This window comes from Novipirellula galeiformis, assembly GCF_007860095.1.
Classification (GTDB): domain Bacteria; phylum Planctomycetota; class Planctomycetia; order Pirellulales; family Pirellulaceae; genus Novipirellula; species Novipirellula galeiformis.
Genome location: NZ_SJPT01000013.1, coordinates 57,672 through 115,342 on the forward strand (window position 1 = coordinate 57,672; position 57,671 = coordinate 115,342).

The following is a 57,671-nucleotide window of genomic DNA, read 5'->3' on the forward strand; positions in this document are numbered from 1 at the left end:
GAAAAGGATGGCGGACAGATTGCGGATCGTCCGGTCAGCCCCGGAGACCTTGCCGCGACGATCTACAAATTCATGGGCGTCCCCTTGGACACCATGTATAACGATATCAACGGCCGGCCGTTTGGCATCGTACGCGATGGCAAACCGATCCATGAGTTATTTGGCTAACGCGTCGTCCAGATCGTGAGGTTGCTACTTTGGCAAATTCGGGTCGGCACGGTCGGATTGCAAGAACTGCGAGATGCCCGCTCCCATCGAAGCACCGATTTCCCGGTAACCCTCGGGCGTGCTGTGCGCGGTATTCCAGGGCGATTCGAGACACACCGCCACCGTGCGATCATCACCATGCTCGGTCACCCACGTGGCCGACATTTGTCGCCACAAGGGATGATAGTTTGGCCCGGTGCTTTGGGTTTTTCGGTCCAATGGAATCGGAGCTTCCCAAGCGGATTGGATCACGTCGAGCAATCGGTTCTGCCGTTGCGTGCGAGAGGGGGTCATGACCTGATCTGGGGCCACGTAAAAGTAGGCCGCTTTATTTCCCGGGCCGGGGTTATGGAAATCAACAAAGATCCCCATTCGCTGTTGAGAGCTCCATGATCGGATTCGATCTTGAACCGCAGCGACCTCAGGATAATAGGGTGTCTTGGACCAATCGCGATTGTGATCCTGCGGCGTCGACTCTTTGCCCCCATCACCGGTCGCCGTGCGATCCACGTCCATGATGGGGACGATGAAGGTGAGCGCGTTGTGACGTAGCCAGACGGCATCCTCAGCATCGCCAAGCACCCAATCGATGACTCCGCGTGTCACCCAACTCGACCCGCTCTCCCAGGCGTGCTGCCGCGCTTGCAACCAGACGACGGGCCGGCCCTCGACGGGAATGTCTCCTGAGGCAATTCGAATGCCTCGCACGAACCGCCCTTCGTGTGTCTTGGCCAACTCAAACGTTTCTACAAACGAATGCGTTTCCGCAGCCGTTTGCAGCCATTGATCGGTCATCTCCGGCGTCGCCATGGGGCCCCAAGCGATCCACATTTCCGGGCCGGTTGCATTGAACGAATAAGTGATCCCACCGTGCTCACGCTTTCCGGCTGGGGACTGCTGCCAATGCTCTCGATCAGTCGATAATGCGGCGCGATCGGGCAATGCCCAACCTGCATAAAGGGGTTTTCCTCCTCCGGGACGTCCACTCGGTATTTTCTCGGTCGAGCCCACCACGGTGACCTTCAATGGCTGACCTTCACGAAGTCCGATCGCCCGAAAGCACCACCATGCCGGCCAACCACGAACCGGATCCCCCGCGGGCATGATCCTCACCGACGCGGAGCTCGAATCGAGTTTGATCACGGTGGCGGAACCGCCTGAAAAGCGGGTTTCGATTGCGAACGTTGCAGTCGCATCGTTAGGCGAATCGGCACTTACCGAATTCGATAACAACGTGATCATGCCGACGGCGATGAGTGATTTCAGTTTGCACATGACTGAGGATCTTCGAAGTGGAATGGGATTCGCCGAAACGACGCTGCATCAAGGCTGGGGGCGCGTCATTATACGCCCTGCGCCCCTCGCATGGGTTCCATCCCTTTGTTCGCCCCAAGCCGAAATCCGAGAGATCCTATGGAGGATTGCTCGCACTCGTCAAAGACCAACGTCTAGCTATGACCGCATGGTCTATTTGCGTCGCGATGCGAGTCGACGTGGAATCGCCGCAACATCGTCAAAGAAGGTATACAAGACAGGGATGGCAATCAGCGTGAGCACCAACGACAACGTTTGTCCTCCCGCAGCCAGAACGGCGATGGAGCGGCGCTCCTCCGCGCCAGGCCCCGTCGCGATCAGCAATGGCAACAAACCGGCAACAAAGGACAAGGTCGTCATCAAGATCGGACGCAACCGGTCACGGTTCGCTTGCATGATTGCGTCGTGTCGCTCGATCCCTTGTGAACGCAAGGCATTGGTATGGTCCACTTGCAAAATCGCCGCCTTCTTCACCACCCCAAACAATACCAAAATGCCCAGCGCCGAATACAGGTTTAACGTTTCGCCGCCCCAATACAAACTTAGCAAACCGAAGGGGACCGCTAACGGCAACGACAACAGAATGATAAGCGGGTAGACCATGTTCTCGTATTGTGCAGCTAATACGATGTACATGAACACGAAGGACATCAAAAAGGTCCAGCCGAAATCGGCGATCGTTCGGTCCAGTTCACGACCACCGCCGAGAGCCTCGCCACTGAACCCCATCGGCATCCCGATCTCCTGAGCGGCTTGCTTGATCGCTTCGGTACGATCTGCTAACGCGTAACCCGCCGCCACGTTGGCACGGACCGAAACCATCCGTTGGCGATTCAGTCGATCGATTCGTGACGCCGCCTTGTTGAAGGTAAAATCAACCACGTTGTCGATTCGTGTCAACGCATTTGAATTGGCCGTCCCCACCAACGTTTCAGAGGCGTCGTTCGCATTTGTTTGGGCCGCCGGATTGGTTCGTACGTACAATTGCGAGATCGAAGGCACATCGTTGCGGTCCATGCCGATCAAACGCAATTCAACGTCGTAAGCGTCGCCCGCCGAGCGATCCAGGTAACGTGACACTCGGTCGTCTCCTCCCACGGCAACCTGTAACGTGTCAGCGATCTCACGAATCTCAACGCCCAGCGCCGCGGCGCGTTCGCGATCAATCGAGACCAACAACTCCGGATTGTCGATTTGCAATGTCGAATAAACATCGACAATCCCCGGGATCGTCTGTGCCTTCTTGCGCAACTTCTCACTGAAGACTAACAATTGATCGGCGTCGGGACCGGTGATGGCAAAGTCAATGTCGACCGGGGCCCCTTGGCGTAGTGACGTCAGATTTCGAACGGAAACTCGAACATCGCTCAATGCCTTCAATCGTTTGCGGACCTCCCCCATCTTGTCTCGTTGGCTAAAATTGCCGCGAAAGGCTGCCCCAGGATCACCGGCAAGCAGCCCCTGCCACCATCGTGAAAGCGAAAATGTCCGCTCACGACTATCGATCAAGCGTACGTAGATCTGGGCTCGATTGACGTCGCCATAGCCACCCGTTCCCACCGAGGCCAAGACGGTTTCGATTCCATCGACACTCTGTAGGATTGCTTCGGCGCGATCGATCGTCTCTCGCATCGACAACAAGCTCGCCCCGGGTTTGGCTTCGGTGCGAATCTCAAACTCCGACTCGTCGACGTTGAGCGGCACATAATCACGGCGAACCCATTGGCTAAGCGGAACATTCGACGCGATCACCAACACGACCACCGCCAACACGAGCCAACGAAACCGCAGCGCCAAGGCGAGCAACGATAAATAGGCGTTCTCGATCATTCCGTACAGCCCGCGACGCGAATTCGGCGTCGGCTTTCCTTTGCCATCGGCCTTGTCGATCCGGCGGAGCAATTTGCTACACATCATCGGAGTGAGTGAAAAACTGATCAACATCGAAACCAAAATTGCGACCGTTGCCGTCACCCCGAACTCGAATAACAACCGCCCGGTCACACTCGATAGAAACGAGACCGGCAAGAAGACGATGACGAGTGACAACGTCGTCGCGAGCACAGCCAAGCCAATCTCTTTGGTTCCTTTGACAGCCGCCTCGGACGGCTCCATCCCCTTTTCTTCGATACAGTGAAAGACATTTTCGAGCACCACGATCGCATCATCGATGACAACGCCCACCATCAAGACCAGCGCCAACATGGTGACGTTATTGAGCGTGAACCCGAACCATTTCATGAATGCAAACGTGGCAATGATCGACGCGGGGATCGCGACCGAGGCAATGATCGTCGAACGCCACGAACGCATGAATAACAGCACGGTCAAACAGGCCAGGATGCTGCCTGAGATCAAATGTCGCTCGATTTCATGCAATGCCTCGACGATGTACCGCGATTGATCTTGGATAATCTCGACATGCACGTCGTCGGGAAGCAAGGCTTCACATCGGGGAAGCAATGACTTCACGCCGTCAATCACCGCAACGGTGTTTTGCCCACTTTGGCGTTGAACCTGCAACACCACCGCGGGGCTGCCGTTGAGCCGCGCGAGTGTCCGGACCTCTTTGGTCGCATCGTTCGCGGCCCCAAGATCGCTGAGCCGAACCGCGGTCTCGCCCACGGTGGCAACCACCAGATCGGAAAAACCACTCGAGTCCGCAACACGGCCGAGGGTGCGTAGCGAACGCTCTCGCAGTCCCTCGTCCATCCGCCCGCCGGGCACCTCCGCATTTTGCCGCGCTAAGGCGTCACGAACCTGCAGAATGGAAATCCCATAGGCGGCCAACCGTCGCGCGTCCACGTCGACTTGAATCGCTCGGTCCGCTGCCCCGGCGATCTGGACCTGCCCCACCCCACGTGAAGATTCGATCACATTTTTGACATAGCGATCGGCCAACACAAACAGCTCTCGCGGAGACCGTGGCCCCGAGACCGCGAGCGTCATGATCGGCGACGAATCAAGGTCCTGTTTTTGGATGATCGGTGGGTCGATGCCCGGTGGCAATCGATTGACGACGCTCGCGACCGCATCGCGGACGTCTTGGATCGCCGCATCAATGTCGCGATCCAGTTGCACGGTGATGATAACGAAGGAGCGTCCATCCGCAGAAATCGACCTAAGTTCGTCGATCCCGGCGACGGTCGCGACCGCGTCCTCCAACACCGAACTGACCTCCGACTCGACCTCTTCGGCTGCGGCCCCCACATACGTGGTCCGAATAAAGATCTGCGGTAAGTCCAGGTTTGGAAACCGGTCGACGCCAAGCTGCGGAAACGCAACGATGCCCGCCACGACAAAAGCCGTGACCAACATCAAAGCAAACACGGGGCGTTTTACGCAAACTTCAGCAAGCCAATACACGGTGGCGGTATCCTAGGAGGAGCGAAGGCTCGGGGCCGTCACAGATCGTGGGGGAATTTCAAAGCAATAGCGAATCGCGGACTTCACGAAGTCAGTTCGCTCCGAGGGGAGCCGTGATGGATGAATCGGCCAACGCCGGATCTAAGATCGGATTGACCTTGGCGACACGCCCTTCCGCGGCGTCTCGCAAAATCACATCACCGAGCTCCAAGCCCTGAACGATCTCTAAGCCCTGTTCACGTCGTGTCCCGATTCGCACCTCTTGCTCGACGCTCATGCCATCGACCACTTTCCATGCCTTCACCGCGCCGGCAAACTCAGTGATCGCCGATTCCGGCACCACTAAGGCTTCTGCATCAGGTTGGATCACGACCTCGGCTTCGGCGAACAAACCCGCGCGGAGCGATTGATCTTCGTTGTCAATCAACGCTTCGAAGCTCAGCGCGCGGCTACGTTGATCCAAGGCAGGGCTCACACGCGTGACGTGTGCCTTGCGAGGCTCGGCAACCGATTCGATTTGTAGTTGAATTGCTTGACCGACCTGCACGGATTGGGCGTATCGTTCAGGAACCGTGCCGCGAAATCGCAGCGGATGGGTACGAACGACGACCGCGACCGCTTGACCGACCGACAAATACGTTCCTGGCGCCACTTGACGGTTCAAAACAAATCCGTCCAACGGAGCCGGGATAACGGCGTCTTTCAATCGCTCGCGTGCCACGGCGAGCTCCACTTGGCGAAGCTCGATTAAGGCGATTTTTTCACGCACGCCGTTGACCGCCGAAGCGTAACGTGCTTCGGCAACACGTTCGGCTGCGGCAGCAAGATCGTACTCGCCTTGCGACATCGCGTTCTGTTTTTGCAACGATGCGATTCGCTCAAGGCTACTTTGCGTTTCTTTCCAAAGTGCCCGCTCCTGACGCACGGGGGGCGCGTTTTCAGGATCGAGTTTCTCGATCGGATCCCCCGCTCGCAACCCCACCGACGATCTCGCTTGTAACAGCTGAGCTTCCGCCTGTTGAACCTCCAATAGAAAATCTTCTTGGTCCAGGGTTACCAACGGATCACCGGCCTTGACGGCGTCTCCGACGTCTCCATGAACCTCCGCTACCCGACCGGCAACTTTGGCGCCGACGACCGATTGCTCATCTGCGTACAGACTGCCTTGACTGCGGACGGTTTTAGGCCATCGCGTCATCTGCAACGCAACCACATGCGCTTCGATGGTTTCCACCGCCTTGGCTTGACGTTCGACACTCTGCTCCTTCGGCGAGCCACAGCCGGCACATAGGAACACGCATATCACCGGTAGTGCAAGGAATCGCATGGGCATCAAGCCACCAAGTGGGAAGGGACACGGCAGGAAGGGGCAGGAACCTTCGCAAAGTTCCTGGGGGGGGGAGTCTCGCTTGCGATGCAGCATTATAGTCAAGAATCCTCCCTTGGAAACGTTGCGGCGGCAAAGAAACTTTCCCTGAGCGTTTCCGCTAACGCAGGCCCCGCGAGTCGAAGCCGAGCGGCCATGAAGCTGATACCCGAACGGTTCATCCAGACACTTCCCTCCTGCGTGCTCGTCCCTCCTGCTTACTCGTCGCCCCTTTTCAGCTCACGCCGATTCAAGCTTAAAAGCGTGCCGCGGCTTGAGCGGGACTCTCTCCATCCAGCTTGCTTCTGTGTACGGATGGCATTGTGCCCGCGTCGCCATGCTTTTTGCCCGGCAAGGCGACCAAGCGCTCAGAAAACGCCTGTGCATTGATAGGTTGCTGCGTTAAAACGATGCGAATGAAGACGGTTCGAAAGTTGGTTCGTCGTTCGCATTCCGCTTGCTCACCGCACCGCGATCGTGGGAGCCGCGGAATCCGTTTGCAAAGCAAAAGAATCGCGAATTGATTTATGTTCAACCGTTCGCCACTCCGTCATTGTCGCAATCATTCACGAAAGCACCGCCATGGGCAGAAGTTTTGAAGTCCGCAAAGTATCGATGGCCAAAACGGCCGCACAAAAAACCAAGGTCTACTCAAAGTACGGCAAACAGATCTACGTGATGGCGAAGAACGGCGGGGCACCGGCCGCAAATTCGGCATTGCGCAGTCTGATCGAGAAAGCCAAACGCGACCAAGTGCCCGCACATGTGATCGAAAAGGCTCTCGACAAAGCCAACGGTGTCGGGGGCGAGGATTACGTGGCGGCTCGCTACGAAGGATTCGGACCGGGAGGATCTTCGTTTATTATCGATTGCTTGACGGACAACAACAATCGCACCATCACGGACGTTCGAAATTGCTTTACCAAGACAGGCTCGAAGTTTGGCGCCCCCGGATCGGTCGCCCACGCATTTGAGCACTTGGCAATCCTCGCCTTCAAAGGCGAGAACACCGATCAAGTCCTCGAAGCGTTATTGTCCGCCGACGTCGACGTCACCGATGTGGAATGCGAAAACGGGCAAGTGACCGTATTTGCTCCTTCCACTGAGTTTGCCAAGGCGAAACAAGCATTGTTGGATACATTCCCAGACACCGAAATCGAAGTCGAGGAAATCAGCTTTATCCCACAAACGCGTACGGAGATTAGCTCCGACGATATGCCGATGTTCGACAAATTTGTCAACATGCTCAATGAATGTGATGACGTCCAGGAGATCTATCACAACGCGACGCTGCCAAGCTAACCACTTGCAAACGAGCCACGAAACGAGCCACTACAAGATTGCCGATGCTCACTCTGGGACGCTCGGGTTCGGGAAATCAAGCTTGATTGCCCCTCCCCCTCGTTGATTACGGTCTACGATAAGGGAGGCGGCTCCCTGCGCACGGCCGTTTGGGCCCATCCGCTCGTCCCCCTAAAAATGGCTCGTGCCCTAAGAAAGCCTCGGGCCCTAAGCAAGTCGTTCATTAAAAAAGCGTACCTTTCGAAGGTCGGATGTTGCGGACTCCCCAAAGGACCATGGCTGCGGAGCCCTTGATCTGGCGTCCGTTCCCAACTCGATGATTGAGTAGGTTAGCATGAATACGGTCTCAAAACGCGTCCTGCTCACGGGCGCAAGCGGTTATATCGGAGGCCGGTTACTTCCCCTGATCGAAGCGCGTGGCGTGAAGGTTCGCTGTCTTGCCCGCCGCCCCGAACATCTCCAATCACGCCTCGGTGCTGGCACCGAGGTCGTTGCCGGCGATGTGCTTGATGCCCCATCGCTGGACGGCGCCTTCGCGGGAGTCGACACCGCTTTCTATCTGATCCATTCGATGGGGTCGAGTGGATCATTCGAGGACCAAGACCGAGTGGCCGCCCGCAATTTCGCGGATGCGGCAAAGCGAGCCGGAGTCACCCGCATTGTGTATCTCGGAGGACTTGGTGAAGACAACGATGCACTCTCCGCCCATCTACGTAGCCGCCATGAAGTCGGCGAGGTCCTGCGTCAATCGGGATGTCAGGTGATCGAATTTCGCGCCTCGATCGTGATCGGCTCGGGAAGTCTTTCATTCGAGTTAGTCCGGGCGTTAGTGCAACGGTTGCCAATGATGATCTGTCCAAAATGGGTACGCGTGCAAGCTCAGCCGATCGCGATTGAAGATCTATTGCAATACCTGATCGCAGCGATCGATTTTCCTGGTTCGCAAAGTCGCACCTTTGAAATCGGCGGGCCCGACCAAGTCAGCTACGGCGAGATCATGAAAGAGTACGCACGGCAACGTGGGCTACGCCGCATCTTCATTTCCGTCCCCCTGCTAACGCCTCGGCTATCGAGTTTATGGCTCGGTTTGGTCACGCCAGTTTACGCTCGCATTGGCCGCAAGCTGATCGATAGCATGAAGAATCCCACGGTGGTCAAAGACGCCGCCGTACTCACGGAATTCCCAATCCAACCGCGTGGTTTGGCGGAGGCGATCCGTCGCGCACTGGGTAACGAAGATCACGATTTCGCTCAAACGCGTTGGTCCGATGCCCTCTCCTCTTCACGCGGGATGATGGCTTGGGGCGGCGTCCGATTTGGCAGCCGAATCATTGACTCTCGCACGGCATGGGTCGCGGTCCCACCCGCCCGGGCGTTTGCTCCGATCCGTAAAATCGGAGGCTCTCAAGGTTGGTATTACGCCAACTTCTTATGGACGATCCGCGGCTGGATGGATCTGGTGTGGGGAGGGATCGGACGCCGTCGAGCACGCCGCGATCCCGAGCATCTGCACGTTGGCGATGTCCTCGATTGGTGGCGGGTGGAAGCTTACGAGCCCAACCAACGTTTAAGGTTGTTAGCGGAGATGAAGGTCCCCGGCCGCGCCTGGCTCGAATTTGAAGTCCAACCGTGCAACGAGGGGACGACGATTCGGCAAACGGCGATCTTCGATCCCGTTGGGGTCATGGGACTTGTTTATTGGTATGGAATCTATCCGCTGCACGCCTTGGTGTTCCGCGGCATGCTACGCAACATCGCGATTGCCGCGGAGCGTCAAGCCGACCTCGAGAACGAATCCTCGCCCTAACGGCCCAAAAGGGGCGTTGGCTCATCGGGGGCACCGTTGATAATGCGTGAGACACGTTTTCTCGCTGAGCGACGGCGTCGCATGCAAACTGGCACGCCAGCTTGTATGATAGGCGGCTTGCCTCTCTCGCCCGAGTTCTCCCTCATTCGCAGAGTTCAACATGAAGTCACGTTCATCGCTTGCCCCCAACGTGCCCGCCAATCCGAGCGTCAATCCGAGCGTCCAACACAAGGTCGCCCCGAAAAAGCTCGCCCGACGTCAATTTTTGAAACAGGCCACCGCGACAACGGTCGCCACCGCAGGCGTGTTTGGATGTCCCGCGATTCTGCGGAGTGCTTCACCCAACTCCATGCTACAGGTCGCCAGCATCGGAGTGGGCGGAATGGGCCGTGCTACGATGAACAGCGTGGCCTCGCATCCCAAAGCGAAAATCACCGCACTCTGCGACGTGGACGCGAACTATCTCGATCAAGCGAGCAAAACCCACTCGGACGCATCGCGACACAAGGATTGGCGGGAAATGTTGGCCGAGCACGCTGACAAATTTGACGCAGTCACGATTGGGACCCCCGATCACATGCACGCCGCTCCGGCCGTAACGGCGATTCGTGCCAACAAGCATGTCTATCTGCAAAAGCCAATGGCCACCACATTGCACGAATGCCGTGTAATCACCAACGAAGCGGCAAAGGCCGGTGTGACCACTCAACTGGGAAACCAAGGTCGCTCGAGTATCGAAAGCCGGCTGACGGTCGATCTGATTCGTAGCGGTGTGATTGGCAAGATCAAGGAGGTCATCTTGTGGGAGAACAAGCCTCTGAGTTGGTGGCCCAAGAATACCGACATCGACGGTCCCGGTGATGCGGTTCCCGCTCACTTGGACTGGGACTTGTGGCTCGGCGTGCAACAGCCCCGCCCCTATTTCAAAAACACCTATCATCCCCAAACTTGGCGTGCCTGGTACGGATTTGGCGTCGGTGAAATGGGAGACATGGGATGCCACCATTTCGACATCAGCTTTGATGCCTTGAGATTGACCGCGCCTCTTCGCGTGCGTCAACTGACGCCCGGAAGCAGCGGCCCGCTGTGGGGCAAACAACGGCAGGTCGAGCTGGTCTTTCCCGGCAGCGATATGACCGCCCGTGATACCGTCAAATTGACATGGCACGACGGCGATCTTCGGCCCGATGCAAGCCGCATCACTTTGCCCAAAGGTGTCGACGAGTTACCCGAGTCGGGCACCTTTTGGGTCGGTGAAACGGGCTCAATTTACAAAAATTATCGCAGGGGAAATCCCGTCGTCTTACCGGAATCGAAATTGTCCGCCGACAAATATCCCAGCGGTTTTGCCAAACAGAATCACTACCACGACTGGGTCGATGGAGTCGTCGAAGGCCGCAAGCCTTGCGGCGACTTCAACCACGGCGGTCCGCTCACCGAATCGATCCTGGTCGGCGCGATGGCGGATCGCGTGAGTGGTGAATGGCTCGATTGGGATACGAAAACACAAACCTTTACCAATAGCCCCGCAGCCAACGCGTTGGTGCGACGCGAGTACCGCGACGGATGGAAGGTCGAAGGTCTCGGCTAACCCGCGACGGACAAGAGGCGGCGGCGCCCTTGCACTTGAGCAAACCGATTCCGCCAATCACCGTGATCACAAGCATCCGATCCGGCTCCGTGGCATCATGCCACGGAGCGTGAACGTCGCTGGTGGCCCCATCCCCAGTCGCTGTATGTCCCTTCATTCCCGCAAGAAAAATAAAAATGCTGACAATCTTGAACAAGCATCAACCGCTTCGCACAATCCTGCTCAGTTGGATGGTGCTCGTGGCGGGCATCGCTGCGGCCCAAGAGCGTCCCGCATGGCCCTATTCGCCCAAGTGGTTGCAACCGTTCTGGTTGGACGACGTCATGGAGGGAGAGTCGGTCTTGTTCATTCGCGATTCCGCGAGCGAAGCCGCTCGCGGATCGGTCTTGTTTCCGATCCAGGAGATCGTTTCAGTGCGTAGCTCGTCGGGCGAGACGACCTATGAACAGGGAATCGATTATCGTTTCGAGCCCGGATCCCGCGAGATTATCATTCCCGTTGGATCCCGAATTGTAACGACGCCCTCTTCGGAGTTGCGACGCCCTGCGAATTCTCAGCGGCATCGACTGACGCATCGCGATGGCAACGGGGAGATCCTGTTCGGCGCGACTCTCGAATATCACCAAATGCAGACGCAGGTGACTTATAAAAAGGCAAATAACGAATGGCCGGTGCCGATGGCGACGTTCGATCGAGCCGCGCTGCCGGTGACACTGAAGAAGCTAAGCAATCGCGAGCCGGTATCGATCGTGTTGTTGGGAGACAGTATTTCGACCGGCTGCAATGCATCGGCCTGGGGTAACGGGGCTCCCTTTCACCCCGCCTACCAAGACTTGCTCGTGCAACATCTAGAGGCACATTACGACACGCAGGTGACGTTGACGAATTTATCCGTGGGAGGAACTTCGACTCCCTGGGGAATTTCAAAGATCGAGGAAGTGGCGAAGCACAAGCCGGACCTCGTGATTTTGGCGTTTGGCATGAATGATTCCGCCGGTCACTCCGCCCAGACCTACGGCAAGAACACCGCGACGATGATTGCCAACACGCGCACCTTGCTGCCCAAGGCCGAGTTCATCTTGGTCGCGTCGATGCTGGGAAACCGCGATTGGATCACGCTGAACCACGACGTTTTTCCGCACTACCGAGACGAATTGGCGGCACTTTGTGCCCCCGGCATTGCTTTGGCGGATATGACCAGCGTTTGGAATGAGTTTTTAAAACGCAAGCAGGATGCCGATCTGACCGGCAACGGGGTCAATCATCCCAACGACTTTGGCCATCGCGTCTACGCTCAAGTCCTGTCGACCTTGTTGATCGATCCGCAATAACACTTCCGCCTCCAACGCTCCCTTTACCCTCCCCACGCGAAGCCCTCGCCTCATCGAGGCCGCTAGCCCGTTTGCTCACCTCATTCCCACCACGATCCAGAGGATTCATTCAAGATGTTCCATCGTCGCCAATTCATCGCATCCGTTGCGGGAGCTTCCGCATTGTCGCTGAGCCCAGGCCGTTTGTTTGCCGAAGCGAACACGACACGTGACCCGATGGGCGATTTAACGACGCGTTTGAATCCGAAGATCGAGAAATCACGTGAGGTAGCCCTTGGCATCCTGAAGCCTTCCGCCGCCGAACTCGAGCGAGGTTTGAAACTACACTCCGAATCGATTGTCTTTGATTCTTACGGTTTCGGACCGCGGGCCGCGATCGACGGTGATGCGATGGCCGCCGCCGTTGCGGACGGCGCGTCGGCCGTCGAACTAAAAGATCTGCATGAAGAAATGACGATGACCCGGTTCGCAACCGACCCAGTACAGGAGCAAGAATTCCGCGATGCTTGGCGTGCCTCGGGAGTGACCTGCGTTTTCAACAACGCCGGCGAAGAAGGACAAGACCCGCTGCGTTTGATCAAACGATTGGCTCGCCACACCTACACCACTGATCTGATGAAGGGTTTTGTTTTTAAAGCGGCGACACCGCGCGATGTGGAAACCGCCAAACAGCAAGGCCAACACTGTTTCTATTTGACCGGCAACGGCGTCCCCTTGGCCCAGCAATGGTTGTCGGTCGAAGAAGAACTTCGCTACCTCCGCGTGTTCTATCAACTCGGCATCCGGATGATGCACTTGACGTACCAACGTCGCAATATGATCGGGGACGGTTGCGGTGAAAAAACCGACGCCGGGCTGAGCGATTTCGGGCACCGCGCGATTGCCGAGATGAACCGCATTGGGATCATCCCCGACTGCGCTCATAGCGGCTGGAAAACAAGTCTAGAAGCCGCCCAAACCTCTTCGCGTCCGATGGTGGCTAGCCACTCCACCTGTGCTGCTGTCCATAACCATTTTCGTAGCAAACCCGATAATGTGATCAAAGCCATTGTCGAGTCGGGGGGCTTTATCGGAATTTGCTGTATCCCTCGCTATTTGGGGGGCAGTGGGGATATCTCCGCGTTACTGGATCATATTGATTACGCGATCAAGAAATTTGGTCCTGATTCGGTCGCGATCGGTACCGATGTCGCCTACATGTCGCAACTCTCGGGGGTCGAGCAAGCCAAGGTTCCCAAGCGTTCCAAACAACGCGCGACGTTCCAAACGCTGTGGCCCAAAGATAATTTCAAGACGACCGGTCAAATGAATGAAAGCATTGCGTGGACCAATTGGCCGCTCTTCACTGTCGGGTTAGTTCAACGCGGTCACAGCGACGACGTTATTCGCAAGGTGATTGGTGGAAATGTCATGCGTGTTATCGACGCATCCATGTGAATTTTGGTATATGATGAACACCCCGCCTGCATTTTCGTCCACCTGCCCCCACCTAGAATATGCACATTCACCGCACCGTTGCTTTGCTGTATGCGTTCATTGTGCTGATCCCGTTGACGGGATTTGCCGCCGAATCGCTGACATTTGAAAAGGATGTCCGCCCGATTATGAAAGCACATTGCTTCCATTGTCACGGCGAAAGTGGTGTTAAAGAGGGGATGCTCGATGTACGTTTACGGCACTGGATTCTAGCAGGGGGGGATTCGGGCGAAGCGATCCAGCCTGGCGAGCCCGACGAATCGCTGTTGTTCGAACGGGTGGTTTCAGGCGACATGCCGCCCGGCGACAAGAATCTTTCGGACGCCGATATTGCGACGCTGCGTGAATGGATCGTTCAAGGTGCGAAAACGGCTCGCGACGAACCGGAGTCGCTGGACGATGGCGATTACATCACCGAAGAAGAACGAGACTTTTGGTCTTTTCAACCCATTGTGCGGCCCGACGTCCCGCAGTTCGAAAACCAGACGGTCGACAACCCGATCGACGCGTTTATCCTCAAGCGACTTAAACAAGAGGGGCTTTCGTTTTCGGCGACCGCGGATCGTTACACCTTGATTCGCCGTTTGACGTTTGATCTTTGGGGGTTACCTCCAGAGCCTGAGATGGTCGATCAGTTCATTCACGATCCCAGTCCGGACGCCTACGCGAATCTGGTTGATCGACTACTTTCATCGCCCCGCTATGGCGAGCGTTGGGGCCGACATTGGTTGGACGTCGCTGGCTATGCGGATTCCGATGGGTACACGAACCGCGACATCGAGCGTGAATTCGCCTACTTCTATCGTGACTACGTGATCGATAGCTTCAACGATGACAAACCATTGGACCAATTTGTTCGCGAACAATTGGCTGGCGATGAATTGGATGCGGAAGCGGGTGGCTCGGACTCGATGACGCCGGAGCGGATGGCTCGACTAGCGGCAACCGGTTTTCTACGGATGGCTGCCGACGGTACCGGCAGCGGTGGAATCGACCGCGACCTTGCCGTGAACACCACGATTGCCGATACGATCGACATTGTCTCGACCTCCTTATTGGGACTAACGGTGGGTTGTGCTCGTTGTCACGATCACCGTCATGATCCGATTAGCCAAGCGGACTACCATCGTTTTCGCGCCATCTTTGACCCGGCGCTCGATTGGAAAAAGTGGAAAGCGCCAATGCAGCGTCGGGTATCCATGTACACCGACGAGGACAAGCGACTACGCGCTGCGGTCGAAGAACGAGCGAAAGAAGCCACCGCTGCACGTAACCAACGCCAACAAGAACACATCGACCGCACGTTGTACGAAGAGTTGTTGGTCGTTCCGGATGAGGTGCGAGAGCAGTTAAAGGCTGCCTACCAAACCGAGAAAGCCAAGCGGACGCCTGAGCAAATTGCGTTATTGGAAGAGTATCCAAGCGTTGGCAACATCACCCCCGGTTCACTCTATCTGTACGCCCAACAACGTGCCCGCCGCGCTGGCGACATTGAAAAGGCCGCTGCCGAACGCGAATCGCGTTACATTGCCGAAGCGCAACAGCAGCAACTCGCCAAAGTGCCCGCCGAGAAACGCGGCGCCGTAGAAGCATTGATCGCGGTTGCCCCCGAATCGCGGACCGAAGCTCAGCAAGCGTTAGCGGCTGAGTATCCCGAGGTGTTTGTGACGGCCGAATCGCTTGCCACGATCAATGCGGAGCGATTTGCTGAACTCAAACGCTACCGTGACGCCGCGGCGATCTGTCGAGCCACGGACGCGAAAACCGAACTCGCCGAGATGCAGGCCGGGATTGTGGAAATTCGCAGTACTGCCCCTAAGGAAAAATTCCTAAGGGTGCTCACCGAGCCTGCCAACCACACCCCGGACTCCCATTTGTTCATTCGCGGAGACCACAAACAACTCGGTCAAAAACTCCCCCCTGATGAATTGACCGTACTGAAGTCATTCACCCCGGTGAAAATCGAAGTGAATGATCCGAACCGGCCCACCACCGGTCGGCGACTGGCGTACGCTCGTCATTTGACCAACGGCAAACACCCGTTGTTGGCTCGAGTTCTAATGAATCGCGTTTGGCTTCATCATTTTGGTCACGGGATTGTGGATACGCCCGGTGATTTTGGCTACTTGGGCGCCAAGCCGACTCACCCGGAATTGTTGGATTGGCTAGCCGATGAATTAATGCGAGGTGGATGGAGTCTCAAGCGGATGCACCGCATGATCCTATTGACGACCACTTACACCCAAGATTCGCTGCGCAGCGAGGAACTGGACCGCATCGACCCCGACAACCGGCTGTACGCACGCATGTCGATTCGTCGATTAGAATCCGAGGCGATCCGCGACGCGGTACTGTTAGCCAGTGGCGTGATGACGGATACCCTGCACGGTCCCCCGGTTCCGGTCAAAGAGGACGCCGTTGGCCAAATCGTGCTCGGCGAACAAAAACTTGACGGGGAACGCAAGCCGACCGGAGAAGACAAGGACTTCGAAGGGCTCTCGCGACGCAGCATTTACGTCCAAGTGCGTCGGAGCCGACCGTTGGCAGTATTGGAAGCGTTCGACATCGCCACCGTGGCTCCGAATTGCACGCAGCGTAATTTTTCCAATGTCGCGCCCCAATCGCTGCTGATGATGAACAGTCAATTTGCGATCGAACACGCCGAGAAACTGGCTGACCGCTTGATCCAAGCCGATAGCGAAGTTTCGCAACAGCTGTCGCTGGCTTGGAAACACTGTTTCGGAAAAACGATCGAGAATTCCGTTCTCGTCGAATTGATGGAGTTTGTCGATCAACAAACTTCCGTGTTTCGCGCACGCGATGCGAAATTGGCTCCCGAAGCCGCCCATCGGCTCGCCTTGGCCACCGCGTGCCAAGCGATGTTTAGTTCCAATGAGTTTCTGTACGTTGATTAACTGCGTCGCTTTGGATAAGAACCGACCGCGACGTTTTAAATAGCAGCCTACTCCATGCTCGCGCCAACTGAGCGCCACCCCAATGAGACACGAGCGATGAAAAACAACCTCACCGGCGAACGTTCCACCCGACGCCACTTCCTGGCTTCATCAATGATGCGGGGTGGGCCACTCGCATTGGCCTGTATGATGGCGCAACAAGCCGATGCAGAGCCTAAAAAGCCGTTGATGGGAACGGTCGGCTTCGACACCAAACCCAAAACGCCACCGCATGCTCCTCGAGCGACTGCCATGATCTCGATGTTCATGCAGGGTGGTCCTAGCGCGATGGATCTGTTGGATCCCAAACCGCTGCTAAACAAAATGCACCTGCAGAAGTTTCCCGGCAAAATCAAGTACGACAACGCCGCTCAGGCGAGTTCCAAGATTTTTGGTTCACCGTGGAAGTTCAAGAAATATGGCGAACATGGAACCGATGTTTCCGAATTGTTGCCACACTTCTCCACGATCGCCGACGACGCATTAGTGATTCGCTCGATGCATACAGGCGTCAGCAACCACGGCCAATCGATTCACGCGATGAACAACGGTCGTCCGCAAATGGGACGCCCCGCCTTGGGCAGTTGGTTGACGTATGCGCTGGGTAGCGAGAGTCAAAGTTTGCCCGCCTACATTGCCATGACGGACCCACAGGGTTTGCCCGTCGAGGGAGTACTGAATTGGTCCAATGGATGGCTACCATCGCTATATCAAGGAACGGTCATCCGTCCCGTGGAACCGCGAATTTTGAACCTCCAGCCACCGCCACATTTGAATGGCGAGATTCAAACGAACTACCTAAGCATGTTAGCGTCGTTGAACCAGCGACATGCCGAGCGGCGAAGGGGTGAGCACGAGATGCAAGCCCGTATCGCGAACTATGAACTCGCCGAACGGATGCAGTTTGCCGCCGATGAGGCGACCGACTTGAGTCGCGAATCCCAGTCGACTCACGAGATGTACGGCATCAACGAACCGGAGACGAAGGAGTTTGGCGAGCGTTGCTTGATCGCGCGTCGTTTGGTCGAACGCGGCGTCCGCTTCGTGCAACTGTTCACCAAGAACCAGTACTGGGATCATCATGGCGGCATCGTCAAAGGCTTGCCCGCATCATGTCGCAAGGTGGACAAACCCGCGGCGGCATTGGTAAAGGACTTGAAACAGCGTGGGTTACTCGACACCACCGTGGTCCATTGGGGTGGCGAGATGGGACGTTTACCCGTGATTCAAAATGAAGCGAACATCGGCCGCGATCACAACACCGATGGGTTTTCCATGTGGGTCGCCGGAGGCGGATTCCGCGCCGGAATGCACGGTGCAACCGATGAGTTTGGCCATCATGCGATCGAAGACACCGTCAACCATTTTGACTACCATGCTACGTTGTTGCATTTGTTTGGAGTCGATGCCGAACACTTGACGTACGAACAAAACGGACGTGAGCAAACCTTGATCGATGGCCAACCGGCCAAGGTGATCGAAGGGTTGCTGGCGTAACGCTGCACCCTCGGGTGCATACCTCCGTCCCTTGAATCTATTGTTACTTTGAATCCACTTCCACCTCGACCTACCTCCACAGGATACCGACATGTCCCGACCGTCGATCGACCGTCGCCAATTCATCGCCAGCCAAGCCGCCATCGCGTTGGCGGCCTGTGGGGCCAATCCGTTGGCCGCCGCAACGTCTGACCTTGAAATCCCCGTGCGCACGATCACGAAGGGACCAAAGCATCATTGGTTCGGCTATTACGACAAGCATCAATTTGACCCGACCAATCGCTTCGTGCTGGGCATGCAAGTCGATTTTGAGCATCGCTCGCCAACCGCCGACGACACGATCAAGATCGGGATGATCGATCTCGAAGACGGCGACCGTTGGATCGAACTTGGCGAAAGCAAGGCTTGGGGCTGGCAACAAGGTTGCATGTTGCAGTGGTTACCAGGCTCCGATTCCGAAATCATCTGGAACGACCGCATCGGGGACCGGTTTGTAGCACGGATTATGGATGTCCAGACGCGGAAAACGCGAGTCATTCCGCACGCAATCTACAGCGTCAGCCCGAATGGAAAGGAAGCCATCTCCGCCGATTTTCGCCGCATTAACGATGTGCGTCCCGGCTACGGCTACGTGGGGCTGCCCGATCCGTATGCTGATGACTTGGCGCCAATCGATTCAGGGATCGTCCGCATCGACTTGACCACCGGCGACGTCAAAACCATCCTGTCGATCGCTGACGTGGCACGCACGGGGTTCATTCCGAACGAACAATTTGGCATCAAACACTACTTCAATCACCTGTTGTACAATCCCGACGGCTCGCGGTTCATTGTCCTGCACCGTTGGCGTTATCCGAGCGGGTCACGGTTGACGCGAATCGTCACCGCCACTCCCGATGGGGATGATGTTCGCATCGTTTGTAGTAACGGCTACGCGTCCCATTTTATCTGGAAAGACAACACGCACCTCTTGTCTCAATCACGCAAATTTGATGGCAACGACGGTTGGGGGAATTTTCTATTCGAAGATATCGATGGCGGCGGCGATGTCCGAGAGATCGGTCGCGGCGTGCTCGATAGCGGAGGACATATTAGCTACTTGCCGGGCAACGAATGGCTGCTCAACGACACCTATCCCAAAGGCAAGCAGCGGATGCAAACGCCGCACCTGTACCATCTTGCTTCGGGACGACGCATTAATCTCGGCGACTTTCACCTGCCCCCCGTTTACAAGGGTGAATGGCGTGTCGACACGCACCCTCGTCTGTCCCGTGACGGAAAATTGGTTTGCATCGATTCGCCTCACGAGGATCAAGGACGGCAATTGCATTTGATCGATATCAGCGGGCTAATTGACGCGTGAGAAAGGGGGGGGGGGACGGGCCTAATGTTGCAAGGCTCGGCTGTTGCAAGGATCGGCGAAATACACGATCATTGGCTGCCCCTTTCGACGTCTCTTCGTTGAGGGGCGATGTGCGATCTGCACTTGATCCCCTACCGGCACGTCTGGCTCCGCTAACTTCACGGTTGGCGATTTGCGATTTTGCCTGCTGACGCTCAAAGCCGTAACTCCCCCACGCCCATTAGGAATGCCCTCTTGACTACGCAGCTGATGAAATCTCGTTCTCACTACCCTGTGGCGTGTTGGAGCGTGTTCACCGTATTGACCCTGAGCTTGCTAGCCGGGCCATCTCGCGCCCAGGACGCGCCGGCCCCTGCGAGCGGAGCGTCAGCAGATCAATTGCGATTTCAAGTCGGCATGGCTCGCGTTGACATCACTCCGGACTATCCGATCCTGATGAACGGATTCTTGATGCGTCAACAGGCATCGATGGGCGTACGGCAGCCGATTTGGGCCAAAGCGATGGCCATCGAAAGTGACGACAAAAGTCCGTTATTGTTGATCACCGTCGACACGCTGGGCATTCCGGCTGAAATCCACGCCGAGGTATGCAAGCGATTGAAACCGCTCGGGGTCGATCCCGAACGCGTCGCGATCACGGCCACGCACACGCACACCGCTCCAATTATCAACGGTTGCGCTCCGAACATTTTGGGCCGAGACTTCACTGCACAAGAACAGAAAGTAATTGACCAGTACACGCGTGAGTTCACGGACAATCTGACGCAGGCTGCGAAATCCGCTCTGGCGAACCGTCGCGCCGCCACGCTGCAGTGGTCCGTTGGAAAGGTCGGCTTTGCGATGAACCGGCGAGACCCCAATGGACCGGTCGATCATGACTTGCCCGTCTTGGCGATCCGAGACGAAGCGGGCGACCTGATCGGCATCTATTCAAGCTACGCATGTCACTGCGTCACCTTGGCCGAGCGGATGATCGGCGGTGATTGGGCTGGCTATGCCCAATCGCAAATCGAAGCCTCCAATCCTGGCTGCATTGCCATGTTTTCCGTCGGCTGTGGCGGGGATCAGAATCCAAACGCCCATGTTGCCAGCGATCGTTTCGACGTTGCAAACAGCCAAGGGGGCTTGATTGCCGCAGAGGTATCTCGGTTGCTAGAAAACCCGATGACGGCAGTCCAGAACAACGTCCACGTGGGGAACACAGAACTCGAATTGCCACTCCAGGAGTTGCCCAGCCAAGCTGAATTTGCGGAACGCGCCAAGTTGGATACACCTCAAGGTTATCACGCGCGAAAACAATTGGAAAAAATCAGCAATGGCGAATCGCTACGAACATCCATTCGCTATCCGATTCAGGTTTGGTCGTTCGGCGATTCGCTGAGCATGGTGTTCTTGGCGGGCGAAGTCACCGTCGAGTATGGGCTGGAACTGAAAATGCAGCTAGCCGACCAAGGCTTGTGGGTCAATGCCTACTCCAATGCGTGCCCTTGCTATATTCCTAGCGAAAAACTACTCGAGCGTGGCGGTTACGAGGGGAGTGACTCGATGACCTACTACGACCAACCCACGAAGCTTCGTCCCGGTTTACAAAAAACAATCCTCACCACAACGCTCGAACTGTGCCGTTCGCTGGTGGCTGGGGCGGACAAACCTGCGGTGCCTGCGAACGCCGCAGCCGGCAAATCGCCACAAGCTTCGCTCGCTTTGCTTGAGTTTGCCAGCGATGATTTGAGTGCCACTCTCGTCGCCGCCGAGCCGCTGATCGCTTCCCCCGTCGCGGTTGACTTTGCTCCCGACGGTAAAGTGTATGTCGCCGAAATGTATGACTATCCCACCGGCATCGACGGCAATTACCAACCGGGTGGACGCGTTCGCTTGCTCTCATCGAGTCGCGATGACGGCAACTTGGACCAATCCGAAGTGTTTCTCGACGGCATTCCCTTTCCCACCGGCGTGACCGTATGGAGAAAGGGAGTTCTGGTTTGTGCCGCGCCTGACATTCTGTACGCCGAGGACCAAGACAACGATGGTCGAGCGGATGTGGTCACAAAGTTGTATAGCGGATTTGGCACCGATAATTTCCAAGCCCGCGTCAACAGTTTGGAATATGGACTCGATGGCTGGGTCTACGGATCCTGTGGGCTGTTCGGTGGTACGATCACATCGGGTCTAACCGGGAAAACGTTCGAATTAGGGCACAATGACTTCCGCATCCGACCCGATACTGGAGAGATTGAACACGCGATCGGACGCACGCAACAGGGCCGCGTCCGTGACGATTTCGGCAACTGGTTTGGATGCGACAATACAAAAATTGGGTTTCATTATCCGCTCGAAGCCCACTACCTACGCCGGAACCCAGTGGCGCCTCCAGCGCCACCGTTGTCGCATGTTGCAGCGACACCGCAGGATGCAACCTTGATTCCGGCGAGTGATAATTTGCAACTGTTCAAACTGTCCGGGCAAGGCGGCAAAGCCACCGCTGCGTGTGGTATTGGCGTTTATCGCGATCGTTATTTGGGAGCCGACTACGCAGGAGGACTGTATACCTGCGAGCCGGTTAATCTGCTGGTCCACCACTTTAAACTTCAAGCAAAGAATTCGACGTTCCAGGGTTCGGTCATTGACTCCGAGCGAAAACACGCGTTCTTATCGTCCACCGATCCTTGGTTTCGCCCCGTCCAAGTTCGCACCGCACCGGATGGCTCGCTATGGGTCGTCGATATGTACCGCGAAGTGATCGAGCATCCAAAATGGATTCCTCAAGAGTCGCTCGAGACCGTGAACGTTCGTGGCGGAGCCGATCGAGGACGCATCTACCGCGTCATCCGCAGTGGGGAGTCGCTTCCGACCTGGCCGCGACTCGATAAAGCCACCCCCGATGAATTGGTTGCCACGCTCCAGTCACCGAACGGTTGGCAGCGTGATATGGCAATGCAATTGTTGCAGTGGAACCACGTCGTCGAAGCGGAGCCTGCGTTACGAAACCTCGCCCGCCAATCCGAGTCGCCTGCGACGCGTGTCGCAGCGTTATCGATGCTTCAGAACTTTGGAAAGCTACGTCTGGAAGATGCGGCCCACGCAATGCAGGATAAAAACGCGGAGGTTCGGCGCCACGCCGCGCGCATCAGCGAGGCGTTTGCAAGCGAATCCGACAATCGGACCGACAAAGCACTCGAACTGCTATCCGCCTTGGCTGCGGACTCCGACGCCCACGTTCGGTTACAGGTAGCGTGCTCGCTGGGACAGTGGAAAAACAAATCGACCGGGCAAGTGTTGGCGGAGGTGTTGCTCAACAACCCTGCGGATCCGTTCCTACAAGCGGCCGTTTTAAGCAGTCTTCATGACGGGAACGTGGATACCTTTAGCGAGCATTTGCTCAAACGTATCGATCAATCGGCTCCCCATGCACCGCGGGTCTTCCCTGTCCTCTTCGCGATGGGGCACGACGCGTTAAAGGCTCAACTAGCCGTCGCGGTTTGCAACACGAAAGCGGAGCGTTTGGCATTATGGCAATGGAAGGTCATGCCTACCGTGTTGACGCAGCTGAAACAGAATGAAGGATTCCGCAAGGCATTCAAACAACAACAGGGCGACATTTTGATCGAGCGTTGCTCGCAATTGGCTCCTGAAATCATTGTCGACGAAGACGAATCAGCGGCGTTGCGAATCGCCGCCCTGCAAACGCTTTCCGGCTTTGAAGGGGGGACGGAGGCGGCACAACAGGTAGCCGCCGAGGTACTCAACACGCGTAACCCGAGCGAAATCCAGTTGGCGGCCGTGGCCGCGCTTTCCCAGAGCAACTCTGCGGATTCAGCTCGTTTGATGATCGACAAATGGGACCAAGTCTCACCGTCCGTGCGAGCCTCCATTCTAAACGCCTTGGCATCGCGGGTATCGTTTATCGCCGTGCTGCTCGATGCGATCGATCAATCCAAAATTCGTGCATCGGAGCTGGATACCGCCTCGCGACAGCGCATTCTAGCGACAACCGATGCCGATTTAAAAGCGAAAGCCGAGCGGGTTTTCTCGGGCGCGGTGAACGCGGACCGCGCTGCCGTGATTGCCGAATACGCGGACATTTCCAACCTTAAAACCGATCTCACGCGAGGCGCGGAACTGTTTTCAAAGCATTGTGCAACCTGCCATCGATTGAAGGGGCTGGGCAACGCGGTCGGTCCCGACCTAGAAGCCTTGGCAAGTAAGTCGGTTGACTTCTTCCTGCAAGAGATTCTTGATCCGAGCCGGAACATGGACAGCCGTTATGCGACCTACGTTGCGCTTACCGACAGTGGTCGGATCGTAACAGGGTTGTTGGCAGCAGAATCAGGGGCCGCGATCACGTTGCGACTGCAAGATGCTAAAGAAGAAACCTTGCAGCGATCCGAACTCGAAGATTTTCGCTCCAATCAAGCGAGTTTGATGCCCGAGGGCTTTGAAAAGAGTTTAAATCACCAGCAGATGGCCGATTTGATTCATTTCATTCGCTCCGCTCCGGAGCGTTGAGATCCGGAGCTCCCGCACCAGAGCTCATGCACCGGAGCTCATGCAATGGGCATTGCTAGAGCGTTTTTATTTTCGTGTGGCTACCGCCGCCAGCCGGTGGACCACGTTCTTGCGAACGCAGCTACGGTTTAAATCCCACGTTATTTATCAAAATGCCTAGGGATGCTGCGGCTTAGCATCAACTGTGTCGGGTGACTCGGACTCGGGGGTCACAAGTCGCGTCCGTGTCGCTTCGGCAGGTTTTAAATGAGAGTCCATCCATCCATACATCAGTTGCCGTGACTCATGGGCCACCGAGTGCCCTCGTCCATGCACATAGAACGCAAAGTTTTCGGCAGCTCCTTCGATTTCGTACACGTCCATGATTTTCATGAGCATCAGTAAACGTTGTTTTTGTGTGGGAGGATGACCATCGTTCAGTCCGGAGAGATCCATGAACGCGCGGGGGGCGATCAGTGCAATGATTTCGTGAAAATCAATCGGCGGCATCTCGCCCTTGAGTAACCCTTCACGAATTGGTTTGAAATAGATATACCAATGGTCCCGCGACCAGCCTGCGACGTTTGGATTGTGGCGAAAGAAGCTGGCGCCGCAGTTGCACGCCGAAGCTTTAATACGGTCGTCATAGGCCGCGAGAAAGAATGCGCCATGTCCCCCTAACGAATGGCCAAGAACTCCGATCCGATCCCCATCGACCTGATCTAAACTCTGCAAAACGTCGATCGCGATTGAATGTTCATAAGTGAACTTACCCACCGCCGTCCACTCGGGATGCTTCTTGTAGAACTCCGCAGTATCGTAAGCACCGGCCTTGGGAATCCGGTGCCCCGAGACAAAGTGCTCTGGTGCAATGACGACATAACCGCGTCTGCAAAGGTGGTCCAAGTACGCCTTGTCTGGATTCTCGACAAGTCCTGCGGCTCTTTTTTTTCCCTGAGCATACGTTCCATGCAACGCGACAATCGCCGGTGCCTTTTCGGTCAAAGCCAAAGGAGTGCCCAAATAAGCATAGGCTCGTTCATCCGACTCAACGGCATAGCTAATCAATTGCCGCCGATACTGGCCATCAACGATGACCGACTCATGAACGACGAGCTCCATTGCCGGTTTTTCAGGTTTATGCTGGTCGCATAACAGATCAAGATAACGTTGTTTCAGCACCGCTCGCCGCTTGTGCCAATCGTCTTTCGACTCAATGCCATCGGTCAAATCGTCCCATGAAGAGCGGATTTCCGGAACGTCAAACCGGGGAACCGCGTTCGGCTCCTCGGCGCGAAGGCTAAACGGGATTAGAAGCAATGTCAAAGCGAGCGAAGCAGGTTTCATCGTGACGGGACTTTCAGCAAATTGGATATGGAATGGGTCTGATTTTGCATGTTGGCACCATGCGAAAGTTGCCGCGACGCAATGACGTTTCCCAGCGAAAGATTATACGAGCTCACGGGTTGGGCTGCTCGACGGGTGCAGCGAGTGTTCTGTATCGGCTTCTATTTCTCGCCCCTACGGTCGGGGAACCGGTGAAACCCGAAGCAGCATTCGCCCCGCACGCCACAACCAGTGGACAAAACGCCTTGATTGAGTTGGCGGCCTCGGGGGGGCGCAGCTAAGATGGCACCCCACGACTACGCGTCCTGTTACTCTGTCCTTCTCAGCGCACGGTTGATTGGCGTCCTATGAAAGCCTCTGTTCGATATCTCTTGACTTTTCTTGTTGCCGCGTGGGCCGTGTCCACGGCGATCGCATCCGCTGCGGACGTAGAAACGCGACCGAACTTCATCCTCATTTTCACGGATGACCAAGGCTACAACGACCTTGGATGTTTTGGATCCAAGACGATCAAAACGCCTCATATCGACCGTTTAGCAGCCGAGGGGCGAACACTTCGCAGCTTCTATTCCGCCTCGCCGGTCTGTTCCCCCTCGCGTGCCGCGTTGTTGACCGGCAGCTACCCGAAACGCGTCGGGATGCACCAACACGTTCTTTTTCCGCAAAGCGACTACGGGCTGCATGCGAACGAATACACCATTGCCGACCATTTAAAGTCGCAGGGCTACGCGACCGCGTGCGTGGGCAAATGGCATTTGGGGCACCATCCCGAGACGTTGCCCAGGGCCCAGGGGTTTGATTCCTATTTTGGCATTCCCTATTCCAACGACATGAACCATCCCGACAACAAGCGAAAACGTCGGATGGCGTCGGACGCATTATGGACCGACCAAGCCACCAGTGTAACGTACTGGAACACCCCGTTATTTCAAAACGAAGAACTGGTCGAGGTGCCGGTCGACCAACGCACGATCACGCGGCGTTACACCGATACCGCAATCGATTTCATTACACTCAACCAGGACCAGCCGTTCTTCTTGTACCTGCCTCATTCGATGCCGCACATTCCGCTCTACGTTCCCGATGACGTCTACGATCCCAATCCGCAAAATGCCTACAAGTGCGTGATTGAGCATATCGATGCCGAAGTGGGACGTATCGCCAATACCGTTCGCAAACTTGGGTTGTCGGAAAAAACCTATATCATCTACACGAGTGACAATGGACCTTGGTTGCAGTTCAAAAATCATGGCGGTAGCGCCGATCCGTTACGCAGCGGCAAAGGGACGACGTTCGAAGGGGGGCAACGAGTGCCATGTGTCATCTGGGGTCCCGGACGCATCCCCGCGGGGACGACGACCCACGCGATGACGTCGACGATCGATTTGTTGCCCACGATCGCTGCGTTAGCGGGATCTCCGTTACCCGCCGGGGGTAACAAAATCGACGGCATCGACATGACGTCCACCTTCACAACCGACGCTTCGCCGCGAGACGAGTTCGTTTACTATTCATCCTACGGTGTGCTCGAAGGCATTCGCAGCGGCGATTGGAAGTACCTTGAGCAGGTACCGCGCAAAGGCAAAAATACGAAGCTCCCAGCGGCCGAGGCGGAAGTGTTTTTGTTCCACCTTGGCGATGACATCGGTGAACAAAACAATTTGTTGGACGAAGAACCCGAGCTGGCTGCAAAGCTAAAGGCCCGCATGATTGAGATTGACCGCGAGATCACCGCGAACGCGCGTCCGGTTTGGCGGAAACCAACCGCCGATGCGTCGAAGCAGTGAGCGGCGGGGGGGAGTTATTTGCTCCGCGCTGACGACGATTGGCTCAACCGCTAACCCATTCCCCTGCGTTCCCATGCCTGTGTAGACTCCCGCCATGATTCTGCACATTGACATGGATGCGTTTTATGCATCCATCGAACAGCGTGACAACGCTTCGTTAAGAGACAAGGCGGTCGTCGTCGGCGGCAGTGCTTCGGGACGAGGTGTCGTCGCTGCGGCAAGCTACGAAGCGCGTCGCTTTGGTATCTACAGCGCCATGCCAATGAAAACCGCGTTAGCGCGTTGCGCGAATCTGGTGGTGGTACCGACGCGGATGGAGATCTATGCCGGGGTCTCGAAGCAAATCCGAGAAATCTTTCATCGCTTTACGCCGCTGGTCGAACCGCTCGCCTTGGATGAAGCCTTTCTCGATGTGACCGGCAGCGAGGCGTTATTCGGCAGCTCGGCAGAAATTGGTCGCCGGATCCAGCGAACGATTGCGCACGAGCTGGGTTTGGACGCCTCGGTGGGGGTCGCGCCCAATAAATTTCTCGCAAAAGTCGCCAGCGCTCATGTAAAGCCGCGGGGCTTTACGATCGTCGAACCGGCAAACGTGCATACATTCCTTGATCCGCTCTCAGTGGCCAAAATTTGGGGCGTCGGTAAACGCGCCGAAGCGCGATTGGGACAACTTGGCATCCACCGCGTTGAGGATCTCCGCCACGCCGATCTCGACAAGCTGAAGCAAGCCATTGGCGACGCTTCGGCAACTCATCTGTACGCGTTGGCCTGGGGACGTGATGATCGCGCCGTCATACCAGACCGCGAAGCAAAGTCGATTTCCCACGAAACGACCTTTCACACGGATGTGACCGACGAGGAAGTCCTGAGGGCAATTTTATTGCGATTGACCGAGCAGGTCGGACGCCGGTTGCGACGCCATGATCGCTATTGCAGCACGGTGACGTTGAAATTGCGGTTCAGCGATTTTCAAACCTTCGCCCGTTCGGCAACCCTGGACTCGGCCACCCAATCGACCCAAGTCTTGTGGGAAACGACACGCGACACACTCCTCCGTCGGATCCCAATCACGCAACCGGTTCGGCTGGTCGGTATCGGGGTCAGTTCGCTGGCCAATTCACGCACGCGGCAATTGGGATTGTTTGACGACACGAGCACTCGAGATGCTCAAGTAGACCAGACCACGGACTCGATTCTCCAACGGTTTGGCAAAAACGCCATCCGGCGCGGGACGACACATCAATCGTGACACGTCGAAGCCGAGGTCGGCTTAGAGCATTTTAAATTTTGATGCAGCCACCCTGGCAAGACGGTGGACCACGTTCTTGCGAACGCAGCTACGGTATAAATCCCACGTCTTTTTTCACAACCCGACGCGTACGCGAGTGAAGATCACGGTTAACTCGGTCCCTCGCTAACGCGTCGGGTTATGATCTCCTTCGGAAGGGAAGGCACGCAACGTTGAAGCCTACGCTTCTGGGGTCCGGCCCACGACGATGTCGAACGTCGCGGCCAACTCACCGATTTTCGAGTCCGCCAACGGAGCGAAGTCCACGATCACCGACTCGCGTGCGGCAACGTCCTTGATGCTTCGTAGCACGCCGTCGCGCTCATTCAGAGGATTGCCTTTGACGTAACACTGAGTCGTAAAGGGCGCACTCGATTTCTGTTTGACGGCAAAGTGAATGTGGGGAGTCCGTCCCGGGTAGGGCACCGGTTTGATCGTACGGAAGTAATACTCGCCGGAGCTACCGGTCAAAAAACGACCAAAGCCTTGAAAATTCGCATCCCGTCCGCCGCCGGCGTCTCCTCGCGAATGCAGGTATGCCCCTTGATTGTCGACCTGCCAAATCTCGACGACGGCATTGCGTATCGGGTTTCCGTTGAGATCCAAAATGCGGCCACTCAAGTGAGTGATCTCGCCCACTGACGCCGTAATACGATCATTAATAATCAGCAAGTCATTGTCGGTATCCAACGGCAATCGATCGGGATAAAACGGGCCCGCAGTTTGAGCAGGCGTGCGGACCAATTCCTCGGCAAATACGCCCGGGGTACTCATTAATCCGTGTGTACTCACCGCGGCAGCCATAAAGGAGGACCGGGCCAGGAAATGCCGCCGATGTAGCAGTCGGTGTGGCTTCATCATCGATTTACCGTTAGAGAAGGGGCCTATCATGCGGCCCAGTAAAGAAGCTTGCGTGCGAGCGTGACCCCACACTAGCAGCATCTTTGCGATTGTAGCGAAATCGTGGAGCCGAAGCGTGGGAAATTTGTGCCGCAGGCGATTGCTTGGCCAAGGGATCAATGGATTGACCGCTCCTTGGCAATTCGCCTCCTTGTGGACGGTTTAGCCCGCTACGGCAAGCGCGATCGTCCAAGCCGAGACGACCAGCAGAACCGCGGCCAGTCCGGCAACGATTTGGACATCCATGCGAGCCAACCAGCGATGGGGCAAGCCACTTCCCGACCAACCAATCACCAGCCCGGCGAGAAATCCGGTCACGTGGGCCAACACGTCGGTGTTCTCGCCTCCCACGCCGGTGAACGCAAATAACAAAACGCCAGCGACCAGGGGGCTCCAACGCCGAATCGGTTTTTCCTGAGTCAAAGCCCAGCGACAAAGTGCGTGCGCAACGATCATGCCGAGCGCACCAAACACCGCAGTAGAGGCTCCGATCGAGGTGTGTGTCCCCGCTTGTGCCCAGGCGTTCATCCAATTTCCCAACGCGCCGGCAATGACAATGCCCAACCAAGCCACGCCCCCTCCAAGGATGCGTCCGGCGAGCAAGCCAAAGACCGTACCAAATAACAAATTCCCCAGAATGTGACCGAGGTCTAAGTGGAGCGTTAACGCGGTTACGACCCGCCACCCTTCGCCCGCCATCACCTTGCCGGCTTGCATTCGCCCGGCCTGATCCCAGGCATAGCCAAACGCTGATTCAGCCGCCAGGATGGCGACGAGAATTAACGTCGCCGCATAAGCCCAACACGCAACTGCGGCCCCGCCATGGACCGGAAATGGAGTGAGTTCGCGGGTCGGAGAAGCGACATTTTCGGCACGATAGGCAGCGAGTTCGGCCGTCGCGACAGGATAAACGTCGTGTTCCACGAGCAAAGTCCAAACGCCGTCGTGGAAGTTCGCGTCTGCGGCGATCCCTGCGGCATGCAGCACCAATCGAGCCTCGAAGCACTCGCTACGCTGCTTCGTCGTCAATACGGTTTGCTGGCTCGTCGACGGTGGGTCCATGATGGGTATCTTCGGCCGCACCGGCTGCTTTGGCAATCCACCTGTGTCCGCTCAACCGTTAACTCGGTTCACCGGACTGTTAATCCTCTGCGTGCCACGATCGCGCCGCATCACGACCGAGTCACCCCAGCCTCTCTCGCCCCAGCCTCTCTCACCCCAGCGTCTCTCCACCCTTGCCCCCCGTTTGGATTCGCGTCAGCGGGTGAACGGACCGAGCGGCACTCTCCACAGGGGCGCAATACTCCCCGCAGGGGCGCAATCGTCATCACTCCTACAATGGCGAGCAAACATTCCCTCCGACCGAGGGGACATTTGTAGATCCCCGGTTGTTTTTTTTCGTCCCTCGAACGATAGTCAATACTTACGAATTGACACTGATTCCAACCAGATACCACGATGATCGAGAAAACCCAAACGCCAGCGACTGATGATCTGCGAATTCGCGCGATGAAGTCGCTGATGCCTCCGCGAGATCTAATGGCCGAGATCCCCGTGGAACCGCACGTCGGGGAAACCGTTGCCAACGCGCGCGGTGGAATCCAACGCGTGCTTCGCGAGGAAGATGACCGCATGGTCGTCGTCGTCGGCCCCTGCTCGATCCATGATCCCGAAGCTGCGATTGAGTATGCGGAACTGCTCGCTGCGGAGCAACAAAAGCATCAAGATCAGTTGCTGATTGTGATGCGTGTTTACTTCGAAAAGCCGCGCACCACGGTCGGCTGGAAAGGCTTGATCAACGATCCAGGGCTCGACAACAGCTTTGAAATCAATCGCGGGCTACGTATCGCACGCGGTTTGCTTCGTGATATCAATGCCATGGGGCTGCCAACGGGAACCGAATTTTTAGATTTGATCAGCCCGCAATACGTCGCCGATCTCGTCGGTTGGGGCGCCATCGGTGCACGCACGACCGAAAGCCAAGGTCACCGCGAACTCGCATCGGGGCTGTCGTGCCCGGTAGGGTTCAAAAACGGCACCGGTGGGAATGTCCAAATTGCCGTCGATGCAATCTGCTCGGCTCAGCGCCCCCACCACTTCTTGTCGGTGACCAAAGAGGGGACTTCGGCGATCTTTGCCACCACGGGCAACACCGATTGTCACTTGATCATGCGTGGCGGGACGCACACCAACTACGACGCCGCCAGCATCGATGCCGCCTCAGATCTGCTGGTCAAAGCCGATTTGAAGCCACGAATCATGATCGACACCAGCCATGCTAACAGCCGCAAAAAACACACGCGTCAACGCTATGTATGTCGCGACATTTGCAGCCAGGTGAGCGACGGTGATCGCCGTATCATGGGCGTGATGGTCGAGAGCAATCTAGTCGAAGGCAACCAGAGCTTGAGCGCCCCCAACCTCGTCCGCGGCAAGAGCATCACGGACGCTTGCATCGGTTGGGAAGAAACCGTTGCGATCTTGCAAGACCTCAACGACGCGGTCGTGGCACGGCGAAACACCTAAGTCGACATGATCGGTGATCCGGCGAACGGATCACCAGGGCCACCAGTGAACGAAGGCTTCAGGCATCGTTGCCATTGCAACGAGCCTTGTGAAAACGGAATACAAAGCCGTCCATCGTGTTTAAAACACGTAGTTCCGCAGCACTGGCGTGGATTGTTTCAAAGTCCTGCATCGCCAAACCACGCAGGCTAACGCTGGAGTAATCGAGTTCTTCTCGCTCCAGTGGCTCTGATCATGGTGGCGAGCTGGTTAGATGCCCGAACGCTATTGCAAGGTCGCAGGTGGCGGCGAATTGCCCAGAGGGGCAGAGCCGTTGCCTTGGGGTGCGGGCGCGAAGCCTTGGGGTGCCGGAGCTTGCTCGATGCCACCTCCGGGTGGGGGCGCTTGCTCGGTTGCGCTGACGCCAACATCGTTCATCAAATGATGCAGCGTCGCTTCGATTCGCTCCGCCTTGGCGACAATTCCCAAGTTGCCAATCTGACGATGTTGGTGACGTGACCAACCACGGATGTCATCTTCGATGTGATGGAACAACCGGTCCATTCCACTTAGACGCGATCGAACGGCATCATGGTCGTGATTGTGATCCGCGGCATGGATATACTTGGCGACGCCGAGCAACTGATAACCTTCGGCGTAGGTCTCCGCGAAGCCGACGTTGTGAGAATAGTTGTAGTGAAAATCGAGTAACAACTCGTTAATCAGAAACTCCAATTCGCCCGCCAGATCGTGGTACTGCGTAAATCCGCCATACGCCATCACCGTTGGACGCGCGACGACGTGCGAGTTCGATGATTGAGGCAGATAGTAGTATTTGTTTCCTTGGACGTAGTATTGGCCACGGCCCCCGATCGACCTAGGCACAACGTAGGAGCGGTTTGAGTGGATCACATCATGATGCTCGCGTCCGACAATGTGCCCATGGCTGTCGCGAATCACATGATCGTGGTGGTCAATGTGCGAACCGCTGCCGCTACGAGTCCGATTCCTAGACGATCCGCCGCGGATAACGTCGTGGTGCTCCACACCGACACGATGCCCATGCGAGTCGCGAATGACGTGATCATGGTGATCAATGTGCGGCTGTGAGACGCCGCGGGTGCCGAGATTGATTCCGCCATTGCCAATACGGATTTGAAACTGTGCCGATGCTTGGTCCGCGAACGCAAGCATGCTGAGGGCAATCATCAATCGTAAAATCATCAGGGCTGTCCATCCTACGGGGAAATTCATTTTTCCGCCGGCAACGAAATGGGGCACCGATACGGAAGCGATTAAAGCCAACTCTAACCGCTAGGATAACACACGCCGCATTCCGGCGGCCCTAATAGTCGAGAATCAATCACGAATGCCGAGTCGGTCACCCTAACCCCGATAGATTGAATATTCGGTTGAGCTCAACGTCGGTACTCAAGCCGGAATACAAACGATGGACACCGGTTCACACAAGATCAAGGCAATACAACGAAGGCACTTTGAGCGGGTCGGACGGTTGGTCTCCAACTCGATCGGGTGACCGAATTGACGCAAACCACGACCACCACGCCGATGTCTGCCCGAGAGCATTTTTATCTTAGACGTAGCTACGTCGCCAAGCCGTGCACCACGTTCTAGCGAACGCAGCGACGGCTTGAATCCCCGATCATGTGTCAAATGGCCCTCGCGGAACAGATTATTTTGGCTTCAGCAACGTCTCCGGCGTGTATGACAGCACGTTCGGCACGCCACGCAGGTCGATGTAATGGTCCTCGAACGCACCGTCGGTGGGCCTGCCAATCCGAATTCGCCAGACTTCGTCCTTGCCGGCCGTGCGTGGTTTGCCTTCGTACACTTGCGGGACGTCGATGTTCTCTTTTGCCCATACTTCGGCACCCGATGGATCGAAAACGGCGGCGTTGACACGTTCGGTACCCGCACCATAGATCTTGACACCGAACTCTGACACGCTGCCCGGCACCCAAAAATAGAAGTTGCCGGTGGTTCGGATGAAGGCAATCGGGCGGTCGTTGCCGATGAGGCACAATCGGTGTGTCGGCGAATCCACGTGAACGCTGTTGCCGCCCGGATCGCAGACCAACTTGAATGTGCCGGTCGACGGTGCGGTGAAGCTGCACTGCGTATCCTGCCGGAATGGTGCAATTAGTGTCGAGACGCGTTTACCGGATTCATCGAGTACCGGGATCTTCATATCACTGCCGGCGTAGCTACCGACCTTCACGTACCGCACGTTAAGTTGAACTTCATCGCCTTGGTTGGCATAGACCAAGTACTCGCCGTGCTTGCGTTGACGCGTTAGCCGCGGTTTGGCCGACGGCAGCTCCGCATCGGGAAACGCTGGGACAAAGGAAACCCCGTTCAGATCGTAGCGGGGGATCCGTTTCATGGTGCGTGTCGGCATCAGTTCGTCGAGCAGTTTCTCAGTGATCGGGACCGCTCGCTGTTGGCCATTACGGACCACATTGAGTGTGCCCGTGACGTCGAGGACTTTCAATTCACCCGCGTAATCCGTAAACGACATCAGCGGCCGGTCCACCGGTTCCACCAACTTACAATCTACGAATTCGACGCCTCCTAGATCCTGGGTGCTGTCCGCGGCAGCAGCGAACAAGATCGGTGTGGCACGCTTCGGCTCGTCGCTCGCATCCGCTAGTACACAGTTTTCAAACCGCACGCGGCAGCTGTTCACGGGCATGTCTCGCACGCTGATGCCAGCCCTGCCGGAATCCTCAAAGCGGCAATTGATGAATTCAACCAACCCCTCAGGCGCCCCTTGGGGGCCGCCGTTCGCCGTGGTGATGGACGCGGAGACGGCATTGTTGCCGCGTGAGACACAGTTCTCGATGCGCACGGAGATGGGCGTGGAGGTGGCGTCAAGCGGGCGCAGATAGAGCACGTACGCGCCGCCTGCGTTGTTCTCGGCGACGCAGTTTCGCATCACGCAGTTCACGACCTTCTCGCCGGGATGGTTAGGTTCGAAGTCGATTCCGGCCTGCGGCGCTGTGCCGGACGTGTTCTTGAGCACCGTGTCCTCGATCAACAAGTTCTCCGCGCTGATCACACTGATTCCCTGACGGTTGTTGCCGTCACAAATGACGTCCTTGATATGCACGTCGGTGTTAGTGACACCACGCTTGGCCACCCCGAGATAGATACCGTCGCCACCGCTATCGGCCAGCGTGAGCCCGTGGATTTTCACGTTGCTGCAACTGAGCAGACTCACGCAGTGCCGCCACTCGGAATTGGTGTACGCATCGGAGTGGTAGTCGGCCTTCCACATCCGCAAGGTTGCACCGTCACCATTGAGCGTGACATTCTGTTTTAACCTTGCGGTGAACAGATTATCGTTCCTGCCTTTGAACGCGCCGCGTTTGGCGAGCACGACACAGTCTTTCTCGAAGTAAAGTTCCTGGTTGCTCGCGAGTTGGATCTTGTCGACGATCCATGGCTTACCCATGTTCTGGACGATGACTTTGTCGGCGCCCGAATCGATCGCGGATTGAAGTGCTTGGGTCGACTCCGTCTCGTCGAAGCCCCACCACGACGCCTTAACAACGCTGGGCTTCACCGCCAGCGCGGCTTGAATCGCTTCGTCGTTCGTCTGGGCAAACCCGGTTGTCACGCTGAGCATCAGGACAATGGCCAGGGCGGCACATCGTTTTGCCACGGTGCGACACGAGGTCCGATATCGTTTGTCGTGGTCGGTCATCGGGGAAATCTTCATTGGGGGGAGAGGACTGTCTTTTAGGAGTGGAGTGTAAGTTTCATTCGGTGTTTCGTGCCGCGTTTGGTGCACTTTCAATTTTGTCCCTCGCACTTGAATCAGCGAAAGACACGGCATTGACGACAAGTTTCATCACCGCCGCAACCCGCACGCCGATCATAGTTGCCACGCCGATCATCGTCTTGGTCAAATCGCCAGGAATCCTTCGAACGCATCGGCCATCATTGCCGATGTGTCAATCACGATGCCCGCTCGGGGAATACCCGAGCGGGAAATGCACGTTCAGGTGATCGATGACTTAGGGCTCCAGATAGCGTTTGAGTTGGACGAAGTTGATCAACAGCTCTTCGCCAGGGGCCGCTTTTTCGTCAGTGAAGGCGATGGTCTGCGTTGCAGACTTGGCGCGGAAAACGAGTCGATTGAGGTTGATCTTAGCGACTTTCTTGTTGTCCTTGTAACGCCCGGTGTTGCGACGGTCGATATGAACGAAGCTCTTGTCATCAAGTATCTCGACACCTTCCAATTCCACATCGATACCGTATTTACGGGGATTGTATTTTTCACCGATGACATCCTTCATGTCGGCGGTGACGAATTGCAGACAGTAGGTTTTCCCCACCTCCAGACCCTCCGCGGTTTGGCTGATCCGGTTGGGCTTGCCAGCACTGCGGGTCATCACGCAAACCGTGTCACCGGCGCTACCGCCACCCCAGCGGCCCTGGCTGTTTTTTCCATAGCCGGCAATCGCTCGGGTACGCAGCGCGTCTTTGGCCGCTGGCGACGCCGTCCAGCCATTCAAGCCGTCCGTGAAATCACCGTTTGCCAACAAGCCGGGGTTGTACTTGAACCCGTAACGATCCGACAGCATTTCTTTATTGCCTTCGACGGCATAGTGGCGCATCAGTTTGAAGGACCACCGCACCAACTCTTCGTCGCCGTAATAGGTTCCCCAATAGCCCGTCGTCGCTAGGCCTTTGAAGTCAGGACTGTTGGCGATCAGGTTGACCTGCATGTCCAGGAAATACTTGAAGTCAACTTGCGGATTGTGTTCCAGAGAGATGATCGGAATCTGGTTAAAATTGCCGAAGATGATGCCGGTTCCGGCGGCCGCGTTGGGATAGAACGCGTTAAAGCGGCGCATCGTTTCCCCGACCATATTGTCGAGATAGGCGGCGGCCGCTTTTTCGTTGTCCCGAGGATGACAATATGCCTCGAACAGCAAGCGGCCGCGGCCTGCGGAGGCGTTCAAACAAGTGGATATGAAATCGCTGTGTAGCGAGCGGATGCTGGGTTTGCCGACGACCCAGGTGTACACCCGTCGGTTTTGCGGGTTGCGTACCATGCTCAGGGCCTGAGCATAGTTGCTGATCGTGGGTCTGCCGAAGAACAGCTCGTCGCTGGTAAAACCGTCGTACTGCGGCTGGGTCATGCCGGCCGTTTTCTCCATCCGGTCCCGCAACTTGGCGGGATCCCCCTTAGCGTCGACGTTGAAATTGGCGAGCCATTTTAAGCCCCGAGCTTTGGCTTCGGGCAGCGCGTCACCCGGCAACGTGCCGCCGTTCAGCGTGGTCACGGCGTGCAGGATGTGCTCCTTCATGAAGTCCCAACCGTAACTGCCGTTTTCCGGGACGCGCGAACTCACGCACGGGGGATAGTTCAAGATTTCCGGGATCGATCGTACGATCAGCCGCGCGTCCGCCCGGTTGCCGCTAACGGTGATGCGATGTTCGCCCGCCGCCAGTTCGCGAAACGCTTCGAGTCGGTCGGTGGTGGCGGTGATTACCGTGTCGCTCTCATCGAGCGTGATGGTTGAACCCGATTCTAGCTTGCCGCCTGTGAAGGCCATGAATACCCAGCCATCACGAGGATTCACAAACGTGAACGACTGCGTCGCAGCGTTCGCGCTAACGGGCTGGTTCAACACCTCGGCCACCAAGTTGTTCAGTTGGCGGACGTTGCTGAGGTCGATGGCGGGAGGATCGACGATGCTGATCGCGTAGTCCGTTTCCAGAACCGTCTTCTGCGTTTCGCGGTGCCGGACGACAGCATTCAGCGCGTAGTCACCGCGGGGGAGTCCGGCGAGACGGACGCGGAGGACACCATCGTTGGCGAGCGGGATCACTTGCGCGGGGATTGGGTCACCGTCGACGGTGACAACGCACTCCAAAATTTCGCGTTCTTGCCCCTGAAACCGATAAAACTGACAAGTCAGCTCCGGGTTGGAGCGGGGGATCTTATTTAACAGCGGTTGGAGCGGAACTAGCCGAGCAGCGTTTACCAGGGATCGTTGCGATGAGGAACCTTGGCGCGCCCCTTCGCTGACGGCCTCGAGCTTGACGTCGGCAAAATGGATTTCACCTGTCTGGCGGGTGGCGTACATGGCGACACCGTACTCATTGTTTCTGGAAGGCATCAGAGTGAATGTCCTTTCGTACAACGTCCACTCGGAATCCGCGGGAAACTTAGAGATGCCTGTCGCAGAAATCCAGCCTCGGTTGTGAACGATCAGCCCACCTGCGCGGCACTGGAAGCCCTTGGTCTTGACGTACGCGCTGAATTTGTAGGTTTCGCCGGGCACCAACGTCAAACCTTGCTGGCGCAGGCTCGTCGAGCCAGGCGTGTCGCCGTCGATTTTCAGGACAACAGCGGGCTGCTCTCCATCGGGCCCTCCCACGCGATCGTAGAACACATTCTTGGCCGAGGATGGACTCCAGAATTCGGGGAACTCCACTTGTTCCGCGTCAAAACGGCCGTTGATCAGCAAATTCTCACCTGCCGCCACAGCAGCGTGAACGGAAGTGGACAAGAGAGCGATGCCGAGCAACGTCAGAAGCATTCTCATTGGGGTTTCTCCTTGGTGGTTGAACGCGAGTCAGTTCGCGGTAATCAAATTGGCAATCATCGCCTGCGCCGCCCGATAGACGCTCGGACTTTCGCTCCCGTCAGCGCTGGATTGCGTGAGGCAAACGAAGACTTCGTCTACCTCCGGCTGACGTCCTTACTTGGCGGCGAGAGTCGTGTATTCAAAATCCCGGGTGCTGCTCGAATCAGTTGGAGCCTGATCGAGGGCGCCATCCCACTCGGGTCGCCCAATCCGGCCGCCCACTCAAGGCAACGCCCCTAGCAGGATACGGCAGCATCCCTTCACCCCAATACGGGGCGCGAAAAGACGGCGTCGTCCACGGATTTTGCCTCTCGGTCCTATCGATGGTTGGCCCGTATCGTAAGCCCTTCACGGCCTAGTGCCAACTCACCCACAAACGCATGCGAAACGGCACGTTTCTTCCCACTTTGAGTTTCGAGTAGCAGAACTCGCGTGAGAGGTTCGCATCGTTGCGTAGAGACAACGAAAGTCCGGACGACTTCCGCTACGATCACCCCCCACTTTCAAACCAGACGAAGCACTGGCGGAACGGCATTCACGTCGTCGCTAGAATCGACCGATTCTCGATCACCGAAAAGCTCGTATCGAGAGAGACCACAGACGGCGCCGTGCGAATACAATGGGGCGTATCATGTGTCATGATGGGGCAGGCGTCACGATGGGGCAGGCGTCACGATGGGGCGGGCGTCACGATGGGGCGGGCGTCACGATAGTGCGGGCCTCATGATGGGCGGGGAAGATCCGATTCAGCTAAAACCTAGACTTCAACTAACCACTCGACGTAACAAAAAATAGATGATCCACGTAAAGCAAGTTTCGAAGCGAGCCGGTTGGATGATGGCCGTCGTTGTGAGTGCCGCTTTGTATGCGGTCGGTTGCCACAACGTGACCATGGCGGGTGAGCCACACTACTACGAACCGGCAGAGCCTGGGCAGCCAAAATTGATCCAGTGCGACGTTGCCGTGTACGGAGGCACTCCCGCCGGGGTGACGGCGGCGATTCAGGCCGCGCGAGAAGGGAAGTCCGTCGTCCTGTTTTCCTTCAACCGGCACGTTGGCGGGATGACGTCCGGCGGATTGACCTCGACAGATCTAGGACGAAAAGAATCGATCGGCGGAATCGCACTCGAATTTTACAATCGGATTGGAAAGGCACGCGACTATCGTCCTGGGGAAGCCGAGACGCTGTACCGAAAAATGCTCGATCAAGCGGGCGTGAACGTTTTGCTGGGACGTGCACTGAGCTCCGTGGAAATGCAGCATCAGCGACTGGTTTCGGCAACCATGGAAACGGGAGAAACCGTTCGGGCAGCCATGTTCGTGGACAGCACTTACGAAGGCGACCTGCTGGCGGCTGCGAATGTTTCCTATCATGTGGGACGAGAACCGGCGGCGACTTACGATGAATCGCTCGGCGGGCAATGGCAGGACGTGTCGTGGAAGGACGTCTACCAATTTTGCCGGCTGCCGGTCAGTCCCTACGTGATTGCGAATGATCCGGCGTCCGGTCTGCTACCCGAAATCGCCGCGGAAGCTCCTGGAAAACCGGGCGAAGGCGACTTCAAAGTCCAGGCGTACAATTTCCGACTTCAACTTTCACTCGGCGCAGACCGGATCGCGTTTCCGAAACCGCGCGGTTATGACGCGGGTCGCTACGCGCTGCTGGCCCGCTTTCTAAACTTTGATAAACGCATCGATTGGCGTCTGAACTACACGACGGCCCCGTTGACCGATGGCCCGGTGCAGATGCGGCTGGGCGACAGCAACAACGCTGGCAGTTTTTCGTCCGACTATGTCGGTGGCAGTCACCGCTGGCCCGATGGCACGTACAACTCCGGCTCGTTCACCGAACTGCCTCCGCCACGCCAAGGACTTCCACTGCCGCTGCGTGAATTGTACGAACTGCGCGAACGCATTTTCCAGGACCACGTCAACTATCAACAAGGATTGATGTACTTCTTGGCGAACGATCCTCAGGTTCCCGAGACGCTGCGAAAAAGAGTCAACGCATGGGGACTCGATCCATTGGAGTTCACGGAAACCGGATTCTGGCCTCATCAGTTGTATGTGCGTGAAGGCCGTCGCATGGTTTCAGACTATGTCGTTACGCAGGCGGATTGTGAATCGAGACGAATCGTCAATGATTCCGTGGGGTTGGCTTCGTATCCGATGGATTCTCACTTTTGTCAGCGTGTGGTTGTGGAAGAAGACGGAATTCAAACGGTGCGGAACGAAGGTGGTTTTGGACATGGATTCCCGAAGCCGTATCCCGTTTCGTACCGCTCGATCGTTCCCAAAAAGAATGAATGTCAAAACCTGTTGGTGCCGGTTTGCCTGTCCTCGTCCCATGTTGCCTTTGGATCGATCCGCATGGAGCCGGTGTACATGATTCTGGGCCAAAGCGTCGGCACCGCCGCAGCCATGGCGATCACCAAACAGATTGCCGTGCAAGATGTGGACTACGCCAAGCTGAAAGCAAAACTCGAGCGAGACGGCCAACGACTCGTCTGGAACCAACAGGCTGTTGGCAAATCAGCGAAGCCGCTAGCCGGACTGGTGACGGATGTGGCGGAAGCAAAAACCACCGGCTCGTGGACCTCCGGCGCGTTGGCTCCCGTCTGTGGTCTGACCTACCTTCACGATGCCAATAACGGCAAGGGGGAAAAAACGGTGACCTTCAACATCAACGTTCCCAAGCCTGGCACTTATCAAGTGAAGCTGTTGTATGTCGCCTCGGGCAATCGATCCAGCAAGACGCCCGTGACCGTCACCGTGAGTGAAGAAGAAAAGAAGTTGACCGTCAACCAGCGCAGGGCCACTGCGAATGGTTCATCGCTAGGAAGCTTTCGCATCCACGATTCGGTAACGGTGACGGTAGCGAACCAAGACACCGATGGCTTCGTGATCGTTGATGGCGTGCAGCTCTTACCGCAAGACTAGTCTTTTCGGCATAACTCCTCAAAGCGGCGAAGCTGCTAAACGTAGCCTAGGCTACGTTAAGCTCAATGAGTTGTGCGGAGCTGCTTACGTCGGACGTCGGAGGCTGCGGTCGGCCAGTGCACGGTGCGAGTTGGGATCAATAACGCCTGCGATAGCGTTTTTTGCCGCGACTGCTACTCCGCGTCATTCGCCTGCATTCCCCTTCTAGTTCGGGCTCTGCTGTTTCTTCTCGGCTAGCCTTCCGTTCGTTTACGAATCGAAACGGGAATCCGAAGCAATCACGGACGGCAAGTTCTCGGCATCCTTAACCGCCCTCCGCTGCACCGCGCCGTTACCGACGGAGTCGCCACCGCGAACAGCTCTAAAGTGCAAGTCTGTAAAGTACAAAGCCGGATCTGATTCATCGCATCGCACCACCGATCTTTTCTGTTGTAACAGAATAACAACCGCAAAAAAACACTCATACCGACTCCGCAGCATCCGTTGGCTCGCGTGCGAACAACGAGTCGTGAACCAGTGTCCAGCACCGCAACCGCTCGTCGAAATACCATTATTCGTGGCGAGTAAAAAATGCAGCACTTTTTGATTGACGCGCGGCAAAGCACCCCATATGGTTATACGCTCCCCGCTAACGTGAGGAAACCATCCGTTGCGCCGTTTGAGCAATCGATTGAGCGCTGCTGTTCGGCTACCCTCACTCATCGAGTTCTTATTCAAAAGGTTGAACCGTGTTCTGTAAATTGTCCACGTTCGCATGGCTCTACCGCGATGACTCTCATCGCGGGCGGCGACCGACCGACGTGAGGGCGGACGCCTCGCGCGGCTTTACGCTCGTCGAGTTGCTTGTTGTCATTGCAATCATCGGAGTGCTGGTCGGATTGCTATTGCCCGCCGTCCAAGCTGCTCGTGAAGCAGCCCGCCGCATGCAGTGCTCCAATAATGTGAAGCAATTAGGATTGTCGATTCAAAATTACCACGACACTTTTCGCAACTTACCACCGTCGTCGCGGACGCTCGGTAGCGGGTCGACCGGCATCTGGGTCCGCTTAACCCCCTTCTTCGAACAGGGCACCATTTCAGACCAGTACAACTTCAACGTCGGGTACAGTCAAAATTTGCCGTTGCTGCAAAACATGACCGTGTCGGCATTGCTCTGTCCCAGCGCCACAGTGACCGAATCCGCCTTCGAAACCGGGGTCCAGACCACGCATTATTATGGTAATAGCGGCCCGATTGGAACGAATCCGTCGACCGGGTTGGACTATCCACGCGACACGGCAAACGAGAGAGCGGACGGTGCATTTGGTGAGTACGCCATCGGCGGTTTTTTTGGACCCAAAGTCAAAGCCGACTATTCCTCGGTTACCGACGGGCTCTCCAACACCATCGCGATCGGAGAAGTGGCCTACAAGGAATATCCCAAGTATCGAGCCTGGAACCGCGGCGTGTATTACGCCAGCGGCGTTGCCCTACTGAGCACGAAGAATCACAAATTCCCGATCAACATCGCGGTTGCCAATCCAAGCATCGCCCCCAGCTTTAGTTTTAACAACGGCGGTTATGGCAGCCAACACCCCGGCGGGGCAATGATGGGGATGGGCGATGGTTCGGTCCGTTTCTTTACTGAAAGCATTGCGATGCCGACCTACTTGGCCCTAGCCAGTCGCGAAGGCGGAGAGGTGGTGGAAGTACCATGAGCAACAAACGAACCTATACCGGCGGGGCCGCACGATTCAAACTTCCGTGCTGTGGCGTCATCGCATGCGTTGTGGCGGTATGCCTGAGCGGCTGTGGCGACTCGGGCCCGCAACGTTATCAAGTTTCCGGCAACGTGACGCACGACGGCAAACCGGTACCCAAAGGGTCCGTTTTGTTCCAGCCCGAAGGCTCTGCGGGCAGCGGCAGCGAGTACGGAGTGGCCGTCATCCAAGACGGTCGTTTTGACACCGCGGCCGAAGGAGGCCGTGGGGTTTTGGGCGGTGCCTACACCGTGGCGATCGAGGCCTTTGACGGTAGCGACGTTGACCTAGATATGATGCCGGATGGGCGATCTCTCGCCAACGGTTATCGCAAACCGCTCGAGCTTCCAAAAGCAGACAGCAACCTTGATTTTGAGTTGACCGAGTCGTCGAAATAACCGTCACCGAGTCGGCAATGTTGATCGAGTCCTGGGAACCGACGCCTCAAGCGTTCGTTGTTGATTCCCAAGCGATGCCAAAGCGTTCGCGCCGAGAATCCGGAGACGGACTCCTCGGCGCGAACGTTGTCAGCAAACTCCTCGGTCGCGTCTCTCTGCGTCACCCCACGGCTTCCGTCAATGCAACCGCATTCCTTGCCCCCATAAGCGTAGCGACATCCCCGGAATCCGAACCGTAGTACGCCGCCGACCCCGCGGCGTCGGTTGGGACATCCGCGCTGGCCTTCCGGTGGTATTCGCTGTGCTCAAGCCACCAGCGACTGTCTGTCATCCCGTCGGGATGAAAATTGCGTAAACCCCAAAAACCGCAACCCCAACTTTTCCACAGCCCAGGTTAACGCCCAAACGGCTGATGGGATTTCTCCCCATCATTCCTGCCTAGCTGCTTACCGCAGCGACTCGAGCCCTTCCATTTCATGGCGGAAATCAAATTGTAAATCGGGGTGCACCTTTTCGATCGCCTTTTCGATCTTCTTCAACTGGGCCGCGTACATGTTGGCGCTCACTCGGCAATTGCCAATCCGGACCTCGCGATCAATAAAGCGGCGACAAAAATGGATCCGAATCTGCAGTTCGGTTTCTTTATCTCCGGAATAACGAATGCGTTTGTCCATCGATCGAATGATCTTTCGCATCGTCTTTTTGTGAATGAACGTCGCGGTGGGAAATTGCTCATCAATCTCCGCACACACTTCATTCGCATATCCCCGTTCGTCACCCGACTTCATCAGCAGGTAGGTCAACAATTCTTTGTTATCGACCTTAAATTTCGCCAGCCGCACGCAGGCGTCCAAAAGTTCCTGATGATCGAGAACCGCAAGCGCCTTTTTCAGCTCCGAAACGGTTGCCGCTTTCATACTCGAACCTGTTTTTCTCGGATCATGGTATCAATGACTCTCTCGCGATTCGTGCCAGTTATCGCGTACTTTGCCCCGAATCATATTCCGCACACGGGAAACACGTAAGGTCACGCCCACGTGAGGCCCCGTTCCAGAGCCGTCCTCCGGCGGGGGCGTGCGATCCGCGACCGAGGCGGGAACTGGGCTCAGGGGTCATACCTCAACCCCCACTCCCAAGCGTGAACGCGAGAGTTCGTTCCGCGTCGGTCCGTTATCTCTAGTTCCGCGTCGGGTGATTTCGCCGCGGGTCACCAGCCGCGACGGCTGACACAACCGGACCGAAACCACCTTGTTCCCGCAGTAGCGATCTGTAATCGGCACGATTGCATGTGATTTCCTTGCATCCCGAATTAAGCTTGCTTTAGAATGAGTGATTAAGCATGCCGATTGTCATGAAACACGAGAGAGTTGTTCGGCATTGATTTTGCTTGCGGTCGCGACCGGATCTTGTTGCCGCAGACTGCACCGACTTGACCCGCCACGCAGGTCAGACGCTCGTGACTTGCCGGTTTGGCCTGTCACCCCCCTCAACGTTCCGCTTTCGACGAACCATCCAAAGAGCGATCGAGTCATCGAGATGGATAACAAACGATCCACTTCCCCCACCCCTTCTGAACGCGACGCCCCCGCTCCGCTGGCGAATGGCGAAGAATTTGACGAGCGTTTTTTGCTGCAGTGTCTGATGGACCATATACCCGACAGCATCTATTTCAAGGATGCCGAAGGCCGATTCATCCGTATCAACCGGGCCAAGGCGGAACGATCGGGTTTGCCATCCACCGAAGAAGCGGTGGGCAAAAGTGACCTCGACTACTTCTCCTCCGAACATGCGGAGAAAGCGATGGCGGATGAGCGAGCGATCATGACGACCGGCCAACCGTTGATCGAATCCGAAGAGCACCTGATCTGGGGCAGTGGTTTGCAACGTTGGGTGTCGACCACGAAATTGCCGTTACAAGCAAAAGACGGGAAGGTGGTCGGAACCTTTGGGATTTCGCGGGACATCACAAAGCTAAAACAAACCGAAAATGCATTAGAGCGTGCCAAGGAGGCGGCCGAGTCCGCGAACCGAGCGAAAAGTGAATTCGTTGCCAATATGAGCCACGAGATTCGAACGCCCATGAACGGCGTGATCGGCATGGCCGAACTGCTGCTCGACACGGAGCTCAGCCCATCCCAACGCGAATACACTCAAGCCGTCCTAGAGTCAGGCGAGGCGTTGCTAACGCTACTCAATGAGATCCTTGATTTTTCAAAGATCGAGGCCGGCAAACTCGAGTTGGACCCCCGACCATTTGACTTGCGCGACAGCATTGGCACGATGATGAAATCGCTGGCCGCCCGCGCTCACCACAAAGGACTCGAATTGGCTTGCCACTTCGATCGCGAGCTGCCCGAGAGAGTGATCGGCGATGTCGGTCGATTGCGACAAGTCTTGATCAACTTGGTCGGCAACGCGATCAAGTTTACCGAGCGTGGCGAAGTCGTTGTCGATCTTAAAGTGGAGGACCGCACCGATGATCACGTGCAAATCAAATTTTCCGTTAGCGACACCGGAATCGGCATTCCTAACGACAAGCTAAAAACGATTTTTTCGGAGTTCGAGCAAGCCGATAAATCGATGACACGCAAATATGGCGGGACGGGATTGGGGTTAGCAATCGCGTCGCGGTTTGTCGAACTGATGAAGGGCGAATTAGCCGTGTCCAGCGTGCTAGGCCAAGGGACAAACTTTAGCTTCACGATTGGATTGCCGATCAGCGAGCAAAAACTGACGCAGAAAGAACAGATCTCTCCCGACTCCATTGCGGGTTTGCGGGTCTTGATTGTCGACGATAATGCAACCAATCGCCGCATCCTGCAAGAGACGCTGCAAGGCTGGGGAATTGAATCGCAAACCGCTGGGCACGCCCGTGACGCACTTCAGCAAGTCAAAGGAGCGGTGCAGCAAGGGCAACCATTCGATTTAGTCATCTCCGATGTGAACATGCCTGAAATCGATGGATTTGAACTGGTTCAATCGCTTCGACACGACCACGAGCTGGCCGAAACCACGGTGATGCTGTTGACGTCCGGTATCCGTTCGGGTGACCTTCCTCGCTGCGAACGATTGAATGTCGCGACGCACCTGATGAAACCGGTAAAACAATCGGAGTTATTGGAGGCGATTTCGCAAACGGTTGGCAACCTACCGCGTGTTCCACAGGAAGTCACCGTCAATCAAACGCGGCCTCTCACAAGCTCACGAAGCCTGAACATCCTGCTAGTCGAAGACAGCCTCGTCAATCAAATGGTCGCGATCGGATTATTGAAAAAGGGGGGGCACACGTATACGGTGGCAAACAACGGGATCGAAGCGGTCGAGTTATCAGCATCGAACCCCTATGACCTGATCCTGATGGACATCGAGATGCCCGAAATGGATGGACTACAGGCAACTCGCGCGATCCGTGAACGCGAACGATCCACGAACAAACACACGCGGATCATCGCGATGACGGCCCACGCGATGAAGGGGGACGATGACCGCTGTTTTCAAGCCGGGATGGACGCCTACCTGACCAAACCGATTCGCCAAGCCGCCTTGCTCAATGCGATCAGCAAACTTGAAATCGACTAAGCCTTGGATTGCGTTTGGCACTTTGCAATCGCGCTGCGAACATGGGTCAATACCCACGCCAACACTTCCTCGGGCGTCATTGCATCGGTTTGCAGGATCACGGCATCCTCGGCGGCTCTTAGCCGACCGACCGCACGCGATTCATCTTCACGGTCTCGCTTGTTCTGAGCCGCCAACACTTGGTCGAACGACATGTGCCGTCCCGTGCTGGTCAATTGTTCGCGGCGGCGGCGGGCCCGTTCCTCAGGCGATGCGGTCAGAAAAATCTTGCACTCCGCTTCGGGAAAGACTTCCGCCCCCTGGTCACGCCCTTCGGTGACAATGTCACGCCCCTCGGCAATCCGGCGTTGCTGAGCCGACAATTGGCTGCGGATCGCCGGTTCATCCGCCAAGTATCGGATCGCATCGGTCACCGTGGGCGAACGGATCTCGTTGGAAACATCTTCTCCACTTAACAGAATCGTTTCGCCATCCCATTGCAAATCAATCCCGCGAACCACTTCGATTAACGCCTGGGTATCATCGAATTCAACTTGGGCACGTATGACTCCCAATGTCGCAGCGCGGTACAGCGCTCCGGTATCTAAAAAATCAAACTTCAATTCGTTGGCAACTTGCCGTGCGATACTACTTTTTCCAGCCCCCGCTGGGCCGTCAATGGCTACGATCACAATGCGTTCTCTCTGGTGGCGTTTGCGTTGATGGATGAATCGTTGGAATACTTGTCGCTCGCTGGCCGCGTCAACCGAGCTTGCACTTGCGTCTTTAACGCGGCGAGACTTTGCTCAATCATTTGCGGCTCCACGTCCGCGTCGGTGGAGCTTGACGCCGTCTTTTTCCCGAACCGTAATCGATAGAACGTGTCCGTCAATAGACGAATCGGCGAAGAGGCGTCTGAACTCGCATTGGGCGCGGTTTGATCCGCGAACCGATTTAACTCCGCATCGGCGACGTCGGCAAATTCGTATGGCGTTTGAGCGGGTTGGCGTCGAATCCCGCATTGCAGCAAGCAATCGAGCGCCTCGGCATAGAAGGCAAGACTCGGACGAGAGGGTTGCGGCGGACGAGGCAGCCTTGCACGCCAACGAATTGCCGAGACCCCTCGCACCGATCCAAACAGCCCGAGCGTCAGGATCACACCAAATAACGCCGCGGGCCACGAGAAACCATTCCGCAAGGAAAGAGTCCCGCCACCGAGTTGCCCCGCCTGAATTTGGTCGATCACCCCTTTCAACACCATCGTTAATACATTTCTCGATTCGATGATGGGAGACATTGCCGTTTTGGTTTTGCCTGACGTCGACGCTTTACTCGTATTCAAGTCGACCACATAACCTTTCCAAAGTGTTTCGGCCAAGTCGATCACGCTGTTGACGCCTTGTGTGTTCCCCTCGGAATTGCTGCCTCCCGGCGTGGCGTCTAAACGCAGCCAATACTCCTCTGACTTCGGTTGACCATACACCACCTGATGAATGTCTCGCTCGTCAATCAACGCTTCGACCCAAGCATGCGCATGCGATTGACGGGCGACATAATAATGCCCTAGTTCGTTGAAATCATCGGTGTGGTAGCCGACAACCAAGCGCGCCGGGATGCCTTGGCTTCGCAACATCATCGCAAGCGCCGAGGCGAAATATTGGCAGTGCCCACGACGGTCCGTCGCGACAAATTTTTCGATTGGATCGACGGTTCCCGACGACTCCGCGTTTAGATTCAAGGTGTACTCAAAGCCACCTTCGATACTAAGAAATTCGACGAACCGTTGCGCAATCGCCACGGGGCCGCTCTCATGCTCAGGCATGCTGCTGGCGATCGCGTCGGCCAAAAGCTTCACCGTTGGCATTCGCTTTTCGTTAAACCGGAGCAACCGGTTACGATATCCGCGACGAAACCGATCGGAGGAATCCAATCCCAATCCCCTCCTCTGACTCTCATACCGCCGGTTCTTGAGCTCCGCAAGTTCCGATTCGCTGACAGGCTCGGTTGCCGCCGAGCGAGCAATCCATTCCGATTGATAGCCGTCGCGGAATGCGTGAGTTCCAAACGCATACCGAATCGGCGGATGCTCCCATTCAGCTCGATCGCGACGCCCAATCGTCCACCGATCATAGCGGTGAACCACATCGGATTGTCGATTGGTACGGAAGTAGGGCGCAATCGCAAACAAGGAGTCGCTTCTCATCGCTTTACAATCGATGTCCACATGCACGGCATCATAGAAATTCCGATCGTTACTTCGCTGCGGAAAATACTCTAACGGCAAACGTTGAGAATCGTGGATCGTGCTGCCGGGAAGCGAAGACCAATCCGCGGTCGCTTCCCCCTTGTCATCGTGCGAATGATAATGTTCGAGCACTCGCCCACGCAAATAGATGCCGTTGATGGCTTGATAGGGCTTCTCGGTCGCTCGCTCCGTCATCCAGACGCGAAGGGCAACCTCGGTGTTTTGCTGCATTTGCCCAAATTGCTTCAAACGAACCACGTCGTCGAAGCCTACTAACGCGTTGCCTTCATTGTTCATTCGCGCGGACTCCGTCGTCCGCGGGATCGCGTAAAAGAAAGTGCCCCCGATCATCAAAACCGCCGGAATCATCGACCACAAAATCGTCGGCAGCATGCCTCGCTGTGTGACCGGCGCCGCGTCAACAGAGTCCGCAGCGACGTGCTGCGTTGGCCAGCTCTCCACGCCGCCAAGCGAAGTCGACATCCCGGAAATCTCTGTTCCCCCCTCACCCGGCTCGACGCCCGACAAAAGGGCCAGTGCATAGGCTGCGACCAAGCCAATCGGGACCATCAAGATCCCAAAACTCAAGGCGTTGTTAAAGACCGCCGCGACGATCAGTTCCAGCAGACAGAACACGCACAATTGTTCACAAACCCGCCGCGTTTTCCGCTGCAGCATCAAGATCGCTTGCACCAACACCAACAATTCGGAGACTGCGACAAGATGCCGATCTCCAGAGCGGTAGAGGTCCAGTGTGATCCAAAACCGACTGCTGGGATCGATTACGATAAAATCGCTGACGCAATAGACCGCCGACGCGATCATCGCCATGTAGGCGAGGGCAGCGGGAAGCGAAAATAACGCTAACCAATCGACGAACAGGTAGCCAAAGACGGAAAAGAAAATCGCAACCAGGGCAAACGTCTCCGTTTCCGCATTGCTGGCCAGAACCATGCCGCCGAGACAGGACAAAATCGCGAAGAATAACTTCACGCGCCCATCCACTCGCGCTTCTGCGCCCTTTGAAACAGGTGCGATGATTGTTGACATAAGTCTCCGTTCCTTGCTTTGCCCCCCTTTGAAGTGACGCCAACGTCGCTTTTCAAGGATCTGCTCGACTACCTTCTCATCTTATCCCGCCACCGCCACGTCGGAAACACCGCGAATACCTCAAGCCCCGCTCTGGGACCGCGTTTCTTACTTCTCATTGCTCACTTCAAACCATCCTCGCTCCGCAGCGGATGAGACGTCGATCCAGCGCAAGGCGCGACGACGCAGCCAGCGATCAAAGACGCGACGCTCCTCATCACTGGTCGACGCGAGCGTCGGATTCCTCGCACGGGGACTGACAACCAACAGATCCTTGAACCGCCCTCCGACACCGGCGGCTTGGTCCAACGCGGCCGTGAAGGTGGGCGAATCGGTGACTTCCAAACGCGAGAGCAGTGACAGCACCTCGCGTTTTTGCTCGGCTGAAGCCCCCGCCATCATCGCCAGCGGTTGGCGACCGGCCGCCACCAATACAATTCGATTCGTCGTCAAGCCGCTCAATCGCAGCACCAGGGAGGCGGCGACGCTAATCGCCAGTTCGACATTCACATTCGACGTTTTCGGCGTCGCGAGAAAACCATCCACTAGCACACATAGTTCATATCGTTGCGATTGTTCGTACTGGCTGACCACCGGTTCATTCAAACGTGCCGAGGTTCGCCAATGAATTTTTCTCAACGTGTCCCCATCGCGATAAGGACGCAATCCAAAAAAATCGCCATCGGATCTTCCGCTCCGTTCACTCGCTCTCGAGACGCCTTCGTGTCGTCCCGAAAGTGCCCGTTGCCATCCTCGCTTGAGCGTGACAAGGTTCGGGAACACCTCGAGAGTTTCGTCGTGGTTATCGGTGACTTTCGCGGTCAACAAATCGAGTGGAAACGAGCTGGCAACACGCAACGGACCAAACGTCAATCTCCCACGAGATTGTGGGACCATCATGGAAGAGGTCGTCGCGGTGCTCGCCGCAGCGATGTACTGGATCGCTCCTCCGTAGGGAGTCCCGATGGGTTCACGTTCGTGTTGCGGAGCTCGTGATTTGACTTGGTCTTCCACTCGAAGCAACCACAACGACATCCAAGCGCTGTGATTGGTCACCTCGAAATTTACCGCAAATGCTTTCCCCGCAAACGCCTCGGTTGGCAAACGCCGGCGAATCGAAAGGGCCATCAACGCCCCGCGGGACCATCGCCACTGTACGAACAGGGCCCCGACCAAGATGCCGGCAACGACCAGCAACAAATTGAACCCGCGCAGCGCTCCCCCAAGCATCGCAAACGTGCTGACAAAGACGAAATGCATCCCCAGACGTGTCAAACGCACCTTACGCGATTGGACCGACGAGTTCAGCGATTCGTTGCGAAGTAGCATAAAAAAACCGACTAAGAGTCATACACGCAAAACCGATCCGCCGCCTGCTCGGCGATCGCGACCACGGTGTGCCCCCCTCGACGTGCCCCCGAGAGCAACGTCATGCGAGTCACCGTCATGCGAGTCACCGCCCCCGAGAGTAATCTCACTGCGAGTTCCCGCCAGCAGCCAATCACACGCCAAGACGTGAATCGCCGAACGGGTGCGTCCGCAGCTAAACGGGCACCGCCACCTGTTCGATAATCGCTGCGATCTGCTTCTCGACCAATAGCCGACTCGGCCCTTGGAAAACACTGTCGTGAACCACCCGGTGCGATAGCGTAGCCACCGCTAACGCCTTGATATCGTCGGGCGTCACAAAGTCACGCGACTCGGTGATCGCTCGGGCTTGGCAACCACGATAGAAACTGAGCGCCCCGCGCGTGCTGACCCCGTATTCGAACTCAGCGTGCGAGCGAGTCGCTTCGACAATGTCCAACAGGTAATTGACCAACGATTCCTCAAACACAACATCGCGCACGTTCGCTTGAGCGGCGCGAATCGCATCGAGTGTGGCAACCGATTGCAATCGATTGACCGGTTCGCCGCTACGATGCGTCACCAAAACCTCGCGTTCCCAGCGACGGTCCGCGTAGCCGATCGAAGTCCGCAACAAGAATCGATCCAACTGACTTTCCGGAAGTGCGTACGTGCCTTCGAACTCGAATGGGTTCTGTGTCGCCACGACAATGAAGGGTTGTGGCAGCGGATGGGTCACTCCATCGATCGAAACACTCCCTTCGCTCATCGCTTCGAGTAGTGCGGATTGCGTCCGCGGTGGGGCTCGATTGATTTCGTCGGCCAACACCACGTTGGCGAAAATGGGTCCCGGGTGAAACTCAAATTCCCGCCGATCACTGCGGTAAACCATGCTGCCGGTAATATCGCTGGGCAACAAGTCAGGCGTAAATTGCAAACGCGAAAATTTTCCGTCGATGGAATGCGCGAGCGCTTTTGCAGCCAACGTCTTTCCCACCCCGGGCACATCTTCGAGCAAGATATGCTCGCCGGCCAACAAGGCTACAACTAACATCTGAACGACATCGGATTTGCCAAAGACGACCTGTTCAATGTTTTGTCGCAAAGAACGAGAGGTGTCGTAGGCTTCTCGCGTCATAGTATTCTTTAACTTGGAAACGTTCGTTGATCGGAAACACGTTGATCGGAAACAGCTCAATGCCACCGGTCGCTCTCAACAACCGCCTCACCCGACCCCCCCGGCTTGGGGCAAGGGCATAAACTCGGCCGCGGTTGCACCAAGACGCTACCGGAAACACGTCACTTATCGTAACGGACAAACGAACCCGCTTCCATCCGACATGCACTGAATCGGAAATCTTCATGCAAAGCAAATTTCATTGCTTATTCATTGGCTAGCGGAACGAATCGGCTCTCGAATCGCGTTCATCAACTCCCGATGCTCAGCCGCGAGGTTGTTCCCCAGCGAAACATCGCCGGCTCGATACAGCAAGCAAAACTCTCCCTCCACCTCTTTAGCGATCACGCGATGCTCAGACGTGCATGCCGATACCGCACTTTTCCAATAGCTGATCGCCGCCTCGAACATCAATCCATCTGGTGAACCCGTATCTTCCGTCGCGGAGAAATCCATTCGATCGCGATGTCCCTGACCCTCCGTCCAATGGCTCCCGCCGGGTAAGCAGAAAACGCTACCCAGACCCGTTGCCAAGGCCCAGCGGAGTCGCCAAATGATCCCCCATCGTGCGTGATTATTACGGTGCCCTGGCTGCGCGGTGTCGTGTATAACAGAAAGGGACATTGCGGCTTTGCTCGTGCAGACGTAAATCTCAGTCGCTTTGGTTTTCAGTCGATGTTTGCAAGCCAATGATGTTTGCAAGCCAATATGATGCCTGCAAACCAATACAGAGCAGCCGCTCGCCCCACCCCGGCCAATCGATCGCTTATAATCTGAAAAATCAGCGTGGTTTCTTTTCTTGACCAACGGGGTAATAACAAAGTGCTTGCTTAGTGATCCCCAGAGCGAAGCCCAAGCGGATCACCGCAACGATGGATGCGGTTTGCTGAGTTGAGTCACAAAACCACGTCTTAGCCACATTGAAGTACGGTTAAAAATAGGGGAGTTAGGGAATGACCGGTATCGAACCCCGAAACGCAGTCCGTTTCGCTCGGCTGCTAATCGCATTGTTGTTGGGGGGACTCTTGAGCGGCGGCGTTCATGCTCAGTATCCACCTCACTGGAGTGAGCCGGAGGATTTGGAGGAGCCGATCAACACCGAGCGAATGTTTGTTTTCGTCGATGGGATTTATCTTGCGCCACCATGCCAGATCGAAGTTGCAATTGAAGACGCCAAAATTGTCATCAATGAGCAAACCTATGGTGCAGACTCATTTGATTTCACTACCGACACACGGATGGGAAGTGATCCATTGCACGGCGGGCACTACCACTCGATGGAGATGCATCGCATTCCCGGCGGAAAGTCCGAAGTGGTGTTGAGGCAATTCTCTCGTCAACTGCGTGCACGAATGTACGGCGCCGTGCTGGTACTCTATTCGGGCGAGACTCCAATGCTGCTCAATTCCTTGCGGGAAGGGCATGACCTACTCAAGGCACTGATCGCAAAGGGAACGGGGCACCAAGACGCCACAGCCATGCTCGAACTAGCGTCCGATGATCTTGATCTCGAACTATGCAATCGCCTTCTCGCCGACTTTGAGCCCACGCCCGACTTCATTCGCCGCGCATCCGAGTTGGTGGAAAAACAAGCCATGGTCGAAGAGGCGAACAACCGAAAGGCAGCTGCATTGATCTTGGGTCAACAAATCTCGTACCCCTTGAGTATATTTGCCATGATCGTGGTGGTGTTTGCGTTTGGTCATCTCATCTCAAATCCCCAACAACTTGCCGCCAATCATGAAGACCCACGCGTGGTCGCCAATGCCAAGAAAGCCACGATCGCCTCGCTCGCGATCTTGGCGTTACTCTCCCTGGTCGACCTCATCTGGACGTTGATCGCTCACGAAAGTGGCACGATGCGTGAACTGAATCCACTCGGCAGCGGATTGATTGATCGACCGGCACAACTGGTCCTGTTCAAAATCACACTCACGACATTGTCGATCGGTTTACTGTATTGGCTCCACGAACTGCCCCTGGCGCGTCGGGCCACGTGGTGGTGCTGCTTGGTGCTGACCTTGCTGACGGCTCGTTGGTTGACCTTCAACTCGATGTTCTTATAGCGATGTTGCAATAGCCATCGTTCCGATCGTCAGCAACTCGAAGCTCCTTATTGACGCTCCACGGCATCCTTCGCTAGACCACGTTCTGACGCACACTGCGACGGGCTAATTTTGATCGAGACCGCGGCGGCTCCGCTAACATCGTGGTGAGACGGGACAACCTGCTACGGGGCAACCTGCGACGGGGCCAGCAACGGCTGTAACGCCTCTTTGATGATCGCTTCACTGCCGCGTGCGACCCAGCGCCATCCGTGATCAAAGCCATCGACGAAGGCTTGTTCACTGGGGATATACCCTGGCCAACATTCGCCATAGCCGACCGTCATGACGAAACGATCGGGGCTCATCTGCTGGGCCATTAACTGATAATGAACGAACGATTCGCCTGGCATCAGCAATAGTCTCGCCTCTCCCAACTCCAAGCACGGCAGGTCAATCGGCTGTCCCCTCTCGACACGATCCAAGGAACTAAGGCCCATTGCCGCGCTGATCCGATTCTCGACCGTCGCTTGCTCATTCTCAAGCACTTGCATCATTGACGGGCGGGTAAACGCGGGCTCGTCAATGAACGGTAATTTTAGCGATCCCATTTTTAGAGCGACTCGGTCTAGAGGCGTGCGGACCGTGGCAGCCTCCGCTTGCTTCATGGCTTGATAGACGCGATCGGCCAAAACCGCGCGCATCGCAGGGGCGCCATCGTTGTATTTCCCTGCGGTCACATCGCCGCTGCAACCGCTCAGATAAATTTGTTTCGTCGGTGGTGTGTCGAGCTGACGGCGGCGACGCGCGATGCCAACGAAATCGGCACTCACGGCCCCCTTGCCATAGTGGCTCATCGGATGCGTTGCATAACACGAAACAACCGCCAACGCCTTTGTGTCGTGATAGAACGTGATCGACTTCAACATCGGATCAATTTCGCCATCGTCGGCGGCGGCATAAGCGGGAACGCCTCCTGAACCGCTTCCACGATCGTACCCCACCGTGCCGTCGGCACGGATGACACGTCGACTTGATGCCACTTTCTCAACCGCCGCTTGACCGAGCCCAATGTGCGTAAGCGGCTCGGCCTCGGCAACCGCAGCCTTCATCGCACGCACCACGTCATCAATACAGCGAGCGTGAAAATCGACATCGTATAACTCTCCCTGTAACCCCACGGTGTCCAGGTATCGTTGGGCCCCAGAGTCCGAAATGGGCGCATCATGTTGGTGCAGCGACGAGACCAAGACATGATCTCGCGTCGTCATTGCCGCGGCGGCCAGCGCGTCTCGCCATTGATCATAGGCGCCATTGCGAACCTCGCACCAATCCAGCGCCACCAACACGATAGGGGAATCGGCGCCGAGCAAAACCAAACCATGGGCCTCCAATGGATCGTCGATCTGTTTCACCTTGGTCTTAATGATCCCCATGCAGCGATGCCCAAGCGGAATCGTGATGTCAGCCGAGAAGGTGGCAATCTTAAATTGCCCCGGATCGGCACCGTCGGCAACGCGGTTGCCGATCGCGGCAACGCACCCAACCAGGATAAAAAAGCTGAGCTGGAAAATTTTTGCATTCATAAAAAGCGTTCTTCTCGGAAGGAATACGAGCTGGGCAGCCAATCAGACGCAACCGACGCCAATCTCGTTGGCAAAATCGAGTCGCTACGGGATTCGCATGATAATGCAATTCGCGCCAAGGTGCTGGTCCAGCACACCCCGTCTTGTCGGCACATCCCCCCGCGCCGTGCGCTACGGCCGAACTCCGGAGTCTACACGGGCGACTGTGATTCAGGTTAAGATGGAGCCTCTACGTCCTTTTTGCAGTTGCCCTGTTGCCGATTCCCCTAACAAACTCACACCCCGCAGCGTGAGCGAGGAACTGAATCAATATCGACAATCCCTCGCTGACGCGTCGGTGTATGAATAGCGTGCAACTTCAATGCGTCGGCGACGGCGCTGCGTCTCCTACCTCCACTCCCTCCTTCCTCGAATTTCCGCTGTGAATGCACCCCAGTTGTTCAAAACGCCCATGAATCAATATCACTCGACGCCAATCGCAATGGCGAGAATGACATTTTTATATCTGTTATCAAGCCTCACTCCTGTCTTTGCCGCAGATCCGAACGCCGCCGCCAATGAGTTAGAGTTCACGCTCCAGCGCACGGTGTCACACCAAGGCTTCGACGGCAAACAGTGCTGGGTGCATGCTCGCGCCGGAGTGATCCCGCCAGGCAAAGAATCCGACGAACCGTCCATTGTCATGACGATGCAAAAATTATTGCTCACTGGCTCGGACGTTTTTTACGCACTGAACCAGACTCGCTCGGACGCTCAGGGAGAGACTTGGAGCGATCCCGTTTCAATCGATTCGTTTGCTCGCCAAAGCGTTTCGGCCGATCCGTCGGCGGAGTTGCCGACGGGAGCCGCGATCGCGCCGCAACTGCTACGTGCGGGCGACGAAACGGTCGTTTGCGACTTCACCCCCAAATGGCACGCATCGAGCCAACGGTTGTTGGGTATCGGGCAAACGACTTGGTACCGCAACAATCGCGGTTTGCACCCGGCGCCTCGTGGAATTGCCTACGCGTCGCTCGACCCTAAATCGAACGAATG

At 56.4% G+C, this 57,671-nt stretch carries 37 protein-coding genes (2 of these 37 cut by a window edge); 19 read left to right on the forward strand and 18 right to left on the reverse strand.

Going from position 1 to position 57,671, the window contains the following annotated elements; all coding sequences use genetic code 11:
• A protein-coding gene (locus tag Pla52o_RS24240) for a DUF1501 domain-containing protein (RefSeq protein ID WP_146597225.1) crosses the window boundary here: on the forward strand, positions 1–168 show its 3' end. It extends 1,272 nt beyond the left edge of the window; only the last 168 of its 1,440 coding nucleotides appear in the window; its start codon lies beyond the left edge, outside the window; its stop codon occupies positions 166–168.
• Positions 169–192: 24 nt separating this feature from the next.
• Here Pla52o_RS24240 and Pla52o_RS24245 read toward each other — a convergent pair whose 3' ends face one another.
• The 3 genes from Pla52o_RS24245 to Pla52o_RS24255 all read right to left on the reverse strand — a co-directional run bounded on the left by Pla52o_RS24245 (position 193) and on the right by Pla52o_RS24255 (position 6,214).
• Positions 193–1,482 (reverse strand): M14-type cytosolic carboxypeptidase, encoded by a 1,290-nt coding sequence (locus tag Pla52o_RS24245; protein ID WP_146597226.1) that lies wholly within the window; start codon positions 1,480–1,482, stop codon positions 193–195.
• 192 nt (positions 1,483–1,674) lie between these two features.
• Positions 1,675–4,887, reverse strand: coding sequence for an efflux RND transporter permease subunit (locus Pla52o_RS24250; RefSeq protein ID WP_146597227.1), 3,213 nt, complete (start codon positions 4,885–4,887; stop codon positions 1,675–1,677).
• 91 nt (positions 4,888–4,978) lie between these two features.
• Positions 4,979–6,214 carry an efflux RND transporter periplasmic adaptor subunit gene (locus tag Pla52o_RS24255; protein WP_197169477.1) on the reverse strand — a complete coding sequence of 412 codons (1,236 nt, stop codon included), beginning with the start codon at positions 6,212–6,214 and terminating at the stop codon, positions 4,979–4,981.
• Positions 6,215–6,835: 621 nt separating this feature from the next.
• Between Pla52o_RS24255 and Pla52o_RS24260 the strand changes: the two genes are divergently transcribed.
• The 9 genes from Pla52o_RS24260 to Pla52o_RS24300 all read left to right on the forward strand — a co-directional run bounded on the left by Pla52o_RS24260 (position 6,836) and on the right by Pla52o_RS24300 (position 24,080).
• The gene (locus Pla52o_RS24260) at positions 6,836–7,555 is read left to right on the forward strand and encodes a YebC/PmpR family DNA-binding transcriptional regulator (RefSeq protein WP_146597229.1); all 720 of its coding nucleotides are present in this window, start codon (positions 6,836–6,838) and stop codon (positions 7,553–7,555) included.
• A 334-nt stretch (positions 7,556–7,889) separates the two neighbouring features.
• Positions 7,890–9,362, forward strand: a complete 1,473-nt coding sequence (locus Pla52o_RS24265; RefSeq protein WP_146597230.1) for an SDR family oxidoreductase — start codon at positions 7,890–7,892, stop codon at positions 9,360–9,362.
• Positions 9,363–9,522: 160 nt separating this feature from the next.
• Positions 9,523–10,953, forward strand: coding sequence for a Gfo/Idh/MocA family protein (locus tag Pla52o_RS24270; RefSeq protein ID WP_146597231.1), 1,431 nt, complete (start codon positions 9,523–9,525; stop codon positions 10,951–10,953).
• A 176-nt stretch (positions 10,954–11,129) separates the two neighbouring features.
• Complete coding sequence (locus Pla52o_RS24275; protein ID WP_146597232.1) at positions 11,130–12,284, forward strand: SGNH/GDSL hydrolase family protein; 1,155 nt, start codon at positions 11,130–11,132, stop codon at positions 12,282–12,284.
• Positions 12,285–12,398: 114 nt separating this feature from the next.
• Positions 12,399–13,721: a dipeptidase gene (locus Pla52o_RS24280; protein ID WP_146597233.1), complete on the forward strand. Its 1,323-nt coding sequence runs from the start codon at positions 12,399–12,401 to the stop codon at positions 13,719–13,721.
• 59 nt (positions 13,722–13,780) lie between these two features.
• Positions 13,781–16,675 carry a DUF1553 domain-containing protein gene (locus Pla52o_RS24285; protein WP_146597234.1) on the forward strand — a complete coding sequence of 965 codons (2,895 nt, stop codon included), beginning with the start codon at positions 13,781–13,783 and terminating at the stop codon, positions 16,673–16,675.
• Positions 16,676–16,771: 96 nt separating this feature from the next.
• The gene (locus tag Pla52o_RS24290; RefSeq protein ID WP_146597235.1) at positions 16,772–18,211 is read left to right on the forward strand and encodes a DUF1501 domain-containing protein; all 1,440 of its coding nucleotides are present in this window, start codon (positions 16,772–16,774) and stop codon (positions 18,209–18,211) included.
• 91 nt (positions 18,212–18,302) lie between these two features.
• Positions 18,303–19,574 (forward strand): hypothetical protein, encoded by a 1,272-nt coding sequence (locus tag Pla52o_RS24295; RefSeq protein ID WP_146597236.1) that lies wholly within the window; start codon positions 18,303–18,305, stop codon positions 19,572–19,574.
• Positions 19,575–19,823: 249 nt separating this feature from the next.
• Entirely contained in the window at positions 19,824–24,080 is a 4,257-nt protein-coding gene (locus Pla52o_RS24300; protein ID WP_146597237.1) for a neutral/alkaline non-lysosomal ceramidase N-terminal domain-containing protein, read from the forward strand.
• Between the two features lie 156 nt (positions 24,081–24,236).
• Here Pla52o_RS24300 and Pla52o_RS24305 read toward each other — a convergent pair whose 3' ends face one another.
• Positions 24,237–25,406, reverse strand: a complete 1,170-nt coding sequence (locus Pla52o_RS24305; protein WP_146597238.1) for a glucuronyl esterase domain-containing protein — start codon at positions 25,404–25,406, stop codon at positions 24,237–24,239.
• A gap of 347 nt (positions 25,407–25,753) precedes the next feature.
• Between Pla52o_RS24305 and Pla52o_RS24310 the strand changes: the two genes are divergently transcribed.
• Together Pla52o_RS24310 and Pla52o_RS24315 are read left to right on the forward strand one after the other, a co-directional pair.
• Positions 25,754–27,193, forward strand: a complete 1,440-nt coding sequence (locus Pla52o_RS24310; RefSeq protein ID WP_146597239.1) for a sulfatase family protein — start codon at positions 25,754–25,756, stop codon at positions 27,191–27,193.
• Positions 27,194–27,287: 94 nt separating this feature from the next.
• The gene (locus Pla52o_RS24315; RefSeq protein WP_146597240.1) at positions 27,288–28,442 is read left to right on the forward strand and encodes a DNA polymerase IV; all 1,155 of its coding nucleotides are present in this window, start codon (positions 27,288–27,290) and stop codon (positions 28,440–28,442) included.
• Between the two features lie 219 nt (positions 28,443–28,661).
• Here the strand turns inward: Pla52o_RS24315 and Pla52o_RS24320 are convergent, their stop codons facing one another.
• Positions 28,662–29,342: a dioxygenase family protein gene (locus Pla52o_RS24320; protein ID WP_146597241.1), complete on the reverse strand. Its 681-nt coding sequence runs from the start codon at positions 29,340–29,342 to the stop codon at positions 28,662–28,664.
• A gap of 201 nt (positions 29,343–29,543) precedes the next feature.
• Positions 29,544–30,443, reverse strand: coding sequence for a rhomboid family intramembrane serine protease (locus tag Pla52o_RS24325; protein ID WP_146597242.1), 900 nt, complete (start codon positions 30,441–30,443; stop codon positions 29,544–29,546).
• A 396-nt stretch (positions 30,444–30,839) separates the two neighbouring features.
• Here Pla52o_RS24325 and Pla52o_RS24330 point away from each other — a divergent pair, with 396 nt between their 5' ends.
• Positions 30,840–31,907, forward strand: a complete 1,068-nt coding sequence (locus Pla52o_RS24330; protein ID WP_146597243.1) for a 3-deoxy-7-phosphoheptulonate synthase — start codon at positions 30,840–30,842, stop codon at positions 31,905–31,907.
• Between the two features lie 264 nt (positions 31,908–32,171).
• Here Pla52o_RS24330 and Pla52o_RS24335 read toward each other — a convergent pair whose 3' ends face one another.
• The 4 genes from Pla52o_RS24335 to Pla52o_RS24345 all read right to left on the reverse strand — a co-directional run bounded on the left by Pla52o_RS24335 (position 32,172) and on the right by Pla52o_RS24345 (position 38,470).
• Entirely contained in the window at positions 32,172–33,110 is a 939-nt protein-coding gene (locus Pla52o_RS24335; protein WP_146597244.1) for a hypothetical protein, read from the reverse strand.
• Between the two features lie 469 nt (positions 33,111–33,579).
• Positions 33,580–35,613, reverse strand: a complete 2,034-nt coding sequence (locus Pla52o_RS24340) for a right-handed parallel beta-helix repeat-containing protein (protein WP_197169478.1) — start codon at positions 35,611–35,613, stop codon at positions 33,580–33,582.
• A 55-nt stretch (positions 35,614–35,668) separates the two neighbouring features.
• Entirely contained in the window at positions 35,669–35,818 is a 150-nt protein-coding gene (locus tag Pla52o_RS27160) for a hypothetical protein (RefSeq protein WP_197169479.1), read from the reverse strand.
• A 108-nt stretch (positions 35,819–35,926) separates the two neighbouring features.
• Complete coding sequence (locus Pla52o_RS24345; protein WP_146597246.1) at positions 35,927–38,470, reverse strand: carbohydrate binding domain-containing protein; 2,544 nt, start codon at positions 38,468–38,470, stop codon at positions 35,927–35,929.
• A gap of 837 nt (positions 38,471–39,307) precedes the next feature.
• Between Pla52o_RS24345 and Pla52o_RS24350 the strand changes: the two genes are divergently transcribed.
• From Pla52o_RS24350 to Pla52o_RS24360, 3 genes are all read left to right on the forward strand, one after another.
• A complete protein-coding gene (locus tag Pla52o_RS24350; protein WP_146597247.1) occupies positions 39,308–41,452 on the forward strand; it encodes an FAD-dependent oxidoreductase in 2,145 nt (714 codons plus the stop codon).
• A 728-nt stretch (positions 41,453–42,180) separates the two neighbouring features.
• Positions 42,181–43,149 carry a DUF1559 domain-containing protein gene (locus tag Pla52o_RS24355; protein ID WP_197169480.1) on the forward strand — a complete coding sequence of 323 codons (969 nt, stop codon included), beginning with the start codon at positions 42,181–42,183 and terminating at the stop codon, positions 43,147–43,149.
• Entirely contained in the window at positions 43,146–43,589 is a 444-nt protein-coding gene (locus Pla52o_RS24360; RefSeq protein WP_146597248.1) for a hypothetical protein, read from the forward strand. The genes Pla52o_RS24355 and Pla52o_RS24360 overlap by 4 nt, the downstream gene beginning before the upstream one ends.
• 446 nt (positions 43,590–44,035) lie before the next feature.
• Here Pla52o_RS24360 and Pla52o_RS24365 read toward each other — a convergent pair whose 3' ends face one another.
• A complete protein-coding gene (locus Pla52o_RS24365) occupies positions 44,036–44,506 on the reverse strand; it encodes a hypothetical protein (protein ID WP_146597249.1) in 471 nt (156 codons plus the stop codon).
• Positions 44,507–45,125: 619 nt separating this feature from the next.
• Here Pla52o_RS24365 and Pla52o_RS24370 point away from each other — a divergent pair.
• The gene (locus Pla52o_RS24370) at positions 45,126–47,168 is read left to right on the forward strand and encodes a PAS domain-containing hybrid sensor histidine kinase/response regulator (RefSeq protein WP_146597250.1); all 2,043 of its coding nucleotides are present in this window, start codon (positions 45,126–45,128) and stop codon (positions 47,166–47,168) included.
• On the opposite strand, the gene cmk is transcribed toward Pla52o_RS24370, so the two are convergent.
• The 6 genes from cmk to Pla52o_RS24395 all read right to left on the reverse strand — a co-directional run bounded on the left by cmk (position 47,165) and on the right by Pla52o_RS24395 (position 53,461).
• Positions 47,165–47,839 (reverse strand): (d)CMP kinase, encoded by a 675-nt coding sequence (gene cmk, locus Pla52o_RS24375; protein ID WP_146597251.1) that lies wholly within the window; start codon positions 47,837–47,839, stop codon positions 47,165–47,167. The two genes, Pla52o_RS24370 and cmk, sit on opposite strands and share 4 nt — an antisense overlap.
• Positions 47,836–50,385, reverse strand: a complete 2,550-nt coding sequence (locus tag Pla52o_RS24380) for a transglutaminase TgpA family protein (RefSeq protein ID WP_197169481.1) — start codon at positions 50,383–50,385, stop codon at positions 47,836–47,838. Before Pla52o_RS24380 ends, cmk begins: the two co-directional genes overlap by 4 nt.
• A 204-nt stretch (positions 50,386–50,589) precedes the next feature.
• Positions 50,590–51,810 (reverse strand): DUF58 domain-containing protein, encoded by a 1,221-nt coding sequence (locus tag Pla52o_RS24385; RefSeq protein WP_146597253.1) that lies wholly within the window; start codon positions 51,808–51,810, stop codon positions 50,590–50,592.
• A gap of 11 nt (positions 51,811–51,821) precedes the next feature.
• Positions 51,822–51,959 carry a hypothetical protein gene (locus Pla52o_RS27165; RefSeq protein WP_197169482.1) on the reverse strand — a complete coding sequence of 46 codons (138 nt, stop codon included), beginning with the start codon at positions 51,957–51,959 and terminating at the stop codon, positions 51,822–51,824.
• Between the two features lie 65 nt (positions 51,960–52,024).
• Entirely contained in the window at positions 52,025–52,921 is an 897-nt protein-coding gene (locus Pla52o_RS24390; RefSeq protein ID WP_146597268.1) for an AAA family ATPase, read from the reverse strand.
• Positions 52,922–53,215: 294 nt separating this feature from the next.
• A complete protein-coding gene (locus tag Pla52o_RS24395; RefSeq protein ID WP_146597254.1) occupies positions 53,216–53,461 on the reverse strand; it encodes a hypothetical protein in 246 nt (81 codons plus the stop codon).
• A 497-nt stretch (positions 53,462–53,958) separates the two neighbouring features.
• Between Pla52o_RS24395 and Pla52o_RS24400 the strand changes: the two genes are divergently transcribed.
• Positions 53,959–55,071, forward strand: a complete 1,113-nt coding sequence (locus Pla52o_RS24400) for a DUF5658 family protein (RefSeq protein ID WP_146597255.1) — start codon at positions 53,959–53,961, stop codon at positions 55,069–55,071.
• Positions 55,072–55,235: 164 nt separating this feature from the next.
• Here Pla52o_RS24400 and Pla52o_RS24405 read toward each other — a convergent pair whose 3' ends face one another.
• On the reverse strand, positions 55,236–56,636 hold the full coding sequence (locus Pla52o_RS24405; protein WP_146597256.1) for a hypothetical protein: 1,401 nt from the start codon (positions 56,634–56,636) through the stop codon (positions 55,236–55,238).
• Between the two features lie 451 nt (positions 56,637–57,087).
• Between Pla52o_RS24405 and Pla52o_RS24410 the strand changes: the two genes are divergently transcribed.
• On the forward strand, positions 57,088–57,671 hold the 5' end (the start) of the coding sequence (locus Pla52o_RS24410) for a dienelactone hydrolase family protein (protein ID WP_231612627.1). Its footprint extends 1,813 nt past the window's final position; 584 of the gene's 2,397 nt are visible here — the first part of the coding sequence; it begins with the start codon at positions 57,088–57,090; its stop codon lies off the right edge, out of view.

Coding starts and splice junctions, on each gene's coding strand:
- Pla52o_RS24315 (WP_146597240.1), top strand. CDS start 27,288: ATGATTCTGCACATTGACATGGATGCGTTTTATGCATCCATCGAACAG.
- Pla52o_RS24300 (WP_146597237.1), top strand. CDS start 19,824: ATGAAATCTCGTTCTCACTACCCTGTGGCGTGTTGGAGCGTGTTCACC.
- Pla52o_RS24345 (WP_146597246.1), bottom strand. CDS start 38,470: ATGAGAATGCTTCTGACGTTGCTCGGCATCGCTCTCTTGTCCACTTCC.
- Pla52o_RS24330 (WP_146597243.1), top strand. CDS start 30,840: ATGATCGAGAAAACCCAAACGCCAGCGACTGATGATCTGCGAATTCGC.
- Pla52o_RS24325 (WP_146597242.1), bottom strand. CDS start 30,443: ATGGACCCACCGTCGACGAGCCAGCAAACCGTATTGACGACGAAGCAG.
- Pla52o_RS24305 (WP_146597238.1), bottom strand. CDS start 25,406: ATGAAACCTGCTTCGCTCGCTTTGACATTGCTTCTAATCCCGTTTAGC.
- Pla52o_RS24365 (WP_146597249.1), bottom strand. CDS start 44,506: ATGAAAGCGGCAACCGTTTCGGAGCTGAAAAAGGCGCTTGCGGTTCTC.
- Pla52o_RS24275 (WP_146597232.1), top strand. CDS start 11,130: ATGCTGACAATCTTGAACAAGCATCAACCGCTTCGCACAATCCTGCTC.
- Pla52o_RS24335 (WP_146597244.1), bottom strand. CDS start 33,110: ATGATTTTACGATTGATGATTGCCCTCAGCATGCTTGCGTTCGCGGAC.
- Pla52o_RS24350 (WP_146597247.1), top strand. CDS start 39,308: ATGATCCACGTAAAGCAAGTTTCGAAGCGAGCCGGTTGGATGATGGCC.
- Pla52o_RS24280 (WP_146597233.1), top strand. CDS start 12,399: ATGTTCCATCGTCGCCAATTCATCGCATCCGTTGCGGGAGCTTCCGCA.
- Pla52o_RS24360 (WP_146597248.1), top strand. CDS start 43,146: ATGAGCAACAAACGAACCTATACCGGCGGGGCCGCACGATTCAAACTT.
- Pla52o_RS24310 (WP_146597239.1), top strand. CDS start 25,754: ATGAAAGCCTCTGTTCGATATCTCTTGACTTTTCTTGTTGCCGCGTGG.
- Pla52o_RS24400 (WP_146597255.1), top strand. CDS start 53,959: ATGACCGGTATCGAACCCCGAAACGCAGTCCGTTTCGCTCGGCTGCTA.
- Pla52o_RS24395 (WP_146597254.1), bottom strand. CDS start 53,461: ATGGATTTCTCCGCGACGGAAGATACGGGTTCACCAGATGGATTGATG.
- Pla52o_RS24255 (WP_197169477.1), bottom strand. CDS start 6,214: ATGCGATTCCTTGCACTACCGGTGATATGCGTGTTCCTATGTGCCGGC.
- Pla52o_RS24290 (WP_146597235.1), top strand. CDS start 16,772: ATGAAAAACAACCTCACCGGCGAACGTTCCACCCGACGCCACTTCCTG.
- Pla52o_RS24285 (WP_146597234.1), top strand. CDS start 13,781: ATGCACATTCACCGCACCGTTGCTTTGCTGTATGCGTTCATTGTGCTG.
- Pla52o_RS24370 (WP_146597250.1), top strand. CDS start 45,126: ATGGATAACAAACGATCCACTTCCCCCACCCCTTCTGAACGCGACGCC.
- Pla52o_RS24245 (WP_146597226.1), bottom strand. CDS start 1,482: ATGTGCAAACTGAAATCACTCATCGCCGTCGGCATGATCACGTTGTTA.
- Pla52o_RS24295 (WP_146597236.1), top strand. CDS start 18,303: ATGTCCCGACCGTCGATCGACCGTCGCCAATTCATCGCCAGCCAAGCC.
- Pla52o_RS24340 (WP_197169478.1), bottom strand. CDS start 35,613: ATGACCGACCACGACAAACGATATCGGACCTCGTGTCGCACCGTGGCA.
- Pla52o_RS24270 (WP_146597231.1), top strand. CDS start 9,523: ATGAAGTCACGTTCATCGCTTGCCCCCAACGTGCCCGCCAATCCGAGC.
- Pla52o_RS24265 (WP_146597230.1), top strand. CDS start 7,890: ATGAATACGGTCTCAAAACGCGTCCTGCTCACGGGCGCAAGCGGTTAT.
- Pla52o_RS24260 (WP_146597229.1), top strand. CDS start 6,836: ATGGGCAGAAGTTTTGAAGTCCGCAAAGTATCGATGGCCAAAACGGCC.
- Pla52o_RS24320 (WP_146597241.1), bottom strand. CDS start 29,342: ATGATGAAGCCACACCGACTGCTACATCGGCGGCATTTCCTGGCCCGG.
- Pla52o_RS24385 (WP_146597253.1), bottom strand. CDS start 51,810: ATGCTACTTCGCAACGAATCGCTGAACTCGTCGGTCCAATCGCGTAAG.
- Pla52o_RS24405 (WP_146597256.1), bottom strand. CDS start 56,636: ATGAATGCAAAAATTTTCCAGCTCAGCTTTTTTATCCTGGTTGGGTGC.